Raw genomic sequence first — 55191 nt, forward strand, 5'->3', positions numbered from 1 at the left:
AGCGCTGGTTGCGGCCTGATCGAGCCACAAGCGGAACAAACCGTCTTCGCGCAGTCATGGAAACGAGGGTCAGAATTCTTTCGGATGCAGTGAGATGAGTAAATAACAAAAGTGGGAGAAGGGTAATGGTATTTGAAAACAGCGGCGCCAGTGAAGGTCGCAGGTTTGGTGCGGCTTTCCTGCGGGAGGGCGTAAGTGCAGTCGCGTTGATCGTGGCCGGTTTTTCGGTTCCTGCCCAAGCGCAAACTGCGCAGCCGCAGGCTGTCGACGCGACTGGCACCGAGGACATCGTCGTGACCGCGCAGCGCCGCGAGGAGAAACTGTCCAAGGTTCCCGTCTCGGTCGTTGCCTACAATGCCGAAGCCCTTCAAACCCGGAACATCGCGAGCGAGCAGGATATCGGTACGCTGGTTCCCGGTCTTCAGGTCAAGAACGGGCAGAACTCGAACCAGCTGAGCTACAGCATGCGCGGGCAGTCGCTCGACCCGTTCTCGGGTACGAGCCCTGCCGTGCTGCCGTACCTCAACGAAGCGCCTTACAACCCCGGAAACACCGCGACCGCCTTCTTCGATCTGGCCTCGATCCAGGTGCTGAAGGGGCCACAGGGGACGCTATTTGGCCGCAATGCCACGGGCGGCGCTGTGCTCTACACGACGCCGATGCCTGGCAACGAATTTGCCGGATATGTGATCGCGCGCGGTGCCTCGCGCGAGTTCGGCCAGATCCAGGCCGCGGTCGATCTGCCGATCATCAAGGACAAGCTGGCCATTCGCATTGCGGGCGATATCACCCGCGGCAACGGCTATATCACCAACATCAACACCAATAATACGCTGGGCGACAAGAACAGCCGTTCGGGCCGCCTGACGATCCTGTTCACGCCGGCCGACGGGATCAAGAACGTCACGATCGTGCAGCATGATCGCGTGCGCGGCACCGAAGGCGTCGGCGGTATCTTCAACTACTATTCGCGGCTCGCGACCCCGGGTGACCCCACGTCGCAGTTCATCAGCGACGGCACCAATCATATCACCAACACCACGGGCACGCCGCTTTCGAACACGCTCGCTGCGATCTATGGCGCGAACGACGGGCCGGCAGGGCCGGGCTTCTTCCCGGGCGCCGTCGAGGGCTACACCAAGTTCTCGCGCGCAAATCCCTACAAGATCTTCCTGCAGTATGATCTGCCGCACCGCGCGAACAATACCTTCGTGTCCAACACGACCGAGGTCGAGGTTGGTGAACATGCCAAGATCAAGAACATCTTCAGCTACATGAAGGGCAATTCGCGCACCGCGGGCAATCTCGGCGGCGGTCCGTTCGGCTCGCTGTGGCTGTTCAAGCTCGCCGGTACCAATGCCACCGGCGTGCCGGGTGGACAGACGTTTGAATCCGAAACCTACAGCGACGAACTGCAGTTGCAGGGCACAGCCGCAGTCGGCAAGCTGAACTACACCGTGGGCGCCTTCTATTCGAACCAGAAGCGCTACGAGATCATTCCGATCAACATCGGTGCCGATGTCGTCCCCGGCGGCATTGCCGACATCTCCTATGCATACCGCAACCGGCAGACCTCCAAGGCGATCTTTGCCCAGCTCAGCTACCAGCTGACGGACAAGCTCACCGCGACGCTCGGCGGGCGCTATACCTGGGAAACCGTCGGCATTCGTCAGGCGGAAGGCAATGTCTTCGGCGTCGATCCAAACTCGCCGGCGGCAGACCAGAGCACCAAGCTCTCTGCCCCTGCCTGGACGGCGAGCTTGCAGTATCAGATCGACTCCAACAACATGATCTACTTCAACCAGCGCGGCAGCTTCCGCGCGGGTAACCTCAACGGTACGGTGGCTCCGTTCACCGATCCGCTGACGGGCAAGGCGGCGAACCTGTTCAAGAACGAGAAGGTTCACGACTTCGAACTGGGCTACAAGTTCAACGGCCGCATCTCGTCGGTGCCGGTGCAGTTCAACGTCGCTGCCTACAAGGTCATCGTGAAGGACGCGCAGCGCGCGCTCTATGCGATCGTGGGCGGCGCGCCTGCGGGCTTCACGGTCAACGTACCCAAGGCCGAGACCCAGGGCGTTGAAGTTGACGGCTTCTTCGGGCTGACCTCGTGGCTCGATGTGGGCTTCAATCTTGCCTACACCGATGCGAAGTACACTGATCGCAATGTGCCGATCCCGTTTGTCGGCAGCCTGCAGGTCGATTCCTATCCGGATGCGCCGAAGTGGGCCGGTTCGGTCAATGCGGAGATCAAGTTCCCGGTGCCTGCAAAGATAGGCCGGGTCAGCCTGCGGACCGACTTCTACAAGCAGTCGAGCTTCTTCTTCTCGAACACCAATGGCACTTCGACGCCGGGCACGCAGCTGGATGGTTATTCCACGCTGGGGATGCGCCTGAACTGGAAGGACATCATGGAAAGCCAGGTCTCGGCCGCGTTCTATGTGCGCAACCTGACCAAGAATACCTACTATGTCTCGGGCTATGCGCTTGGCGCGTCCAACGGCGTGAACACCGCCTATCCGGGCGAACCGCGTACCTTCGGTGCGGAGCTCTCGGTCAAGTTTTGACCGGATGCTCTGCGGCGGGCGGGGGAGTCGTCCCTCACGGCTCTTCCGCCCGGATGCTGATCAGGAGATGCCGCGACATGGTCGCGGCATTTTTTGTCTTAGCCTCTCAGTTCCAGCCCGTTGCCATCCGGATCGCTGAGATAGAGCGATTGGCCCCATCCGGATGCGCCGTACCGTTCGGCAACCGGGCCGACCGCCACACCGTGCGCTTCCAGATGGAGCCGCACTTCGTTTGCATCGAAGCTGGCAACGGTGAGGCAGAGATGGTCCATGTTGCGAACGGCGTCGGCCGGCAATGGCTGCCCCGCAAGCAGGTCGATGAACGCGCTGCCCACGCGCAGATGGGCGAGCCCGATCTCGTCTCGCCGCCAATCCAGCGAGCAGCCGAGAACATCGCAGTAGAACCGGATGGAGCGATCGAGATCGGCCACCCTGACGACGACATGATCGATTCCGGCGATTTCCATAAGCGGCTGTTTGCGCGTGCGATTTCATCGAGGCAAGCGGGCAGGACGGGCAATCAACGAAAAGGTTGATTTGGGGCCTCAGGGAGACCTGATCGCCATTGACAAGCTCTGATTCTACCCCCTATCAACGGTTGTGTTGATAAAGATGGACAGGGATCGAGGCGATGAAATTCCACTTGATGCAGACTGGTGTGGTGGGGCGGCGTCACGAGATCGAGGCCGGCATGGCCGGGCAGCGCAATGATCTTTACCAGCGCTTTCTCGAAGAGATTCGCGGCTATGTCCGCCTTGCCGATGACCTTGGCTATTATGGCTACTGCCAGCCCGAGCATCACCTGCAGATCGAGGGTTTCGAAGCGAACAACCATCCGGGGATGTTCAGCCTGTTCGTCGGACAGAACAGCAAGCGGCTCAAGGCCGGGATCATGGGCTACACCATGACCACCCACAATCCGGTGCGCGTTGCCGAGGAAATCGCCACGCTCGATCACATGCTGCAGGGCCGCATGTATTGCGGCTTCACCCGCGGCTACCATGCCCGCTGGGTGGATAGCTATGCTGCCAAGGAAGGCATCAGCGCCACCACGCCGGACAATGTAAAGGCGCGAGATCAACAGGATGCACGCAATCGCTCCTTGTTCGAGGAGGGTGTTCGCGTCATCAAGAAGGCATGGACCAGCGACGTGTTCAGCCATAAGGGCGACAACTGGGAGTTTCCCCCGAACGGCGGTTCTGCCGGTCATCCCGCTTACGCCAAGTATGGCAAGGGACAGGACGCTGATGGCATTGTCCGCCAGATCGGCATCGCCCCCAAATGCTTCCAGGAACCGCACCCTCCGATCTACGGCGGCTTTGCCGCATCGGGGCGCACCATCGATTTCTGGGCGGAAGAAGGCGGCAAGCTGATCGTTCTTTCGGACAACCTCGATTTCTGCGAGTCCCTCAACAACCGCTACATCGCCTCGGCCGCCAAGGTTGGCCGAGAGGTGACCAACACCCAGGCCTCGGCCTGGGGCGGCTTTCTCATGCTGACCGACGACAAGGACCGCGCGGCCAAGCTCATGGAGGAGCACATGTGGTTCTGGGATGAATGGTTCATCCCGATGGGCCAGCGCCCGCCGAACGTCCTGATCGGCTCGGCCGATGAGATCGCCGACCGCATCGGCGAAGCGCACGACCGGCTTGGCTTTGACGAGCTGTTCCTGATGTTCGGTCAGGGCCACCTCGAGCCCGAGGAAAATCAGGAAGAGCTCGAAAAGTTCATCAGCAAGGTGGCGCCGCGCTTTTCGACCAAGAACGAAGAGGGTGTCTTCGTCTGAAGCATAAAGTTTGAAACCAATTCAAACGCTGGGAGAGATCAAATGGCTATGCAGTGCGGTATCTTCATGACGCCTTACAATCCGCCGAGCCGCACACCGCGTCAGGTGTTCGATTGGGCGGTCGATATCGCGCGGATCGCCGACGAGGCTGGCTTTGCCGATTACATGATCGGCGAGCACTACACGCTGGGCTGGGAGAACATCCCGATGCCCGAAGCGATCATCGCTGCCTGCGCGCACACAACCAAGCAGATCCGTTTTGCGCCGATGGCGCACCTGCTGCCCTATCACGACCCGGCAACGCTCGCGATCCGCATCGGCTGGCTGAGCCAGGTCATGGAAGGCCGCTATTTCCTTGGCGTGGCGCCCGGCGGCCATCACACCGACGCTATCCTGCACGGCTTCGAGAGCATCGCGCCGCTGCCGCCGATGCAGCTTGAGGCGCTCGCGCTCATGGAGCGGGTGTGGGAGGGCAAGCCGTTCGTCGAGAAGGGCAAGTACTTCCAGGCCGGTTTCCCCGGCGCGGACACGATGCCGGAATACCACGTCGAGATCGCCAACAACGGCCCCTATGGCGGGCGGGCGGCGCTTGAGCTTGCCGTGACCGGCCTCTCGATGAAGTCGTCTTCGATGAAATTTGCTGGCGAGCGCGATTACTCGCCGATCTCGTTTTTCGGCGGCACCCCTCAGATGCGCGCGCACTGGGACACCTGGGAGGAAGCAATGCTTTCCAAGGGCCATACGCCGGATCGCAAGCGTTACCGCGTGTGCCGGGATATCTTCATCGCCGATACCGATGCCGAGGCAAAGCGGCTCGTGCGCAAGACCGGGCTTATGCAGACCTGGCACAAGTATCTGAAGGAAATCTACGTCAAGTTCGGGCTGTTCGACGGGATCATCCACGATAGCGGCATCGACATCACGCCTGACGCAATCGACGAGGATTTCCTTGTCGAGCACGTGATCCTGTGCGGTTCGCCTGAAACGGTGATCGAGAAGCTGGAGAAGCTCGCCGATGCGGTCGGCGGCTGGGGGCAGATCGTGGCCAACCAGCATGACAGCATCGACGATCCCAAGCCTTGGGAGGAATCGCTGCGCCGGCTTGCGACCGAAGTCTGTCCGAAGGTGCGCATGCCCAACTGAACCCCTCCCGGGTCGGCCACCGAGGGCGCCGCCAGACGCGCCGCGGTCGGCCTCGCCGGGGTGCCGAGAGGATCGAGAAATGAGCAAGGCAAGAGCATGCGTGCTGGTCGAACCCAACCGGGTCGAGACCTGGGATGTCGAGATCTACGATCCCGAACCCGGCGGCGCGCTGGTGCGCATCGTAGCGGGCGGCGTCTGCGGCAGCGACGTGCACATCATGTCGGGCGAGGCCGGTGTCATGCCGTTCCCGATCATCCTCGGCCATGAAGGGGTTGGCCGGATCGAGAAGCTCGGCGCCGGTGTGACGACCGATTATGCCGGGGTTGCGGTGAAGCCGGGTGACCTTGTCTACTGGGCGCCGATCGCACTTTGCCATCGCTGCCACAGTTGCACCGTGCTCGACGAGACTCCCTGCGACAATTCGACCTTCTTCGAACATGCCGAAAAGCCCAACTGGGGCAGCTATGCCGATTACGCCTGGCTGCCCAATGGCCTTGCCTTCTTCCGGCTGCCCGATGGCGCCTCGGTAGAGGCGGTGATCGCGCTGGGCTGCGCGCTTCCCACCGCGCTGCGCGGGTTTGATCGCTGCGGGCCAGTTCGGATGGGCGATACCGTGGTGGTGCAGGGGGCTGGCCCCGTTGGCCTCTCCGCCATCCTCCTGGCGAAGCTTTCGGGCGCGCGGGAAGTGATTGCGGTCGACATGCATGAGAACCGCCTCGCAATCGCCCGTTCGCTGGGCGCGACGGCGACTGTGTCGCTCAAGGACAGCCCGGAAGAGCGCCGCCGGCAGATCTACGACCGGGTTGCGCCCAACGGGCCTGACATCGTGGTCGAAGCCGCCGGCGCATTGCCGGCCTTTCCGGAAGGCGTCGACATCGCGGGCAATCATGGCCGCTACATCATCCTTGGCCTGTGGGGAGCTATCGGCACGCAGCCGATTTCCCCGCGCGATCTCACGATCAAGAACCTGACGATTGCGGGGGCGACCTTCGCCAAGCCCAAGCACTTCCATCAGGCCTTGCACCTCGCGGCACGGCTCAATGGCGAATACCCGCTGGCCGAGATCGTAAGCCACCGGTTCGGTGTCGCAGGCGCGCTGGAAGCGCTCGAGGCGACGGCCGCCGGTGCAGTGATCAAGGCCATCATCGATCCCGAAATCAGCTGACGCACGGAAGGACGTTCCATGACGCAAACCGCAATTGACGACAGTCGCGTGCGCGCGCCGCGCCCGCCGCACGTTCCGGAAGCCCTTGTCCGCGATATCGACATGTATGCGATTGACGGGATCGAGAACGGCTTCCACGAGGCGTGGAAGGCCTTGCAGACGGACGGTACGCCCGAACTTGCGTGGACTCCGCTGACCGGCGGCCACTGGGTGGCGACGCGCGGCGAGGTCATCAAGGAAATCTACAGCGACCCTTCGCGCTTTTCGAGCCAGGTGATCTTTCTGCCCAAGGAAGCGGGCGAAAAGTACGGCATGGTGCCGACGCGCATGGATCCGCCCGAGCATACGCCGTACCGCAAGCTGCTCGATACCGGGCTCAATCCCGCGCAAATCCGCAAGATGGAAGATCAGGTGCGCCAGGCAGCGGCGGACCTGATCGAGCCGATGGTCGCGCGTGGACACTGCGATTTTGCCGCCGAGTACGCCAATGTCTTCCCGGTGAAGGTCTTCATGGCGATGGCGGACTTGCCCATGTCCGATGTGCCCAAGCTTGCTGTTTTCGCGCAGGACATGACCCGGCCATCGGGCAATACGCCCGAAGAGATGGCTGCAACGCTCGATGCGGCCAACCGCGGTTTTGACGCCTATGTCGATCCGATCATTCGCGAACGCCGCGGGAAGGATGGCACCGATCTCATTTCTGTCATGGTCAACGGCGCGATCAACGGCGAGCCCATGCCGCATGACAAGGCCGTCGGGCTGATTTCGCTGCTCCTGCTCGGCGGGCTGGATACGGTCGTCAATTTCCTGAGCTTCGCGATGATCTACCTTGCGCGGCATCCGGAAAAGGTTGCGGAGATCCGTGACGACGAACTGAAGCTGCGGCGCGGTGTCGAGGAATTGTTCCGCCGTTTCCCGGTCGTTTCCGACGCGCGCATGGTCGCCGCTGATCAGACCTATCGTGGTGTCGAGCTCAAGCAGGGCGATATGATCCTGCTGCCGACGGCGCTCCATGGCCTCGATCCGGATGAGAACGAGGATCCCTGGAACCTCGATTGGGACCGCAAGGCCCCGCAGCACAGCACCTTCGCGGCTGGCCCGCACCGCTGCGCCGGGCTCCATCTGGCGCGGCTCGAAGCGACCGTCACGCTGCAGGAGTGGATCCGCCGGATCCCTGAGTTCAGCCTCGCACCCGGCGCGAACCCGATCTACCACTCGGGCATCGTTGCGGCCGTCGAGAATGTTCCGCTGATCTGGGATGCCGGCAAGGCCGGGTGATCAGTCGGTGCCGCAGTGCTCCGGCACTGCGGCGGCAATGTCGAGCGCCTGCAGAATGGCGCGGCGGCCAATGCCGAGCGCGATGGCATTCTTGAGGTGCACGCGAAAGCCGGGGCGAAAGCGGTGGCTCGACGTCACATCGCAGGCGAGCGCGGCAAGTTCCTTAATCCGCGCGCGAACGGTGCCGCTGCGCCAGGGAATAGCACAGTAGTCAAAGAAGCCGACAAAGATGTCGGGCGAGAGGCGCAGCATTGCCTCGAGAAATCCGGGCAGCTCCTCAGTAAAGCCCTTCCAGAACGGATCATTGCCAACATATTGGTCCCACAGCGACTGGCGCTCGGCATCGAGAGGCTGCGCGGCGTCTATCAGCCCCCGCGTGGCGGCGGCATCCAGGACCGGGGCGGCTGTAACCATCAGGGTGTGCACGCCAAGCCCGGAGGAAAGCGCGAGGATTTCCTGCACTTGCGCGATGGTCGCGCCCGCATCGAAGGCCCGTGCGATGGCGCGCTCGATCCCGGCGCGTTCGAGCGCGGTTACGGATGCGGTTACGGCGAGGGTGACAAGGGCGACGCCGAGCGCGTCAAGCGGCTCTCCTTCGCCGAGCGACGCCGTCATGGTTTCAGCTTCTGCGCGCAGCTGCGCAATCGAAATAACTGTCATGAAAGGACTTTGCCCGCTCCGTTTGAAACTGTCAACTTATGTGTTGACTGCGGTTTCCGCCTTGCCCATATCGGTTTGAAGAGTTGGAGAGTCGTGTCGTGTCATCGCTGGAAGAGCGCATCAGGATACTGGAGGACAGGGCAGCGATTCAGGATCTGGTCGCGGGCTACTTCCGTGCGGCCGACGATGATGACTACGCCGCGCTGGCGCAGTGTTTTACCCGATCGGCACGTTTTGAAGCCTCAGGCTTTGAGGATGCGGATGGCCGTGACGGGATCGTCGCGGTCCTGAAGGTGGCGCGCTCCGGCATGGGTCAGACCGTCCATACGCCGCACTATGTGCATATCCGGTTTGACGGACCTGATGCAGCGGATGGGCTCGTCTGCGCCCATCTCGAACTGGGTCTCGGCGCAGCCACCTACTTCGGCGCGGTCCGCTATGTGGACCGTTACGAACGCGAGGATGGCGAATGGCGGCTTGCGGTCCGCGCCATGAGGGTCGTGCACGTGGCACCCTGGTCTGCTGTGGAGGCCTCGTTGACGAGCACGCTCAACGTGCGCTGGCCCGGTGCCGAGCCGCTGGCTTCCGATTTTCCAAGGCGGCGCGATGGTTGATCGGGTGGGCATGGTTTGCTCGGGATTTGCGGGGAGGGGCCGGAATTTCGGGCTCAACCCACTGAATGAAAAAGGAGAGATGTCGTGGATGTAGCAAGCGCCCTGAACCGGATCGTGGAGGAACGCGCGATCGAGCGGATCGTGTTCGATTACGCCTACTACCTCGACATGAACATGCCCGAGAAGATGATCGAGCTGTTCGTCGAAGATTGCGAAGTCAGCTATGCCCCGAATTTCGGCGCGACCGGGATCGAGGCTTATGCCAAAACGCTCGACGGGATCGGCACGTTCTTCCGCGCGACCTCACACCATGTCTCCAACATCGTTATCGACTGGACCAGCGACACCGAGGTCACGCTGCGCGCAGCCGTGCTTGCCATCCACCGCTACACCAAGGAACGCCCCGACGGAATTCTCTATGGCCAATACCATGACGTCATCGTCAAGCGGGACGGGCAGTGGAAATTCAAGCAGCGCATCCTCAAGACCACGATGGCGACGGACTACCACGTGCGCGCTGCTAACCCCATCGGGCGCGCCGAGTAACCACAATGGCGAGCGACTATGCCACGATCCGGATCGAGCACGAGGAAGCGCTCAGCTGGATTGTGCTCGACCGGCCCGAGGCCGCCAATGCCTTGTCGCCGCAGTTGCTCGACGAGTTTGCCGACGCGCTCGGAAGGTTGAAGCACGAGGGCGGTCCGGTGATCGCCATACGCGGCGAGGGCAAGGGGTTCTGCTCCGGAATGGACCTTGGCAGCTATGGTGCAGGGGATAGCGGCCCGGCTGATCCCATGGCTGATCAGGCCCGCCTTCGCGCCAATGTCGAACGCTGGCTGCTGATGTGGGATCATCCCAAGCCGGTGATCGCGGCGGTTCACGGCTTCTGCCTCGCCGCTGCGGCGCAGATGTGCGTGTTCACCGATATCACTGTCGTCGCCGATGATGTGCGGATCGGCGAACCGACTATTCCCATCGGCGGCGGCTTCATCGCGCCGACCTGGGTCAGCCTCGTCGGCCCCAAGCGCGCCAAGGAATTCGCGTTCGTGCCGGGCAACTGGATCGACGGGCCCACCGCCGTGACATGGGGCTGGGCGAACCACTGCGTGCCCGCCGCGCAGCTCATTCCGGCAGTGCGCTCGCTGGCGCAGCGGATCGCCTTGACCCCGCCGGAGGTCCTGCGGCTCAAGAAGCTCTCGATCAACCGCGCCACCGAGGCGGCAGGGTTCAGGCAGGCCTTGTCCGGCATCGCCGAAATCGACGCGCTGCTGCACCTGGCGCCGGCTGTTCTCGAGATCCGGCAGCGCATGAAGGAGCAGGGCCTCAAGGCCGTCATCCAGCAGTTCAAAGTCGCGCCGACGAGCCCGCTCGTCGCGCCGGAGGAGTAAACATGGCAGACGTCGAATTCACGATCGAGGGGCATGTCGCGCATGTCCGCCTCAACCGCCCGCAGGGTCTCAACGCGATCACGCAGGAAATGGACGACCTCCTGCTGGACGCGTGGAACACGATCAACACCGATCCGGATATCTGGTGCGCGATCCTTTCGGCGGAAGGTGAAAAGGGCTTCTGCATCGGGGCTGACGTTTCGGGCGGCGCAGAGCGCAAGACGCGCATGGCGCTGGCTGGCGGGCTGACCGGGATTGGCGGTCCGCTTGTCACGCTCAGGAAGCCGCTGATCGCGGCAGTGCAGGGCTTCTGTGTTGGCGGCGGCTTTGAGCTGGCGATGTGCGCGGATATCATCGTCGCGGCGGAGACTGCCCAGTTCGGTCTGCCCGAAACCAAAGTCGGCATCATCGGCGAATGCGGCGTCGTGCACCGCGCGATGCGGCAATTGCCCCACCATATCGCGATGGCGATGATCCTGACCGGCGAGCGGATCAAGGCCGATGTGGCCGAGCGCTTTGGCCTCGTCAACGAGGTCGTCCCATTTGCCGATCTGGCAGCCACGGCGCAGAAGTGGGCGGACAAGGTCACGGCGGCCTCGCCGCTCGCCAATCAGGCGGCAAAGGCCGCGGCGCTGGGGCGTCTTGGCCATCCGCTCGAAGTGGCGCTGATGACGCGCTTCGAAGAGATCGAGCAATACGCCGAAAGCCACGACAAGCGTGAGGGCGAACTGGCAGGGGCCGAGCGCCGCAAGCCGGTGTGGACTGGGCGCTGACATGACCGGGGAAGGCACAACGGAAGCGGGCGAAACCGACATCCGGGTCGAGATCGATCCGGGCCACTTCCGCTCCGTGCTTGGCAACTATCCCACTGGCGTCTGCGTCATCACTGGAGTGAGCCATGATGGCGAGGCTGCTGGGCTGGTGGTCGGCAGCTTTACTTCGGTTTCGCTCGATCCGCCGCTGGTCGCCTTCTTCCCCGATCGCGGTTCGAGCAGCTGGCCGCTGGTGCGGGCAGGCGGCTATTTCTGCGTCAACGTGCTGGCCGACGACCAGATCGAGCTGTGCCGCCGGTTCGCCTCACGCGGGGGTGACAAGTTCGAAGGTACTGCGCACCGGTTGTCGCGGCGGGGCCTGCCGCTGCTAGACGGTGTCGTGGCGCATATCGAATGCGCCATAGCCGACGAGATCGACGCCGGTGATCACACGATCGTGCTGGGCCGGGTCGAAACTCTGGCGGTCGAGCGCGCTGTCGGGCCCCTCCTGTTCTTCAAGGGTGCGTACGGCCGGTTCGCCGCCGCAGGCTGACGGCCCCGATGTCCGGCAATCTCCAGCACTATTCGCCCAATCCCGCTTACGGAGCCGGGGTATACCGGCGGCGGATCACCTTCAAGCGGAGGGCGAACGGGATCGATGTGGCGCTGCTTGATGATTATCACGACATGGGCGTCGCACTCACGGTCGATGGCCAGGTCATCACCGATGCCGCTGCCCGCATGGACCGTTTTCCGAAGACAAGCTGTCCGGGCGCAATTGATGCTTTGCGCGCGCTGATCGGCCGACCGGTTGCCGTGCTGGCGCTTTCCGCCGCGGAACGCGGCGGGCAATGCACCCATCTTGTCGAACTGGCGCGGCTGGGCCTCTGTCGGCTGGTGCGGAATGAAGGCAGCGGCGTCGTTGAAATTGCCCTCACGGACCGGGATGCAGCGGGCGAGCAGCGGCTTGCGCTGCATCAGGAGGGCAAACCGGCGCTGGCATGGGTCCTGCGGGATGAGACGATTGCCGAGCCGGCGGAGCATCGCGGGAAGGGCCTGTTCGGCGGGTTCATCCGCTGGGTTCACGCGTCTTTTCCGCCCGAAGAGGCAGACCTGTGGCGCATGGCCCAGATGGCGGTGTTCGTTGCGCGTGGGCGGGCTTACATGGTTGACAGCGACAGGCCGCGCCGGGTCGCCGAGGAACCTTCGCGGTTCGGTGCGTGCTTCAGCTACAGCGGCGCGTCGTTTGAAACCGCTTTCGACAACACCGGCTATGTTCGCGATTTCAGCGGCGGACTTCCTCCTATGCGGCACGCCGCCTCCGAACCTGCGAACCAAGGAGCCTGAGATGGCCGCGATAGCCTCCATCGACGAAATCATCGACGAAGCCCGCAATGGCAGGCCCTTCATTCTGGTCGACGCCGACGACCGTGAGAACGAGGGCGATATCATTGTTCCCGCGCAGTTCGCGACGCCGGAACGGATCAACCAGATGGCAATCCATGCCCGCGGCCTGATCTGTCTTGCGATCACGGCGCAGCGCGCCCGGGAACTGGAACTGTCGCCCATGTCGAGCGACAACCGCTCTGGGCATGGAACCGCCTTCACCGTTTCGATCGAAGCGCGCGAAGGGGTGACGACCGGGATATCCGCATTTGACCGGGCCCGCACGATTTCGGTTGCGATCAATGCGCAGTGCGGACCGCGCGATCTGGTCTCGCCCGGGCACGTGTTTCCGCTCACCGCCCGCGATGGCGGTGTATTGGTGCGCGCCGGCCATACCGAAGCCGCGGTTGATATCGCCCGGCTTGCCGGGTTGGTCCCCGCAGGAGTGATCTGCGAGGTGATGAACCCGGACGGGACGATGGCGCGCCTGCCGGACCTTGTTCCTTTCGCGGCCGAGCACGGCATGAAGATCGGTACGATCGCCGATCTCATCGCCTGGCGCCGGCGAACCGAGAAGCTTGTCGAGCGGGTCGCCAGCGGACCGTTCGACAGCCACTACGGCGACAGCTTCACGATCCACGTCTACCGCGATCTGGTCGACCATGGGGAGCATGTGGCGCTGGTGCGCGGTGCGATCACTCCCGAGGAGGACACGCTGGTCCGCGTCCACCAGTTCGACCTGACGGCGGACTTGCTTGGCTACCGCAATGCGCATCCGGACTATGTGCCCGCGGCGCTGCGCCAGCTTGCACAGCACGATGGTCCGGCCGTCGCGGTGTTTGTCCAGGATCCGGACCGCGCGTCCATTTCGCGCCGGGTCCTTGGCGGCCGTGAGGAATACGCGCGGATTTCAAGCGAGCGCGATTATGGGATCGGGGCGCAGATCCTGAAGGACCTTGGCGTCGGGCGGATGGCACTGCTGACTTCGAGCAGCAGGAAGATGGCGGCGCTGGAGGGATTTGGCCTTGAAATCGTCGATCGCAGAGCCATTGCAGGGGGCTGATCCAGTGAACCAATCGACCTTGTCAGCCAAGCGGGAGGTCGATAGGCCTCGGGGCATGGCAACCACGAGCAATATTTCGAAACGGCGGCAATCGGCTCTCGAAGAGGGCAGTAACGATTATCTCGCAAAGCGCGCCGAACTCGTTGAAATTGCTGGCCGGCAATTCAAAACCCACGGGTTCAAGGCAACGACTCTTGCCGAAATCGGCCACAAGGCCGGGCTCGATCGGGCTACTGTCTATTACTACTTCGGTAGCAAGGAGGAGCTGTTTCGCGAATGCCTGAGAGTTGGGGTCGAAGCCAACATCGCGGCTTGCGAAGCAATCTTTGCCGACGATGCGCTGGAACCGAAGGAAAAGCTGCGCGCGGTCATCACGCAGCTCATGTCGGCCTACGACCAGTACTATCCGCATATGTACGTCTACATTCAGGAAGAGATGAGCCGGGTCACCAGCGAAAAAAGCGCCTGGGCGCAGCGGATCGTGGCCAAGACCCGCACGTTCGAGCGGATCGTTCTCAGCCTGATCAGCGAACTCATCAGCAAGGGCGAGATGCGCGATGACATCGCCGTTTCGGTGGCGGCAAATGCCGTGTTCGGCATGCTGAACTGGACCCACCGCTGGTACCAGCCGGGCGGAACCCACTCGGCGCCCGAAATCTCGAACGCCTTCTGCGAGATCTTCTTCAGCGGCATGGAAAAGCGCTGAGCGCCCCGACAGCTAATGGCGTGCGCGCAGGGCCCGTTTATCGACCTTGGTGGCGGACATCGGCCATTCGCCGTCGTTCATGAAGAACACCGCGCGGGGCACCTTGTAGCTCGCGATCCGGCCCTGGCAGAACGCGATGAGTTCCTCTTCGCTGGCGGATTTGCCGGGGCGAAGCTCGACAAAGGCGACGGGAACCTCGTCGAGCCGCGGATCGGGTCGGCCAACCACTTCGGCCAATTTCACCGCCGGGTGGCTGCACAAGTAGGCTTCAACTTCGATCGCCGCGACGTTTTCCCCGCCGACCTTGAGCATGTCCTTGGCGCGGCCGTGAAAGGTCAGCTGTCCGTCCGCAGCGCGCGCATAGAGATCGCCTGTGTGCAGCCAGCCCTCCGCATCGAGCGCTTCGGCCGTCTTTTCCGGCGAGCGGTAATAGCCGTCCATCACACAGTAGCCCCGGACGAGAATCTCGCCCACGACATCGGCTGCGGCCTCCTCGCCGCTTTCGAGCTCGATGATCTTGACCGCAATGCCGGGGACGGGCTTGCCCTGACTGACGGCGCGCTGCTCGGGTGTTTCATCGGGGGCGCAAAGCGCGAAGATCCCGGCGGTTTCGGTCATGCCGCAAGCCTGCATGAATTCGGCCTCGGGAAAGGTCTGCTGGACGCGGTTCACCAGCGCGGGGGGCGCAATCAGCAGGACCTTGCGCCAGGCGGCAAGGCGCCCAGGATCGAACGCGGGATGATCGAGCAGCGGCTGCAGGATGGCAGGGAACCAGGGCCAGGCGACGGAGACATTTTCCCGCTCCATCAGATCGAGCGCGCGCCCGGCATCGAAAAACACGTCGGTGACATAGGTCCCGCCAGTGCCGATCACGCCGATGAACGGGGCGAGCGAGCCGATATGGAACAGCGGGCCGCCGCCCCATGTCACGTCGTGTTCGCGCGCGCGGAACCGACTGCTGGCGCGCTCCACCGGCCCGCGTGACACGGCTTCGTGGCAGAGCAGGCAGCCCTTGGGATTGGCCGTGGTTCCGGACGTGTAGATGATGAAGGCCGTATCACGCAGGCGTGTGGCGCGGCGGGCGGCGTCGACCGCGCTGACGGGCACAGCCTGCGCTGCCGCAACGAAGTCGGCGCGGGAGAGGAAGCCCGCGGGCGCATCGCCTTCGAGCACCACGACACCGCGCAGCAGGGGTGCTTCGGCGAGCGCAAGCGGCGCGCCGGGCGCACTTGTGCCAAGCGAGGGCAGGGCCTCCGCGAGCACAGACCGGAAATCGACAAAGCGCGTGTCGGCCGCCGTTGTCAGGATCAACGCGAGATCGGCGTTCTCGATAATGAAGCCAAGCTCCCGGCTCTTGTGGCGGGCATTGAGCGGTACGGCCACGCAATTGGCCAGCGCGGCTCCGAACAGGGCGGTGACGAGTTCGCGACTGTTGTTGGCGAGAATGCCGACATGCGCGCGCGGGGCCAGGCCCAGCCCGATGATGCCCCGCGCGATCTCGATCGAGGCATCGCGCAGCTCGGCATAAGTCAGGGTCAGGTCTGGCATGACCAGCGCATGCCGGTCAGGATGGCGAGCTGCGCTGCGGATCAGCAGATCCGCCAGTGGCGCAACCTCGGACCACTCGCTGAATATCAAGGCGAAACTCTCCCCGTCATCGCTTGTCGCAGCCATGAATGAAGCGCACGAGCGCGTCTGTCAACGCCAATGTTGATTGACGTCAGGCCAGTTCGAAGCCTTCGTAATCGTGGTAAGCCACCTGTTCGCACCGTTTGCGATATTCGGGGCCGCCGCCGACATGGACAAGCGTGCGGCGCACCACCGATCCATCAGGTTTCGTCGTCGTCTTGACCCACCAGGCATTGGCCTCGGCAAGCAGGGTGCGCGAGAAATCGCGGTAGATCGATTCCGTCCATTCGTCCTCGGCTGCCTGCGAAGGTTCGGCAAAGCTGAGGCCCTTGGCCGTAAGGTAGACCAGCATCTGTGTGACCCATTCGGCCTGCAACCCGCCGCACACGCCGACGTTGCAGAAGGCTGATCCGTTGTGCGGCCCCACCAGCGTATAGAAGTTCGGAAAGCCGCGCGCTTGAAGGCCCAGGAATGTTGTCGGGCCATCAGCCCAAGCGTCCTTCAAGCGCTTGCCCTGCTTGCCGCGGATATTGATCCGGTCGAGTGAACCGGTCACCGCATCGAAGCCGGTCGCAAAGATGATCACGTCGAGTTCGTAAAATGCGTCGGCCGTGCGGATTCCTCTCGCGGTAATTTCCACGATCGGGGCCTCGCGGATATCGACGAGGTGGACGGTGTCCTTGTTGTAGGCCTCGTAGTAGTTGGTCTCCATGGGCACGCGCTTGCCGCCAAAGGGGTGATCGGTCGGGATCAGCTTCTCGGCAATGCCTTGGTCCCTCACTCGCTGCCGGATCTTGCCTGCGACGAAATCGGCGAGGAACTTGTTCGAGTCCTTGTTGACCAGCAGATCGCGGAAGCCGCTCAGCCAGATGCCGTAGCCGGGCTGGTTGTAGAGATCCTCGAAGAAGGCTTCGCGCTCTTCGGCAGGGACGTCGATCGCCTTGCGATGATCGCGGTGATAGGGGAACGCCGTGTCGGTGACCTTCACGTATTCCAGAATGTTGGGGTAGCGCTTGCGGATGACGGCCATCTCGTCCTTGCTGATGGGCGTGTTGCCCAGCGGCGTGCACCAATTGGGCGAGCGCTGGAAGACGAATAATTCGCCTGCGCTTTCCGCAACAATCGGGATGATCTGAACCCCGGTCGCGCCGGTGCCGATGATCCCGACGCGCTTGCCGGCAAAATCGATGTCGCGCGGAAGGCCGTCCGCATCGACCGGCCAGCGCGACGAGTGGAAGGACTCGCCCTGGAACGCGTCGATGCCCTTGATGTCCGGCATTCTCGTGGCTGATAGCGGGCCCGTTGCCGAAATCAGATGGCGGCAAGTTAGCACGTCGCCACTATCGAGCGTGACCTGCCAGACATTGCCCGCATCCTGATAATGCGCGGCGACGACCTTGGTGTTGAACCGGTAGAGCTTGCGGACGTCCATGGCGTCAGCCGCACAGTTGGCGTAGCGCAGCATTTCCGGTTGCGAGGCGAAGCGCTCCTGCCATTCCCAATCCGGAATGATGCCCTTGAGCGCGAAATAGCCATAGGCATAGCTTTCGGTATCGAGCCGGCACCCGGGGTAGCGGTTCCAGTACCACGTGCCGCCGACATCAGCACCCGCTTCGATCCCGCACACGGAGAGGCCGCTCTGGTCGAGCAGATGAGTCTGGTACATTCCGGTCACACCGGCGCCAATCACGACGGCATCGAAATCGGGCACGAGTTCGCCAGTTATCATGAGGCACCTTCCGGTTCTTGCCGCCGGGCCACGCCGCCGGATCAACAATATACTCATAGGAATATATATATTCTGTCAAGAATATTCTGAGCGGAAAGGCGCAAGTCACGTGCGTGCGGCGAGGGCCGCACTGCCTTCAGGAAAGGCGAAACGACTGATAATCAGGGAGTAAAGGCCAGATCAGGCTGCCAATTGGCGTTGCAACGAGGCGGCTGGTTCAGGCGGGGCCGTCCATGACGTAAGCTTCGGGATCGCGCACCCCGACGGTTCTGAGCGCGAGGCGGGCCAGTTCCTGCGCCACGGATTCGGCATCCCAGCGCCCCTCGGGCGTAAACCACGTGAAGGCCCACGAAGCCATGCCGCCAAGCGCTGACGCCGCCAGCGAGGGATCGGCAATCTCGAACTGGCCGCTCAGCGAACCTTCCTTGAGCAGCGCGCGCAGCATCCGGTGAAAGTGCTGCTTCGAGGCGTCGATGGTGACGGCCTCTTCGGCCGGAAGGCTCTTGGCCTCCCGGAAATAGAGCGCGACTTCGCGGCGATGCTCGATCTGGAGCCGGACGAAATAGCGAATGATCTGCGCGAGGCGGGTAGCCGGCTCCCCCGCCAACGTGGCGCTGAACGCAACCGTTTCATCGGCGGCAGTCGCACCGGCCTTGCACACATGGACCAGCAGTTCGGCCTTGCTGCGAAAGCGCGAGTAGATGAACTGCTTCGTGACACCGAGCCCTTCGGCAATCGATTCCAGCGACGTCGCTTCATAGCCCTTCTCGAAGAACTGCCGCACGGCCTCTTCGAGAATGCGTCTGCGTTTGACCTCGTCAATCTCCGCCTTGATCGGGTTGATCTCAATAGGGACAGTTTGGTTCTTGCCCGGCATCGTGCTCATCGCTGGTGCTTATGCTGGCGCAGCTTACTCCCGAGCCATGCAATGACACGGGCTACGCCTCGGCAATCACTGCCGGGGATGTTGCTCAGGGTCAAACTATAAGGGTAGCCATCACGCGCCTGCCGGATTCGCGCGGTTCCCGGGGTATCGGGCAAGTTCCATCCTATCCCGCATCCCGCCGTATCCCGGGTCGACTGACATCCTCCATTCAGTCATTGCCCAGAGGGACCCATCACAAAGTCGCTCGCGGCATAGTGCCGATACCGAATATTCTCCGACAGAGCGAGTTCGCAATCCGGCGGGATTACTTTGCATCTGCCAGCCTGCTGGAAGCCGGTATCTAGGCCCAACTCTCTGGGGCATGGCCAAGGGACATTTTTGGGGCCGAACCAAGCTACGAAGTTTCAGCTCCAGTAACGGTCCTTGATCAGCCGCTTGTAGAGCTTCCCGTTGTCGAGCCGGGGCAGGGCATGATCGAAATCAACCGAGCGCGGGCACTTCACATGCGCGAGCCGGGCCTTGCAAAACGCGATCAGTTCAGCCGCGAATTCGGGGGTGGCGGCGGCTGGGTCGAGCGGCTGAACCACGGCTTTCACTTCCTCCCCGAAATCCGCATTGGGCACGCCGATCACGGCGGCATCGGCCACGCGCGGATGGGTGATGAGCAAGTTTTCGACCTCCTGCGGGTAGATGTTCACGCCGCCGGAAATGATCATGTAGCTCTTGCGGTCGGTCAGGAAGAGGTAGCCGTCCGCGTCGAGAAAGCCGACATCGCCGAGGGTGGACCAGGCCGGATGCAGCGGGTTGCGGCTGTCGCGCGTCTTGTCCGGATCGCCGAGGTACTGGAAGTCCCAGCCGCCCTCGAAATAGACCACACCCTGTTCGCCGGCGGGCAGTTCCTCTCCGGCATCGTTGCAGATGTGGACCACGCCCCAGCTGGCCTTGCCGACCGAGCCGGGCTTCCTCAGCCATTCTTCCGGGGTGATCCGGGTCGAGCCGTTGCCTTCCGATCCGCCGTAATATTCGTGGATGATCGGCCCCAACCACGCCATCATAGCCCGCTTGATCTCCACCGGGCAGGGCGCGGCGGCGTGGACGACCACTTTGAGCGAGCCAAGTTCGTAGCGCGCGCGTACCTCGTCCGGCAGTTTGAGCAGGCGCACGAACATGGTCGGCACCATCTGCGTGGCGGTGACCTTGAAGCGCTCGATCGCGGCGAGTGCGGCTTCGGGATCGAACTTCGGCATCACCACCACTGTCCCGCCAAGCCGGTGGCAGCTGGTCGTATAGGCCAGTGGTGCAGTATGATAGAGCGGCGCGGGCGACAGATAGATTGTGTGCGGACCTGTGCCATAGGCGGCGGCGGAAAGCTCCGCGAGCATGTGGCTGGCGGTCACCTCGCCCTGCGGCAGTGGCAGGCGGATGCCTTTGGGCCGGCCGGTGGTGCCGCTTGAATAGACCATGTGGAAGCCGGGTGCCTCGTCGGCGATCGGCCCGGACGGCTGCGCGACGAGTGCTTCGCGCCATTGCGCGAGCGTCAGCACAGTGACGCCTTCACGCGCGGGCAGTTCTGCTAGGCCGCCAATCTCGGACGAGACCACCAGCAGCCGCGAGCCGGAGTTTTCGACGATGTAGTCCGCCTCGCCTGCGGTGAGCCCGGTGGCGATGGGCGTGATATAGAGCCCGGCGCGCTGCCCGGCCCAATAGACTTCGAACACTTCCGGGCAATTCGGCAGCCAGTAGGCGATCGTATCGCCGCGCTTGATCCCGAGCGAGCGCAACAGCTGCGCGCCGCGATTTGCGCGGTCCTCAAGCTCGCCATACGTGAGCCCGGCGGAGCCGTCGCTCATCAGCACCGCTGTCTTGGCCGGATCGGCGAGGGCGTGCAGGCGGGGGTGGGTCATCGCCGTGCGCCCTTCAACGCAGCGTGTATTTCTTGGCCTTGTCCGCCATCAGCGCCGCGCGGTCGACTTGCGGCACGCCGACCGGATTGCCGATCTGCGGGAACTTGAGCGCGTTCGCCAGCGCGACCGAGCGCGGCAGGTCGAGGCTTGTCCAGATCGCCTTGATGCTGCCCTGGATCGCGGCGGGGGGCTTGGCTGCAATCTGCAGTGCCAGTTCGTGCGCCCGGCTCCACAGCGCATCGAGCGGGACCACTTCGCTGACGAGACCGATGGACTTGGCATATTCCGCGCTCATACGTTCATCATTGCCGAGCAGGACCATGCGCAGCACATCGGCGAGCGGCATCTTGTAGGTCATGCCGATCGGCTCGAGCGCGCTGGTCATCCCGTAAGTCACGTGGGGATCAAAGAAGGTTGCTTCTTCGGACGCGATGATGATGTCCGCCTCGTTCAGCCAGTAGAACGCGCCGCCCGCCGCCATGCCATGCACCGCCGCGATCATCGGCTTCCAGCACTTGCGTGATTTGGGGCCGAGCAGATCGCCCGGATCCTCGCAATGCCAGATGTTGTCGAGATCGACCGCGGGCCGCTGGTCGCCGCCCGCGACGGCGCCTTTCACATCGACCCCGGTGCAGAAGGCCCGGCCCGGCGCCGCGCGCAGAACGCTGACATGGATATCGTCGTTCCACGAAACTTCGTGCCAGACATGGGCAAATTCGTCCATCATCTGCCGGTTGAAGCTGTTCATGGCCTCGGGCCGGTTGATCGTGATCGTGGCGACGTGATCGGCCACTTCGAACAGGATGGTTTCGTAGCGCACGCTTGACTCTCCCGCCTGAGGCGTGTGATTGGCTGGTATGTGACCTAGTTATATAACTGAGAGGACCGATGGCAAGCGCAATCCCCTCTGACCTCAGGCAACAGGTAGAGCAAGGCACGGGCTGTGTCATTGCCGCCGAAGTTGCGCGGGGCGGCGGCGGCGCATCGCGGCAGGGGGCGGAAGTGACCCTCCGGGCAGCCGATGGCGGCGAACACCGCTGCTATCTGGCGTGGGATGCGCGTGCGGGCGATCCCTCGCGGCTGCCGTTCTTCGCGCGCGAGACCGCCATCCTGCGGGCGCTTTCGGGGCCGTTTGCAGCAAGCGGCATCAAGGCTGCGCCACTGATCGGGAGCTATCCTTCGCACCTCGCTTTGCTGAGCGTGTTCGTTCCGGGCAATGACCGCTTTGCGATGGCCGAGGACAAGGCAGCGTTGGCCGCCGATTTCGTGGGGCAACTCGCGGCGCTTCACCGGCTGAATGCTGCGGACCCTGCCTTCGCCGAACTGGGCGATGCGAGCGAGCCGCCCTCGCAGAGCATCACTGCGAACCTTGCGCAGTGGCGGGAGACGAATCTGGCTTCAGGAGCCGATCCGATTCTGCAGATCGCGCTCGACTGGCTGGTGCACCATGTGCCCGAAGATCGCGGCCCGGCGGTGGTGCTGCACGGGGATGCGGGGCCGGGCAACTTCCTGTTCGATGGCAACCGCGTGGCGGCGCTGATCGATTGGGAACTCACGCATCTCGGCGATCCGGCAGAGGATCTCGCGCAGATCTGGGTGCGCAGCCTGATCCAGCCTTTCGTGCCGATGCGCGATGTTCTTGAAGCCTATGCCGAGGCAAGTGGGTCTGTGCCCGATCTGGCCCGGATCAAGTATCATCGCCTCTATTTCCAGCTGAGCTTCAGCGTTGCCGGGGCAGCCGCTGCGGCGGCGCCGGGCTCGCTTGCCGGCGCGAGCGGAACCGGACTGCTCTACGGCACGATGCACCGGCGCGTCATCGTGCGCGCGGTGGCCGAACTGGCCGGGATCACGCTGACTGATCCGCCCGTGCCGCAGATCGAGCCCGACTGGACTGATCGCTATTTCGCCGCCGCGCTTGAAGACCTCAAGGCCGATATTGTCCCTGCCGCAGCCAACCAGCGCGCAGCGGCCAAGGCCAAGGATCTCGCGCGGATGGTCAAGTTCTGGCGCCGCCGCGCGAGCCACGGTGCGGCGTTCGACGCAGCCGAACTTGGCGAGATTCAGGCGCTGCTGCCCGGTGCGCCAAACAGTCTCGCCGCAGCCCGCACCGAGCTGGGCGAAGCGATTGCGGCAGGCAGGGCCGAATTCGCCGCGGCCCTGCAACTGTGTCACAACCGCGCCGTGCGCGAGACTTTCGTCATGGCGGACGCTTTGGGTGCACTCGCCTCCACCTGGTATGAGGATATCGGCTGAATGGACTTCGACCTTTCCGACGAACAGAAGATGCTGGCCGATCAGGCTCGCGGCCTGCTGGCCGAGCGCACCCCGTATGACCGGCTGCGCAAGTTGATCGACAGTGGGGCCGAATGGGATGAGCCGCTGTGGCGCGAGCTTGGCGAGATGGGCTTTCTGGGCGCCAATATTCCGCAGGAATTCGGAGGGCTGGGCATGGCGGAGCTCGATCTTGGCGTGATCGCGCAAGAACTGGGCCGGGCCAATGCGGCTGTTCCGTTCTTCTCCTCGATCGTGCTTGCAGCCGATGCGATCCGGCTCGCCGGGAGTGCCGCGCAGAAGGCCGAATGGCTACCCCGCCTCGCGAGCGGTGAAGTGATCGCCTGCTTTGCCAGCGCGGAAGGACCGGGGCCGCTGCTGGGGCAGGGGACCCGACTGACGGATGGCAAGCTCAGCGGCGCCAAGCATCCGGTCGCCGATGCCGGGATCGCGACGCTCGCCGTCGTGCAGGTCGGCGATGGGCTTGCTCTCGTGAAGCTTGATCAACCCGGCGTCACGCGTACCCGGCTCGACAGCTTCGATCAGCTGCGCGCGCACTACCGGATCGACTTTGCCGATGCCTCCGCCGAGCCCATGCCCGGCGCCGGCGTGCTTGCCACTTTGCTTGACCGGGCAGCGGTGCAGGCAGCCTTTGAGGCGGTGGGCGGATCGGAAGCCTGCCTTGCCATGGGGTGCGACTACACGATGGGACGCACGATGTTCGGCCGTCCGCTCGCCGGCTATCAGGCGATCAAGCACAAGCTGGCGGATGTCGCGGTGGCGATCGAGCTCGCGAAGTCCAACGCCTATTTCGCCGGCTGGGCGGCGGAATGCTCGGCCGATGATCTGCCGGGGGCAGCGGCCTCAGCACGGCTCACCGCGATCAAGGCCTTTGAAATGGCGGCGCGCGAGAACCTGCAAGTCCACGGCGGGATCGGCTACACGTTTGAGGCCAACTGCCACTTCTATTACCGGCGCGAACGCCTGCTGGCGGTGATCGTTGGCGGCCGGGGTTACTGGGCGGACCGCCTCCTCAACGCGCAGCCCGGCGCGCAAGGACAACCCCATTCGACCGGAAAGGCGGCCTGAGATGGACTTCAATGATACCCCCGCTGAAGCGGCGTTCCGCGCCGAAGCGCGAAGCTGGCTTGCCGCGCACGCCCCGGCGCACGAACTGACGCCCGGGCTCAAGATCCCCGATACCGAGGAAGCCGACCGGGGCCGCGCGTGGATGCGCGAGTTGTTCGACGGCGGCTGGTCGGGCCTGACGTTTCCCAAAGCGCTCGGCGGGCGCGGGCTGAGCGGGATCGACGCAGTGATCTTTTCCGAGGAGGAATCGCGCTACAATCTGCCCAAGGGCCCGTTTACCGCGATCGGCACCGGCATGGCGCTGCCGGTGATTGCAAAACACGGCAGCGAAGCCCAGCGCGCGCAGTTCATCGAGCCCACGCTCAAGGGCGATCTGACGTGGTGCCAGCTGTTCTCCGAGCCCTCTGCCGGGTCAGACCTTGCCAACCTCCGTACCAAGGCCGTGCGCGCCGAAGATGGTTCGGGTGACTGGATCGTCAATGGCCAGAAAGTCTGGTCGAGCTGGGCGCACCTCACCGACTGGGGGATTCTGGTCGTCCGCACCGATCCCACTGTGCCCAAGCACAAGGGGCTCACCTTCTTCATCGTCGACATGAAGACGCCCGGCATCGAGACCCGCCCGATACGGCAGATTTCGGGGATGAGCGAGTTCAACGAGACGTTCCTCACCGACGTGCGCATTCCCGATGCGAACCGGATCGGCGCGATCGGCGAGGGCTGGGCCTGCTGCATGACAGTGCTGATGGGCGAGCGCCTCGGATCCGGCGCGCACCGCAGCGGGGTCGAGCCGCTGATCGCCATGGCCGCCCGCACGCCTGCGCAGGATGGCTCAACAATGCTGGATGATCGCGCCGTCCGCCTTGCGCTGGCCGATGCACTGGCGGAAGAGCAGGGCGAACGGTTTTTCCAGGCGCGGCTCAGGACCATGGTTTCCAAGGGTGAGAACCCCGGCGCGCTCGCGGGCATGATCAAGCTGGCCTATGCCGGGCGGCAGCAGAAGGCGCTGGGGCTTGGCATGGAGCTGCGCGGGCTGGATGCCATCGCCGCCGATCCGGCGGACAGCGCGACGGCCGACTTGCAATACGACTATATCTATTCGACGGTGATGCGCATCGCAGGCGGCGCGGATGAAGTGCTGCGCAACCAGATCGCAGAGCGCGTGCTGGGCATGCCGGGAGAGGTGCGCATGGACAAGGACGTCCCGTTCGAGCAGCTGAAATGAGCATGACCTACAAGCGCCTCGGCCAGACGGGCCTCAAGGTTTCGCGGCTCTGCCTTGGCTGCATGAGCTTTGGCGAACCGGGCAAGGGCGCGCACCCCTGGGTGCTCGATGAGGATGCCAGCCGTGCGATCATCCGGCGGGCGATCGAAGGGGGGATCAATTTCTTCGATACGGCCAATGTCTATGCCGAGGGCGCGTCCGAGGAGATTACCGGTCGTGCTCTCAAGGACATGGCCCGCCGCGACGAGGTGGTGATCGCGACCAAGGCCTTTGGTCCTTGGGGCAAGGGCCCCAATCAGGGCGGGCTATCGCGCAAGGCGCTTATGCAGGCAGTGGACGACAGCTTGCGGCGGCTCGGCATGGACTGGATCGATCTCTATCAGATCCACCGGTGGGACAGTGAAACGCCGATCGAGGAGACGCTGGAGGCGCTCAGCGATATCGTGAAGGCGGGCAAGGTGCGCTATATCGGCGCATCATCGATGCATGCGTGGCAGTTCCAGAAGGCACTGCTGCTCTCCGAGCGCAATGGCTGGGCGCGCTTTGTTTCGATGCAAAACCATCTCAACCTCATCTACCGCGAGGAAGAGCGCGAGATGCTGCCCTTATGCCGCGATGCCGGCATCGGTGTGATCCCGTGGAGTCCGCTGGCGCGCGGCCGACTGACCCGGTCGTGGGGCGAAATGACCGAGCGTTCGGGCAGCGACCGGTTCGGCTCGATGCTCTATGCACGCACCGAGGAGAGCGACCGGCAGGTCGTCGAGGCGGTTGCCACTGTCGCTGCGGCGCGCGGGGCTCCAATGGCGCAGGTCGCACTGGCCTGGGTGCTTGCAAAGCCGGAAGTGACGGCACCGATCGTCGGGGTGACCAAGCTTGCGCAGCTTGAGGACGCGCTGGCAGCGCTCGATCTCACCTTGAGCGCTGACGAGTTGAGTGCGCTCGAAGCGCCCTACGTGCCGCACCCGGTGCTCGGGCACGTCTAGCGCATCAGGCGGCTTTCCGGCGTGCTTTCGCGGCTTCGGTAAGCGGTCCGACCAGATCCTTCTTGAGGATCTTGCCGTTTGGGTTGAGCGGCATGTCGCCAAGCACCAGCAGGGTGCGCGGAACCTTGTTGTCGGCGAGATGCTCACGGCAGAACGCGATGATTTCATCCGGCGTGGCGCTCTGGCCCGGGCGCAAGGTCACGGCGGCGGCGATATCCTCGCCCAGCACCTCGTGCTCGACCCCGACCACGGCAGCCTGCTGCACCGCCGGGTGCAGATGGAGCGCGGTCTCGATTTCCAGCGGTGTGATGTTGTAGCCGCCGCGGATGATCAGTTCCTTGGAACGGCCGGCCATGATGAGATCGCCGTCCTCGTCGACGTAGCCAAGATCGCCGGTCTTGGTCCAGCCGCCGATGAAACTTGCGGCGGTGGCTTCGGGGTCGTTCCAGTAGCGCCGCGGATGCTTCTGGAAACCGTAGATTTCGCCCACGACTCCGGGCTCGGTGATCACTGCGCCCGCTTCATCGCGCAGCTGCATGTGTTCGGGCAGCTTGCCAACGCAGCCGGGCTTGAGCACTTGCTCCTTGGTCGTCGTGCCGATGCCGATGCCGCCTTCGGACATGCCGTAGCTGTTGCGCATCCGCACGTGCGGCCAAAGCTCGAGCGCGCGTTTCACCGAATCGTGCGGCAGCGGCGCGGTGCCTGTCATGAGGTATTTCACCCCGGCGAAATCGTAGTCCCGCACATCGGGATGATCGAGGATCAGCCGCAGCATCGAGGGGACCAGATAGACCAGATCGGGCTTCTTCTCCCGGACCAGTTCGAGGAAGCCCTTGGGATCGAACTTCGGCTGGGTGATCGCGGTTGCGCCGCCGCGCGCGGGCAGCATGACTATGCCGAGGTTCCCGCCCGACCCGGTCAGCGGCAGAGCATTAAGCGTCGAGCGTGAACGGTCCATGTTGGTGCCGGTCACACCCTTCATCAGATCGGGGTGCGAGACGACCACGCCCTTTATCTTGCCGGTGGTGCCGCTGGTGCCGAGGATTTCTGCATCGGAGTTCGGGTCCAGCATGCTCTGATCGGGCAGCGCGGCGAGCTTGCGGGGCATAGCATCGACCGTCCAGCAGCCGTCGAGCTCAAGGCCCGCCACCACCTCCGGCACGTCGGTAATGCACCAGCGCGGGGTGGTCAGCGCGGCGAACTCGGCGATCTCCTTGGCGTTGAGCCGCGTGTTGATCGGGCATGCGATCCCGCCGGCACGGAACACGGCGAACACCGCGATCGCCATTTCGACCGCGTGGGCATTGCTGATCGGAAGAAATACGCGGTCTCCGGGTTCAAGCCCGGCTGCGGCCAGTCCGCCCCCGATTGCGTCGGCCTCGCTGTCCCATTCGGCATAGGTAATGGTGCGATTGATACCGTCGTGCGCGATCTCATCGCGCTGGTGCTGTGCCCGCACCTTGAGCGCATCACTGATCCGCCGCACCTCAACCATCCTGAAATCCCTTGCCTGTCGTCAGAGGTTCTATTACCTAGTTATATAACTGGGATCAAGGAGCGAATGCCGTGGCCGATGCAAAGACCGATATCAAGCAGAGCGAAGAGTGGCAGAAAGCCGTCGATTACGAGATCGCGGATAGCGACATCGAGCGGCAGCGCAAACTGATCGGCTTCTGGGAACCGCAGAAGACGGCTGAATATGTCCAGACCGCCTCGGAAGACTCGATCCGCAACTGGGCCTACGGCTGCGGCGATGACAATCCGCTGTTTTGCGATCCGGCCTATGCCCGCAAGACCCGGTGGGGCGGGATCATCGCGCCGGGCATGTTCGTCGGCCAGATCAACCGCCCTATGAAGGGCGATCCGGTGCCGGACGAAATCCGCGCGCTCAAGAAGAGCCTGTTCAAGGGTATCCACGTCTTCGTGTCCGGCTCGGAATGGAATTTCTACCGTCCGGTGCGACCGGGTGACACGATCTACTCCTATGGCGGCGACCTGACCTGCGAGGTCAAACAATCGGAATTTGCCGGCCGATCGGTGATCATCACCAGCCGCCGGGTCAAGGTCAATCAGCGTGCGGAAGTGATCGCGACCTATGATCTTCTGCGCGTGCTCACCGAACGCAAGACCGCCGCGAAAAAGGGCAAGAATCTCTCGATCCAGCCGGCGACCTATACCGACGAGGAATTGCAGGCGATCGAGGACATCTACGCCGGCGAAAAGGTGCAAGGCAGCAGCAAGCGCTGGTTCGAGGATGTCGAAAAGGGTGATGCCCTGGGGCTTCAGGCCAAGGGGCCGCTGACCGTGACCGACGTGATCTGCTTCCACGCGGGCGGCTACGGCTTCACCCCCTATGCGCCGACGGCCAACCGCCGCGCGCACAAGAACCGCCAGCGCATCCCGGCGTTCTACGTCAAGAACGAGCACGGCATTCCCGATGTCGCTCAGCGGCTGCACTGGGACCCGGTGTGGGCGCAGGCGATCGGCAATCCGATGGCCTACGACTACGGGGTCATGCGCGAGAACTACCTGTGGCAGTACCTCAACGACTGGGCCGGCAATGACGGCGTGATCGTCCATGTCCACGACGAGATCCGCAAGTTCAACTACATGGGCGATGTCCAGCGGGTCTCCGGTGAAGTGCTGGGCAAGCGGACCGAAAACGGGCAGAACCTCGTCGATGTCGCGGTGCGCTTCGTCAACCAGCGCGGTGAGGAGACGGTGCGCTCGACCGCCACCATCGCCTTGCCGAGCAAGGACAAGCCGCTGCCGCTCTATCCCGAGGTGCCGGCTGATCTCGCCGAAACCGCGGTGCGGATGATGGCGCGGCATTGGGAACTGGGCGGGGATTGAACGCAGTCATGGCCGATGAAGTGCTGATCACGAACGAGGGCGGTGTCCGCATCATCACCCTCAACCGGCCCGACCGGCTCAATGCGCTCAATGGCGCGATCATGGCGCCGCTGGCGGATGCTTGCGCCGATGCCGCGCGCGATGCCTCGGTCGGCTGCGTGGTCGTGACGGGGGCCGGGCGGGGCTTCTGCGCGGGCGGTGATCTCAAGGACGGCGGGGGCGACAAGGCTGTTGTCCCGGCCAATCCGGAGAGCGGCAGCCGCGCCGAGCAGAGCTTCGTGCGGCTGCGCGGCTTCATGGAAACCGCGCGCCTGCTGCATGAGATGCCCAAGCCGACCATCGCCATGGTCAACGGGCCGGTCGCGGGGGCCGGGATCGGCATCGCCGGGGCCTGCGACTTGCGCTTCGCCGCGCGCTCGGCGAGCTTCCTCACCGCGTTCGACAAGATCGGCGCAGGTGGGGATTTCGGATCGACCTGGTTCTGGACCAAGATCCTCGGCACCGGAGTCGCGCGCGAACTGTTCTTGCTGGGCGAGAAGCTGTCCGGCGAGGAAGCCTTCGCCAAGGGCATCTACACCCGCCTGTTCGACGACGAGGTGCTGCAAGCGGAAACCCTGAAGGCCGCGCACCGGCTGGCCGACGGACCGCGCATGGGCTTCCGCTACATGAAGCAGAACCTCAACAATGCCGAGGACTGGTCGTTCGAAGCCCAGTTCGACGCTGAGGCGCTCAACATGGGGCTTTCCACCCAGGCGACGGCGATGATCTGGCGCGAAGCGCGCAAGGCCGGCGAAGACAAGGGTGGTTGAACCGATCGAGATCTCGGTCGATGTCAGCGCGGCCTTGCCGCCGGAGGTCAGCGGGGGGCAGCCGCTCTTCATCAGCAGCTGGGTGTTCCTGCCCGATGCGTTCCCGGATCGGCCCACGGTCATCTCGTTGCTGAACGGGGGAACTTACGACCGGCGCTACTTTCATTTCGAGGTGCCCGGGCGAACCGGATATTCGCTGGCCGACTTTCTGCGCCAGCGCGGGCATATCGTGGTGCTGCCCGACCATCTCGGGATCGGCGCAAGCGGCCGGGCGAGCAATCAGATGCTGGTGACCCGGCATGTCGCCGCAGCGGCGAACCATGCGGCCATGACCGAAATCTACGCGCGTCTTGCTGCGGGCACGATCAGTCCCGCCTTTCCGCCGCTTCAGGCGATGGTCAAGGTTGGCGGCGGCCATTCCATGGGGGCGTTCCAGACCATCACCCAGCAGGCCGCGCACCGCACCTACGATCTCTGCCTGATCCTTGGCTATACCGCTTGCGGAGTTCACTTGCACGTCGACGGCCAGACGATTCCGGCCGATCGCGGACCGCTTGATTTCGCGATGCCTGACTACATTCTCCATGACCGATCGCGCCTGCATTCGACCTTCCACTGGGATGACGTGCCTCCCGACGTGATTGCGGTTGACGATAGTCTGCTGGTCGAGGTCCCCTATGTGCTCAGCGCGCAATCGGTGATGATGGGTATCGTGCGAGAGGATGCCGCGCGCATCGACGTGCCGCTTTACATCAATCTGGGCGAGCGCGACGTCTCGCCCGACCCTCACGCCGAGCCCGGCTACTACCGCAACAGCCGCGACATCACGCTGCACATCCTGCCGCGCTCGGGCCACTGCCAGAACTTCGCCGAGACGCGGCTGGAGATGTACGAGCGGATCGACCGCTGGGTGCGCGATCAGGCGGGAAATTGAAGCGCGCTTCAGCGTGCCAAAATTGGATTACTGTCTGACCGGTAACCCGGCGCAACAAAAATCGTCTGGAAGCCGCGCGCATAGACGCCCTGCTCATCCGCAAAGACGTTGCGTGCTGTGCCGTGGCCGTTGCCGGCCATGTGGGTCTCGGCGTCGAGCAGGAACCATTCGCCGACGGGCATGCGCAGGAACTGGACGGTGATGTCGAGATTGGCGAAGGACCAGTCTTCCGCATGCGTCGCCGATCCGAAGCCATTGCCGAAATCGGCGAAGAGGCAGGCCTTGACGAATTGCGACGGTGCGGTCCCGCGGATGACTTCGCCGTCCATGGCCAGCCACGATATGCCGCGACCAGGCTCGCCGGGACCGCCCTCGACGCGCCGCAGCCGGATCGCCCCAGCCATGCGCATTGCGCGGGGGCTTTCGATCTCGGGTACGCTGGCGGGCACTGGATAGTCGTGCGGCACCGGGAAAACCGGCGTCTCCATCCACCTCACTCGCAGCACGTGCGCCTGCGCCACTGGGCGATCGTCCGCCAGCAGAGTGACGCGGTGGAGCTTGCTCTGCCGCCCGTCGCGCAGCAGTTCGGTGGCCATGGTCAGCGGCTGGTGCGGCACCTTTCCGAAGATGTCGACCTGGAAGCGGGCGATCTCGAAATGGGCGTCGAGCGCTGCATCCTCGGCCCCGCTGGCGAGCAGCGCGCTGACAGGTCCACCGGCGATGGCGCGGCCGTCCCATGGGCTGCGCGTCAGGCCGGAAGGGCGATATTCCGCGCCATCCCGTTCGTAGTAGAATGGAGGCCAGGGCCGGGTTTCAGCTTCGTTCAAACGCGCGTGCTCCTCTGTCGACATATTTGACCTAGTGATATAAGTAAGGCATAGGATGCGCGGTCAATCAAGCACCGCAACGGGAGAGTTTTGTCAATGGACCTGAGCTATGGCGAAGCAGCGGAGGCGTTCCGCAAGGAAGTCCGCGGCTTCATCAAACAGGCCTGGCAGCCCGGTGAATTGCGCGGGGCCGAGCTCAAGGACAATATCCGCGCGTTCCGCCGCGCGGCGATCGAGCGGGGCTATCTCTACCGCTCGGTGCCCAAACGCTATGGCGGCTCGGAGCAGCCCGTCGATGTGATCCGCGCGCAGGTGATCCGCGAGGAATTCGGCCGGGCTCGCGCGCCGATGGAAGTGGGCGGCAACGGCGTCAACATGACCGTGCCGACCTTGCTCGAAAAGGGCACCGAGGAGCAGCGCGAGCTGTTCATCCGCCCTACGATTGAAGGCGATTACGTCTGGGGGCAGGGCTATTCCGAACCCGGCTCCGGCAGCGATCTCGCCTCGGTGCGGACGAAGGGCGAGCTCTCCGCCGATGGCAGCAAGTGGATCGTCAACGGGCAGAAGATCTGGACGAGCCAGGGCATGCAGGCGACGCACATGTTCATGCTGGTGCGCACCGAGCCCGATGCGCCCAAGCACGATGGCATCACTTACCTGCTGATGGACCTGAACCAGCCGGGCGTGACCCGCCGCCCGATCCGGCAGATGACCGGGGAGCAGGGCAGCCACACCTTCTGCGAGTTTTTCTTCGACAATGCCGAGGCACCCGTCTCGTGGCAGGTGGGCGAGCGCGGGCAGGGCTGGTACGTCAGCCGCACCACGCTCAAGCACGAGCGCGCCAGCATCGGGAGCGCCGACGGCCTCGGCAGCCAGTTCCGCAAGCTCGTCGAACTGGCGCAGGAAATGGGCCGGATCGGTGATCCGCTGGTCCGCGACCGGCTGGCCGAGATCGAAGGCCGCGTGCTCTCGCACCGCTACACCAGCTTCCGCCTGTTCTCGTGCGCCGCGGCGGGCGAGGATCCGGGTGCGGTCCCGCTGCTGATGAAGTTGCTGCTCACCGAAATTGGCCACGATATCGCTCTCCTCGCACAGGACCTTATTGGCGAGGAAGGCATGACCGAACCGGTGGGGGCAGGCGGACAAGGCCCGCGCGGCCCTCGCGGCCCCAACAAATGGCTCGATCAGATCATGGGCAGCCTCGGCAATTCGATCGCGGGCGGCGCCAGCAATATCCAGCGCAATATCATTGGCGAACGCGGTCTCGGCCTGCCGCGCGATCTCGCGATGAGCGCGGAGAAGTAAGCCATGCATTTTCATCTGACAGCGGAACAAGTCGCGATTCAGGATGCCGTGCGGGGCACGCTCGGCGAATGCTGGGGAATGGAGCGGCTCCATGCCTTTGCCGATGGCGAAGCCGACTTCGATGCCGAGAGCTGGCAGGCGCTGATGGCGCTGGGGATCGGCGCTCTTGCGCTGCCCGAGGCGGAAGGCGGCGCCGGGCTCGGGCTGCTAGACGCCGCACTTGTCTGCGAAGTGGCGGGCGAGGCGGCTGCGCCCGGACCGCTGATCGGGCAAATTGTCGCCGCGCTCGCTGTGGCACAATGCAGCGATGCTGCCACCCGCGCGCTGCTACCGGGCATTGTCAGCGGCGAGGCCGTGGCGACACTCGCGCTCGACAGCGATCTCGTCCAATGCGCCCGCGCGGCCCAGCTGTTTCTGGCGGACGACGGAGCCGGCGGGCTCTGCCTGATCGCCGCGGGCGAGGGGGTGGCAATCGAAGCGGTCAGCGCCACCGATCGCAGCCGCCCGGTCTCGCGCGTAACCTTCGGATCGGCCAAGACCTATCCGCTGTTCGCGGCGGGCGATCCGATGGTCCAGCGCATCCGCGATGCGGCGCTGGTGCTCATTGCCGCCGACGCGCTCGGCGGCGCGCAGCATTGCACCGATCTTTCGGTCGAATATGCCAAGACGCGCGAACAGTTCGGCCAGCCGATTGGCCGGTTCCAGGGTCTCAAGCATCAGCTCGCGCACATGATGCTCGATGTCGAGCCCGCGCGCGCGCAAGTCTGGTACGCCGCCTATGCGTGGGATGCCGGATTGCCTGACGCGACCCGCGCGGCGGCGATGGCCAAGGCGCATTTGTGTGAGGTCTATACCCGCACCACGCGCGCCGCCATCGCGGCGCATGGCGGCATCGGCTACACGTGGGAATATGGGCTCAACTATTGGTTCCGCCGCTCGGTGCACAACCGGGCCTGGCTTGGCAGTCCGGCGCAGCATCGCGCCCGCGCCGCAGAGCTGGCGGGTTGGTAGAGAAAACAGAGGAAGGGAGCATCGGGCCATGAAGCCGGGTTCGCGTCTGAAAAGCACGGTTTGTGACAGTGAAGTGGTGGTGATCCGCTATGGCAGCGGCGTGCTCACCTGCGGCGGCGCGCCGCTGGGCGATGGTGCCGGAGAGCGCGGAGAAATCGATCCCGCGCAGGCTGGCGGCACCGTCATGGGCAAGCGCTATGTTGACGCTGCCGGTACGGTCGAGCTGCTCTGCGTCAAGCCGGGCAAAGGCGCTCTGGCGCTCGATGGTTTGGCACTGCAGCTCAAGGAAGCCAAGCCGCTTCCGGCCTCGGACTGAACGGACCTGCCCGGCCCATGAACATCGCCCTTTTTCTGGAAATGGCGGCACAAGCCGATCCCGACCGGATCGGCCTCGTCTGCGACGGCAAGCACTGGTCCTATGGCGAGCTTGACGCCGCCGCGCGCGGGGCCTGTGCGCTTATCCGCGCGAGCGGGGCAGGCCATGTCGCGCTGCTCGACGAATCGAGCGAGGCGGCAGTGATCGCGCTGTTCGGCGCGGCGCTCGCCGGCGTGCCCTATTGCCCGCTCAACTACCGACTGGCCGATGCCGATCTCGCCGCGCTGCTTGGCCGCGTGGCGCCTGCGCTCATTGTCGGCGATGCCCGGCGTGTGCAGCAGCTATCGGGCGATGCCGGACACATCGTCTATCCGCGCAGCGAGTTCACGCTCGCTGCACTCGAAGCCGTGGTGGACGAACAGGCCGAATGCGATCCGGGCGAGGGCGTCTGCATCCAGCTCTTCACCAGCGGCACGACCGCCGCGCCCAAGGCCGCCATTCTCGCGCATTCCAACCTCGTTTCCTACATTCTCGGCACGGTCGAGTTCGGCTCGGCGGAGGAAAGCGAAGCGACGCTTGTTTCGGTGCCGCCCTACCATATCGCCGGGATAGCTGCGCTGGTCTCCTCGATCTACGCCCAGCGCAGGGTGGTGCTCCTTCCTGCCTTCGCGCCGGAGGACTGGCTGAAACTGGTCGAGGCCGAGAAGGTCACCAATGCCTTCGTCGTGCCAACCATGCTCGGGCGAATCATCCAGGCGCTGGACAAGGGCGTGCGCGCCGATATCGGCTCGCTGAAGGCCATCGCCTATGGCGGGGGCAAGATGCCGCTCGAACTGATCCACCGCGCACTTGATCTGTTTCCCGAGACTGCTTTCACCAATGCCTATGGCCTGACCGAGACAAGCTCGACCATCGCGCTGCTTGGTCCCGAGGAGCATCGCGCAGCGCATCGCTCGGACGATCCCAAAGTGCGCGCCCGGCTCGCCTCGGTCGGCATTCCACTGCCGACCATCGAGCTCGCGATTCGCGGCGAGGACGGCGAGGTCCTGCCCGCCGGACAACCGGGCGAGATTTACGTGCGCGGCGATCAGGTTTCGGGCCGGTACAAGGAAAAGAGCGCGCTCGATGCCGAGGGCTGGTTCCCGACGCGTGATGCCGGCTACCTCGACGAGGACGGCTATCTGTTCCTCGCCGGGCGCGCCGATGATGTGATCGTGCGGGGGGGTGAGAATATCTCCCCCGGCGAGATCGAGGATCTGCTGCTTACGCATCCCGCGATCGCCGATATTGCGGCTGTTGCGGTGCCCAGCCTCGAATGGGGCGAGGCAGTTGGCGTCGCCGTGGTGGTGCGCGGCGGCTTTGCGCAGCCGGATGCGGACGAGATCCGGAGCATGGTCCGCGCGCGGCTGCGTTCGAGCCGGGTGCCCGAAGTGGTGCGCTTCTTCCCGAGCCTGCCCTACAACGAGATGGGCAAGTTGCTGCGCCGCGAAGTCAAGAAGCTGCTCGCGGCGTGATGTTCGAGCGGCTCGCGCTGCCGCTCGTTTGCGCGCCGATGAGCTTTGCCTCCTCGGTCGCTCTGGCAGCGACCTGTAGCAAGGCGGGGGTCGTGGCGGGCTGGCAGGGCGGGGCGGCGACCCCGGTCAGCGAGTTCGAACGCTATCTCGACACGCTGGCGCAAACAGAGGGCGCACCGGCGCTGGTCAATCTGCCCGCGCGCATTGCCAATGACGGCGACGGCGAAGCGCGGCTGGCGCTGCTGGAGCGCCACCGCGCCGCGCTGGTGCTTTCGAGCGTCGGGAACCCCACCGCTCTGGTCGAACGTGTCCACGCATGGGGCGGGCGCGTGATCCAGGACGTGACCACGCTGCGCCATGCCGAAAAGTCGATCGAGGCCGGGGTCGATGGGTTGATGCTCACCTGTGCCGGGGCTGGCGGACATACCGGGTTCATCACGCCGTTTGCCTTCGTGCCTGCCGTGCGGCGGATATGGGACGGTTTGCTGATTGTGGGCGGGGGGATTGCCGATGTCCGGGGTATGGCTGCCGTCCTCGCGCTGGGCGGCGATCTGGCCTGCATGGGCACACGCTTTATCGCCACGCCGGAAAGCGGAGTGGTTCAGGCCCACCGCGAGATGATCGCGGGCGCCGGGATCGATCGGATCATGATTTCCGCCGCGATGAACGGGGTTCCCGCCAACTGGATCCGCGACTCCGTCGAAGCCTCCGGGCTCGACCCGGATAGCCTCCCCACGCACCGCGTGCCCATGCCGGAGGGGGTCCGCCCATGGCGCGATATCTTTAGTGCCGGGCAAAGCGTGGGACTAATCGACGCGATTGAGCCGGTGGCAGATCTTGTCGCGCGGATGCGCCGCGAGTTTGCCGAGTTGGTACCGGAGCAAAGCTGGCGGGCCCGGCTCGCCGCGATCGAGCAAGCCTGGGCTTAGGTCTCCATCGTCAGCACGATCCGCCCCGCCTGCGCGCCTTCGGCAGCGGCAGTCATCGCTTCGCGGAATTGCTCAAGCCGATAGGATGCGGCGATATGCGGGCGCAGCACACCCTCGGCGGCCAGCCGGAAAATTTCGCCGCGGTTGGCTTCGGCCTTCTCCGGCTCGAACTCGCCAAACTGACGGATATCGACGCCAACGAGGCTGGAGCCCTTGAGCAGCGGCAGGTTGGTGCGCAGCGCCGCGATGCCTGCGGGAAAACCGATCACCAGATGCCGACCGCCCCAACCCAATGAGCGGAACGCCGGATCGGTCGCCGCGCCGCCGATGCTGTCGAACACCACGTCCACGCCCTTTGCGCTGTTGGCGATCTTCACCTGTTCGCGCCAATCCTCCGCGCGGGCATCGACGGCAGCATCGGCCCCTCCGGCAAGCGCCAGCGCGCGCTTTGGCTCGCTCGAGGCCGAGGCGATCACCCGGGCGCCAAGATGCTTGCCGACCTGGATGGCGGCATAGCCGGTCGCCCCGCCTGCACCGAGCACCAGCAGCGTTTCGCCCGCGCGGAGCAGGCCGCGATCGACCAGCGCGTGCCAGGCAGTTGCGTAACTGACCGGGAAGACCGCCGCTTCGGTAAAGCCCATCGCATCGGGGAGCTTGCGTACGGCGCGGGCGGGCAGGACCGCTTCCTCGGCAAACAGGCCGCCCCACCCGCTCGCCGAAACGCGGTCCCCCAAGATGAGACCGGTGACCGCGCTGCCAATCTCGATGATCTCGCCCGCTGCCTCGCTGCCGGGAACGAATGGCAGCGGCGGCTTCACCTGATAGCGCCCGTCGGCGGTCAGCACGTCGACATAGCTGATTCCGGCAGCGCGGATCGCGATGCGCACCTGATGCGGGACCAAAGGTTGGGACGGCATGTCGCGCAGGCTATAGGCGGAGGGCGGACCGAGTTCATCGGCGATCACGGCGCGGGGCATGGCTCGTTTCCTTCTGGCTTGGCAGTCGTCCGCCGGCTCTTGTCGAGCAGCGAAAGCGTGTTGTCTTCAGTGCTGTGCGCACCAGGCTCGAAAACATGACCGACGATCTCAGGCTCTACGCCTTCAATTGCGGCTGGTTCCAGTGCCGCCCCGGCTACTTCGTCGAAGGCGACGAGGGCGATTATCTGCGTGGGCCTGTCCCGTCCTACCTGATCGATCACCCCAAGGGCCGCGCGCTGTTCGATACCGGCATGGGCGTGCGCTATTGCCGCGATCTGGAGACCGCGCTGCCGGCGAACAAGTTCGGCCTGCAGTGGTTCGAGGGGATGGATATCGCCACCCGCCTGCGTGCGATCGATGTCGATCCTGAGAGCATCGACTGGATCGTCAATTCGCATCTCCACATCGACCATTGCGGCGGCAACGTGCATTTCTCGCGCGCGACCGTTATCGTCCAGGCGCGCGAATACGAGGTTGCGCGCGAGCGGCCCGATCCCGGGCTCTACGAAGCGGTCGATTTCGATACCGGACAACCGATCCGCACGATCGAGGGCGAGCTTGATCTGTTCGGCGATGGCTCGGTGCGGATCGTGCCGACTTACGGGCACACCCACGGCCACCAGAGCATGATCGTCAGGCTCGCGCGTGGCGACGTGCTGCTCGCGGGCGACTGCTGCTATACCGAGCGCAACCTCGATACGATGGTGCTGCCCAAGGCGACTGCTGATCTGGAGGAAGGCCGCCTGACGTTCGAACGGCTGGCACGTGCGCGTGCTGCCGGAACGCGCATCCTGTTCGGCCACGATGGGCGGCAATGGGCGACGATCCGTGAGAACGCCCGGTTCGAATAGCACCGCTGCGCTTCCGGTTACTTGCCGAACTGTCCGCTGACCCGCTCGGCGAAGTCCGGTCCGACACCGGCACTGGCGAACACTTCATGCGCGAGCCCGGCCTGTAGCGGCAGGTCGTCCTGTTCGCGGTAAAGCCGCTTGTAGGCGAACACGCTGTGGCGGCTCTGGCTGGCGATCGCCTCGGCCAGCCGGGCGACCGCGCTGTCCAGCTCGGTATCGGGCACGCAGTGGTTGGCAAGGCCGATCCGCTCCGCCTCGCGGCCCGAAACCGGCAGCCCGGTGAAGCTCATCTCGCGCGCCTTCCATTGCCCGACCCGACGCGGCAGGCGCTGGCTCATGCCCCAGGCCGGGACCAGTGCGAACTTGCCGTGCGTATCGGCGAAGCTGGCGCTTTCGCCGGCGACGATGATGTCGCCAGCAAGCGCCAGTTCGAGCCCGCCAGTGAAACAGCCGCCCTGCACGGCCACGATCACCGGCTGCGCCAGATCGGCCAGACGTGTGACGATCTTCGCCTGATAGTCGCGCTCCGGTGCCTTGGCGCCGCGCTCCTTGAGATCGTTGCCCGCGCAGAACACCTGACCCGATGCACGCAGAATCACGACCGCGATGTTTTCGCCGAGCGCGCGGACTGCATCGAGGTGCGCTGCCAGTTCCCCCCACAGCGCCAGATTGAGGGCATTGCGCTTGTCCGGCCGGTTGAGTGTGAGCGTGACGATCGCGCCCGTGCGCTCAAACAGAACGAGATCGCTCATCTTTGCCCTCCATCGACCCGCAGCAATGCCCCCGTGGTAAAGGAAGACGCGGGGCTCGCCAACATCAGCGCGGCAGTCATAATTTCGGGCGGATGTCCGGGACGCCCGAGCGCAACAGGCTGCTTTTCGCGCCGCTTCGGATCCCACGCCTCGGCAATATCGGTCAGGAACGGGCCCGCGCTGATCGTGTTGACCCGCACCTTGGGGGCATATTCACGCGAGAGCGAGACGGTCATGGCATTGAGGGCGGCCTTGGCAGCGCCGTAGGGCACCACGCCGGGAAGCGCCATCAGCGCGCCGGTCGAACTGATGTTGATGATCGCGCCGCCATCGCCCTCGGCCATGCGGCGGCCGATCTGACTGGCGAGCCGGAACGGGCCCTTGAAATTCAGATTGAGCACCGAATCGAACAGGCTCTCGGGCATATCGTGGCTGGGGCACGGGGGCGACATGCCGGCGTTGTTGATCAGCACGTCGACCCGGCCGAAGTCGGCATAGGCTGACGCGATCAGTGCATCGCATTCGGCCCAGCGGCCGACATGTGCCGCCACCGCCAAGGCACGACGACCCAGCGCGCGGCATTCATTTGCAACCGTCTCGCATTTTTCGAGCTTGCGACTGGCGATGATCACTTCGGCGCCGCGCTCGGCAAAGGCCTTGACCATCTGATAGCCCAGCCCGCGGCTGCCGCCGGTGACGAGCACGACCTTGCCGGTGAAATCGAACAAGGGGTCCATCAGGCGAGAGACTTCATCCGGGTCGGGATATGTTCGCTCGGAAAAAGCCCCGGTGCTGCCGAACCGCGCTTGAGAAGCGCCTTGGCGACCTGTGCCTTGTGGACCTCGGTCGGGCCATCGGCGAGCGCGAGGCTGGCGACGCCGCCCCACCAGTCGGCCAGCGGCAGTTCGTGCGTAACGCCAAGGCTGCCGTGGAGATGGATCGCGCGCTGGATGATGTCGTGATAGACCTTCGCCATCTGCACCTTGCACATCGCGATCAGAGTGCGCGGGTTCACCGGAGGCGTCCGCCCGGCTTCGACCTCATCGATCGACCAGGCCGTCTTCATCACCAGCAGCCGGAACTGTTCGAGCTCGATCCAGCTCTCAGCGATCATGCCTTGCACGAACTGGTGCTCGGCGAGCAGCCGGCCCTGCGTGCGGCGCGAATTGGCGCGTTCGACCATCATGTCGAGCGCGCGTTGGCACTTGCCGACGGTGCGCATGGCGTGATGGACGCGCCCGCCGCCGAGCCGCGCCTGCGCCACCTTGAAGCCTTCGCCGGGCAGGCCGAGCATGGCATCGAGCGGAACGCGGACCTTGTTGTAGCGGATATAGGCGTGAATGCCGTCGTCGCCGGCCAGATCATCGCCCATCACCTTGACATTGCGCAGGATTTCCACCCCCGTCGTATCGGTCGGCACGATCAGCATGCTCATCCGTCCGTGCGGCGGGTTTTCCGGATTGGTCACCGCCATCACGATCAGGAAGGCTGCATAGCGGGCGTTCGAGGAGAACCACTTCTCGCCCTCAATCACCCATTCCTCGCCCTCCTGCCATGCGCGGCAGACGAACTCCTTTGGATCGGCACCGGCCTGCGGCTCTGTCATCGAGAAGCATGAGACGATATCCCCGTCCATCAGCGGCTGGAGGTAGCGCGCCTTCTGCTCTTCGGTGCCGAACATCGCCAGAATCTCGGCATTGCCGGTATCGGGTGCGGCCGTGCCGAACACCGTCGGTGCCCAATAGGCGCGGCCGAGGATCTCGTTCATCAAGGCGAGCTTGACCTGACCGTAGCCCGGTCCGCCCAGATGCGGGCCGAGGTGGCAGGCCCAGAGCCCGCGCGCCTTCACTTCGGCCTGCAAGGGCGCAATCGCCGCACGGCTCTCGCGGTTGGCAAAGTCATACGGCGCGCCGTGGCCGGGAAAGCGGTAGTCGAGCGGTTCGACCTTGGTCTTCACGAAGTCCATCATCCAGTCGAGCTGGGCTTGGAAAGCGGGATCTGTCTGGAATTGCCACATGCGCTCGCGTCTCCTCAGCCGGCCTTGCGGGCCAGCACTTCGGCACGGGCGAAAGCCGCGCGCACCAGCTTGTCGAAAAATTGTCCGGTCTCGGGCGGAAGAATCCCGGCGCTGCTCTGCGCCACCTTGTATTCAAGGATGCAGCCGCTCTTGTAGGCGGCGAGCACGCAGTAGTAGTCGAAACAGGCAAGTTCGCGCCCCGTGCCGGCGGCGTAGTAGCGGGCGAGTTCCTGCCGTGTCGGGAAGTTTTCGGCGGCATAGAGCGCCGCCTCCCCGATCACCTCGGGGTGGTCCTCGTCGCGCAGCCGCCCGGTGAACCAGGCAAGATCGATCAGCGGATCGCCGATCGTCGAAAGCTCCCAGTCGATCAGCGCGGTGAGCCGGGCCGGGCGATCGAACGCGAACAGCGCGTTGGGCGTGCCGACATCGCCGTGGATGATCCCAGCGCGGAAATCGTCCGGAATGTTCGCGCGAAGCCAATCGCGCGCATAGGCAAAGCCGGGCAGTTCGCGCCACTCCGAGCCATAGTGCTCGGGGTACGAGCGGATCTGGCCCTCCCAGCGGTCGACTTGCCGCTCGAGGAAATTGTCGGGCTTGCCGAAGCCTTCGAGGCCGACCGCCTTGTAATCGACATTGGCGAGCGCGATCAGTCCGTCGACCATGGCATAGGCGATGCCGTATTCGCAGGGCGCGCGGTCGAACGGCGCGCGGTGATAGATGCGCTCGCCGCGCAGTTCCGCAGCCCAGCCTGCGACCCGCTCCATCACGTAGAACGGCGCACCGATGACCTCGGGATCGGCGCAGGAACCGTGGCAAGTCGGATGCGGCACCGCCGTTCCGCCTAGCGCGGTGAGCACGCGCGCCTCGCGCAGCACGCCCTTTTCCGCACCGGGCGGCGCAACCGGGGGCGGGCGGCGCAGCACCATATCCTTGCCGCCGCGATTGAGTGTGAGGATCACGTTAGAGGTGCCGCCGTGAAGCTGGGTCACGGTGAGCGGACCATCGCCCAGCGCAGTAATATGTGCATCGAGCCATGCGGTGAGCCGCGGCAGGTCGACCAGACCGGGGGCGAGGGGCGCGGTATCGGTCATGATGCTTTGCCCTTTTCGTGGCGCTCGATCCCGGCGCGGATGGCCGAGAGCAAGGCGGTTGCCTGCTTCACCTGCGCTGCATCGAGGCAGGTCATCAGACCGGCGGCGATGTCTCCTGCGTGCCGATTGGCTTCCGCTTGGAGCGCCTGTCCCGCCGCCGTGGGGACGAGCAGCGCGGCCCGCTTGTGATCTGGGTTGGGCTCCGCAGTGATCAGCCTTGCCTCGATCAGCCGGTTGGCCGCACGCTGGATCACCTGCCGCGGATGGCCAAGCGACCGGCCGATCTGCGGTACTGTCGGAGGCTCCCGGGCTTCCACGACCGCGACGAGCACGGTGTGCTCCATGTCGCCAAGCGCCGATCCGGCACGGGCTGGAGCAAATGCGGCGCGCAGGCGCCCCTGCGTCCGCGCGAGAGCGTCGATCAGCAGGGCAAGGTCTGAGTGTGATTCGAGCATGGAACTTTAGTGTCAAAACGACACCATGGTGTCAAATTATTCTTTGCGCGTCGCCATCGGCCGGAACAGCGACTGCGCAGATTGCCAGTCGACCCGCACCAGCCGGTGCGCAAAGCGCCAGCCGTGGGGCGTCCGGACAAGCGTGTCGCTATAAGTACCGCTGTGATCGAGGCCGATGTCGGTGTGAACGGCGAAGTAGCTGCGCGCCGTTGCCCGATCACCGTCCAGTTCGATCAGCGGGTTGGTGATATGGTGGCGCACGAAGCTTGGCTTCGGGCCGGGCGTCCCGCTGCCGCCTGCGAGCGCGGCTACGATGGCAGCCGGACCGCTCGCACGGTTGCCGGGATATTCCAGCGTGCCGTCATCAGCAAAACAGGCAGAGAGTGCCTCGATCCGCCCACGATCACCGTTGTAGGTGTAGCGCGCAAGGAGATCGCGGATCGCGTCGCGGTCGGCTGCGACATTGGGGGCGGGCTCAGCCATTGAAATTGAGCCGGAGGCCCGGCTCGTCCCATCGTGCCTTGATCAGCCGGCCCGAGGCCGAAAGCGTGATCCAGGCATCCTGCATGTCCTCGCCGCCGAATGCGATGTTGGTGGTGTAGCGATCATCGAAGGCGCGCTTGGCAGTCCTGCCGTCCGGCGTGATCGTCGTGATGCCGCCCTGATAGAGCGTTGCGACGCAGATGTTTCCGGCCGCCGTGACCGCGAGGCTGTCGAATCCGACATGCCCCGGCGCGGTTGCGACCCATTGCGGGCGCTGTGCTTCCGGCACGGCCTTGTAGCTGTAGAGCCGAGCCTGATGGGTGTCAGCGCAATAGACCGTGGTGCCATCTGGTGAGAGCCCCACGCCGTTGTAGGAGATCGGATGGCGATCTATCGCAGTGATCGCGGTGCCATCGGCGCTGCAGGCGAACAGCCCGCTCGCGGTGCGGATGCCGTCGTGGGTCTTGCCCAGATCGGTGAACCACAAGGTGCCGTCAGCGGCGAATACCAGATCATTTGGCGCTTCGAGCGCGATACCGTCGCAGTTGTCGTAAAGGCGTTCGAATGTGCCGGTGGCAAGATCGACCCGCTCGATCCGCCCCTCGCAGCCCGGTCCACGCGCGTTCTGGAAGCGCGTGAGATCGAGCCCGCCGTTGTTGCAGACATAGAGCGCCCCGTCCGGGCCGATCGCCGCGCCGTTGGGCCCGCCGCCGATTTCGCAGACGACTTCCTTGCGCCCGTTCCAGCAACGGGTGATCCGACCGCTCGCGAGCTCGACAACGATGACCGAGCCGTCGGCCATCACCACCGGGCCCTCCGGGAAAGCCAGCCCTTCGGCAACCGTCTCCATACCAGTATCCTATATTACTAGGTTATCTATGTCTTGACAGCACGCGGGCCGCTCCGCAAGCATGGATGCATGGCCGTGCCTTCACACCATCTCGTTGCGGTTCCGCCGCCGTTCGGCTCGCCGCCCTATCCGCCGGATATCTTCGCGGGGCAGACCGTGCTGGTCAGCGGGGGCGGCTCGGGCATGGGGCTCGCCATGGCCATCGCCTTTGCGCAAGGCGGGGCCAGTGTCGCGGTCATGGGGCGCAATCTCGAAAAGGCGCAGGCTGCAGCGGAAGGGCTGACCAATTTGGGCGTGAAGGCCCACGGGATCAGCTGCGACGTGCGCTTGCCCAATCAGGTCGCCGCCGCGTTTGATGAGGCGGAGCGGACGCTCGGACCGGTCAGTCTGCTGGCCAACAACGCCGGGGCCAATTTCCCGGTGCTCGCCGAGGACATTTCGGTGAATGCCTGGAATGCGGTGACCCGGATCGCGATCGACGGGACGTTCCTGTGCTCCACCGAATTTGCCCGCCGCCGGATCGCGCTGGGGCAGGGCGGGGCGATCATCAACAATTCGGCGCAGTATATCTGGACGGGGTTTCCGGGCGATGCCCATTCGGCTGCCGCCAAGACCGCGCAAGCGACAATGACCCGCAAGATGGCGCGTGACTGGGCAGCTTATGGCATCCGCGTGAATGCGATTGCCGCAGGGTTCTTCCCGCATGAAAGCTCGACAGCAGGTCGGCGCGAGGGCGGGATCGAGGATCTGCAGGCGATGATCCCGGCGGGGCGCGCCGGCTCGATCCACGAATTCGGTTGGCTTTCCGCGATGACCTGCACCCCGCTTATGGCGGGGCTGACCGGGCAGGTGATCGTTCAGGACGGCGGGGAAAGCCTGCGCCGCTCACTGATGATGCCCGATTTCATCCCCCCGCGCGAACGTGCCGACGGCCCCTGGGGGTGGCGCTGATGAGCTGGCTTGAGGGCAAAACCGCGCGGCTGGTGGGGGAAAGTCCGGTGATCGCAGCCGCCTTGGCGGCGCACGGTGCCACGCTTGTCGATGATGGCGGTTGCGATGTGCTGCTTCACATTGCTGCGCCGCCACTCGCAAAACCGGCGCATGAACTGAGCCATGCCGAATGGCGCGCGGCGCTCGATAGCGGCCTCGATCAGCGCTTCCTGCTGGCAAGGGATTATGCTGCCCTGCGCCGCGCTGCGGGCAAGGGCGGCGCGGTCGTCTATGTCGGTGCGCCCGAACAGGCACTGGGCAGTGACCATGCCGCCGCGGCCGGGGCGCTGGGCAATCTGACCAAGACGCTGGGCGTCGAATGGGCGCGCGACGGCATTCGGGTGAACGCGATTCTGACGTGCGAGACGGGGGAAACCTTGGGCAATCTTGTCGCCTATCTGGCCAGCGACTATGCGGCCTATGTCACAGGTGCCGTGATGGGAGTGGGGCTTGATGACTGAGCGCGGGCGGCTCGATGGGCAAGTGGCGTTCGTGACCGGCGGCGGTGGCGGGATCGGTCGGGGCATTGCGCTGCGGCTTGCCGAGGCCGGGGCGGCGGTCGCGGTGTTCGACATCATCCCGGAGCGCTGTGCCGAAACCACGGAGCGGATCGCGGCACTGGGCGGGGAGGCGCTGGCCCTGCCGGGCGACGCCATGGATACCGAGGCGCTGCGCAGCGCAATTGCCGCCACCGATGCTCGGTTCGGCAGGCTCGATATTCTGGTCAACAATGTGGGCGGCGTTTCGGGCCGGCCCTTCCTCGAGCAGAGCGAGCGGAGCTGGCGCCGTCATATCGATATCAATCTCGTGTCGATGCTGGCCGCGACCCACGCCGCCGCGCCGATCATGATCCGCGGCGGGCGCGGCGGGGCGATCCTCAACGTCGCCTCGATCGAGGCGGAGCGCGCGGCGCCGAACTTTGCGGTCTACGCGGCCTGCAAGGCCGGGATGGTCAGCTTCACCAAGTCGATGGCCATCGAGCTTTCGGGCCACGGCATCCGGGTGAACTGCATTTCTCCCGACCATACGGTCACGCCGGGCAACCAGGGCAATCGCGCCGGGCCGGTCGATCCGGCCAGCTGGCGTACGCACAGTCCGGAAGAGATTGATGCCATGAACCGCCTGATTCCGCTCGGGCGCGAGGGTGTGGACAGCGAATGCGGCGATGCAGCAATTTTCCTTTGCTCATCCCAGTCAAGCTATGTAACTGGCGTGGTATTGCCGGTTGATGGCGGCACTGCCGCCGCAGGCGGCTGGGTACGCGGCCGCAATGGCAAGTGGACGCTCAACGAAGACCTTGCCTTCGGGTAGCGGTGTTCGGGGGATAAATCCCGCACCTGTTCATTTTACGCTTTAGTTATAAAACCAAGTTTACTACCTTGGGACTCTTGGACCCGGTTGGTTCATGAGAGGATGAGCTGATGCTGTATGGCATGGACGACGATAGCACTTCGCAGCGCATCCATGTTCCCAAGACCAGCGAGATCGTGGCCGACAAGATCCGCGCGCAGATCATCCGGGGCGAACTGAACGAGGGTGACAGCCTTCCGCCCGAGGGGCAGCTCATGGACAGCCTCGGCATTTCACGCCCAACCTTGCGTGAGGCCTTTCGCATTCTGGAGGCCGAAGGGCTGATCAGCGTGGTGCGCGGTTCGCGCACCGGGGCGAAGGTCCACAAGCCATCGGTCGAGCTGGTCTCGCGCTATGCCGGCTATGTGCTGGAATCGCAAGGCACCACGATCTTCGATCTCTACCAGGCGCGCCTCGCCATCGAGCCGTCGGTGGTGCGCTGGCTCGCGACCGACAAGGGCGCCGGGGCAACCGTCCGGCTTCGCAATCTGCTGGCCGACATGGAGCGCATGCTCGATGAGGACCGGCATGATGATTTCATCGACCACGTCGAACATTTTCACCAGACGCTGGTTGCCTCGACCGGGCTCAAGACGCTGACGTTCATGAGCCGGATGCTGCTCAACCTCGCAGGGAAGCACCAGAGCGGCTATCAGAAGCGGCACCCCAGGACCCGCGAATTCCGGCTCAAGGCGCATCGCGCGGGGTTGCGCTCTTACCAGAAGGTCGTCGATCTGATCGAGGCCGGGCGGGTCGAAGACGCCGTGGCCCACTGGCGACTGCATCTCCATAACGCCAATGCCACATGGACCAGCGACGGCGAAGGCCAGCGTGTGGTGGAATCACTCGGCAGCTGAAGCAGGCTAGTCCCGCACCAGCAACATGGCGCCCGCCAGCGGCCCGCCCGCTGTCGACGTCGCGCAGACCTGCGGATCGCCCTTGACCTGCCGCGTTCCGCCCCGTCCCCAGAGCTGGCTGCAAGCCTCGTGCACCGCGCCATAGGCGTGAAGCCGCCCGCCCGAAAGCGCGCCCCCGCCGGTGTTGACCGGAAGTTCGCCCTCGAGCGCAATCCGCCGCCCGCCCTCGATGAAGTCCTTGGCCCCGTAACGCTCGCAGAAGCCGAAGTTCTCAAGCCAGTTGAGCGTGTGATAGGTGAACCCGTCGTAGAGTTGGGCGATATCGACATCGGCAGGTTTGAGGTCGGTGCGGCTCCACATCATCTCGGCCACCTTGGGCTGGGCCTGCGTGTCGAGTGCGTCGAGCTGGGTCCATGAATTGCGATACTGCATCGATGAGCCGATCGCCTCGATCCGCACCGGCGGATTGCGCAAGGTACGTGCCACATCCATCCGGGAGACGATGATCGCCACCGCCCCGTCGCACGGCACATCGCAATCGTAGAGCCGCAGCGGCGTCGCGATGAGCGGGGAGGCGAGGTAGTCCTCGAGCGTGATCGGCGTGCGATAGACCGCGTTGGGATTGAGCCCGGCATTGCGGCGCTGGTTGATCGGCACTTGCGCGACCTGTTCTGGCCGGATCCCGCTCTTGTGGACATAGAGATTGAAGAACAGCGCCTGCTGGAGCGACGCGGCATAGGTGTAATAGGGCGCATACCAGGCAAACGGACCGGACTGGCGCTCGCCTGACTTGAGCAGCGAATTGGCAAAGGCGGTCTTGCGCGCGGTTGCTTCGTACATCGTGCGAAAAATGAGGACATTTCGGCAGAGCCCGGCGGTAATCGCGCCGACCGCGTTGAACACTGCGCCGTACTGCCCCGGAGCTTCTCCCCCGCCCGCGTACCAGCCCACCTTCAATCGCAGCGCATCCTGCAGCGCGGCGCAGCCCACTGCGGAAAAGCCTGAGGCATTGGCCTGCTCGCCAGGCCAGGTCGCGATTCCGTCGATCTCGGCGCGAGTGAGCCCGGCATCGCGGATCGCCGCCATTGCGGCATCGACTGTGAGTGCCAGCGCGGACTTGGTCGCGCCGCGCGAAACCTCGGACATGCCGACGCCGGTGATTGCGGTGTTCTTTTCGGCATAGGCGGTCATGCCGCTTGCTCCACCGGACGGAAGAATGGGACCCACAGATCCTCCTGGTGCTCGAACCAGACCACGACCGGCATGTCGAAGCGCACCGCGTCGGGGTTGCAATGCGTGATGTTGCAAACGAGGCGCACGTCGTCCTGCTCGTCGAGGGCGACGAGCGCGAGGACATAGGGCGTAGGGAGCCCCGGCACCCAGATCTTGTGATTGACTGTGAAACTGGCGATCCGCCCCCGCCCGGAAACCGGCTCTGGCGCAACGTCGCTGCTTTCGCATTGCGGGCAGAACGGCACAGGCGGATGCACGTAATACCCGCATTGGCCGCAGCGGCAGATCATCAATCGGCCATGTTCGCCGCCGGTCCAGTAGGCGCAGTTGTCCTTGTCGATTGCCGGCAGCGTGCGCGCAGGTGCAGGCGGCGTGCCCATGCCCGTTTTCCCGTCTCAGTTATCTAACTCAGTTGACGATTATCTGATTGCAGTCGGGACGTCCATTCGATAAATTGACGCTTCATCAACTTTTGAGTCGCGAGCGATGCGCGGCCGGTTGGCGGGAGAGCAGCGATGCAAATGGAAGACATGGTGATCATCAGCGTTGACGATCATGCGATCGAACCGCCCGAAGCGTTCATCCGCCACTATCCCGAAGGCAAGAAAGACCGCGCACCCCGCATCATCCAGCAGGACGGCAAGGACGTCTGGCTGTGGAACGACCAGCGCTTCCCCACGATCGGGCTTAATGCGGTCGTCGGCCGTCCGCGCAGCGAATATGGCATGGAGCCGACGACCTTCGATCAGCTCCGCCCGGGCACTTATGATCCCAAGTTTCGGGTCGACGACATGAACGCCAATGGCGTGCTCGCCAGCTTGAACTTCCCGACGATGCCCAGCTTTGCCGGCGGGGTGTTTGTTGGCATGGCGAAGAAGGATCCGGTCGAAGCCATGCTCGCCTGCCGGGCATGGAACGACTGGCACGTGCAGGAATGGTGCGCCAGCGCGCCGGGCCGCTTCATCCCGATGTGCCTCGTGCCGGCCTGGGATATCGACGAGACGGTGCGCGAACTGAAGCGTATGAGCGCGCTCGGCTGCCACGCGGTGTCATTCTCCGACAACCCGGCAAACATCGGCCTGCCGAGCATTCACAACGCCTATTGGGAGCCGTTCTGGCAGACCTGTGAAGATCTCAAGATCGTGATCAACTGCCACATCGGCACCGGCGCGCGGGCGCTGCATCCCAGCAGCGAGAGCCCGATCGACGCGTGGATCACCGCGATGCCGATCTCGATTGCCAACTCGGCGGCGGACTGGACTTTCGCCAGCTTCTGGAAGCGCTATCCGGGTCTGCGCATGGCTTTGTCGGAAGGCGGGATCGGCTGGGTGCCCTATTTCCTTGAGCGGGCTGACTTCACCTATGAGCACCACCACGAGTGGACCTTCAGCGATTTCGCAGGGGAGCGTCCGTCCGACGTGTTCAAGCGGCACATCATCTCGTGCTTCATCGATGACCAGTTCGGGATCAAGAATCTCGATTACATGAATGCCGACATGGTCGCCTACGAATGCGATTATCCGCACTCGGACACTGTCTGGCCCAACGTTCCCGAATATCTCTGGGCCTCGGTCAACGGGCTCGATCGGGCGGTGATCGACAAGATCACCCACGAAAACGTCATGCGCGAATACAGCTTCGATGCCTTTGCGCACAATGGTGGGCGGGCAAACTGCACTGTCGGCCACCTGCGCGAACTGGGCAAGGACGTCGATGTCAGCCCGCGCCACAATCTCGGCGGCCTGAAAACCGAAAGCATGGACGCGATCGGCAAGGCACGGCGCGCGGTGACGTCGGGCGATATCGAAAAGATGTTCGCGTCGGCCTGAGGGGAGTTTCGAGCATGATCCAACTTTTCCGCATCGCGCTGGCGGCAGCTTGGCTGCGCCTGCTGATGGTCACCATCCACGCCGGTCAGACGCTCGGCTGGGACAAGGCCGGGGATTTCTTTTTCGGCGACATGGCGCATCCCTGGCGCGCGCAGTTCAACTTCGATTTCTTTTGCATGCTGCTGCTGATCGCGGTGTGGATGGTCTGGCACGCGAAATCGCGGCTGCTCGGCGTGCTGTTTGCGGTGCTCTCGATCATGGGCGGTTGCCTGTTCACGTTCGCCTATCTGCTGGTCCAGTCGTTCCGCACCAAGGGCAATATGGCTGCCGTCCTGCTCGCCCGCCACTATAGCGCGCGGGGGGATGGCCAGTGACCTATCCGGTTTCCCGCGCGCCTGCCGATGCGCCGCCGGTGCCGGCGCATGTTCCGCCTGAGCTTGTGCTCGATACCCGCTTTGCCAATGGTCAGGTCGCGAACGACCTGCCCGATCCTTACGCATCGACCGATGTGCTGCGCGATCCGGCGTTCCCGCGGATCCATTACTACCCATGGCCAACGAGCGGCAACCAGTGCGGGGCCTGGGTCGTCACGCGGTATGAAGACATTCGCCGGGTCTACGAGGACAACGACCTGTTCTCCACCGAAGGCGTGGCGCAGTTTCAGGCGTTGGCCGGAGAGCACTGGCCTTCGATCCCGCTAGGGATAGATCCGCCCGATCATGCCAAGTATCGCCGCTTCCTCAACCCGTGGTTCACGCCGGTCGCGATGAAGGCGATGGAGCCGCGCATCCGTGCGATCATCGGCGAAATGATCGACGATTTTGCGGCCAGGGGCGAGGTCGATATCGCCTACGACTTCGGACGGATCTTCCCGGTCAGGGTCTTCCTCGATCTGATGGGCCTGCCGTTTTCGATGTTCGACCAGTTCCTCGAATGGGAATGGAACATCCTCCACGTACCGGACATCGCCGCCAAGGCGGCCGCCGTGCGCGGCATTCTCGCGTACCTGCGCGGCTTCATCGCCGAAAAGCAGGCGGCGCCGGACCAGACGCTCGGCAGCTATATCGCCAATGGCGCGCTGGAAGGCGAGCCGCTTACTCCGACCGAAGTGATCGGGATGACCTGGTTCCTGTGGCTGGGCGGGCTCGATACGGTGGCCTCGTCGGTAAGCCAGATGTTTCGTCGGCTCGGCATGGATCAGGCCCTGCAGGCACGGATCCGCGACAATCCGGCGATCATTCCGACAGCGGTCGAGGAGTTTCTGCGGGTCCAGCCGCTCATCAATTCGGGCCGCAAGGTGAAACGCGATTTCACCTGGCACGGGATCGAGATCAAGGCCGGGGACTGGGTTTCGGTCTTCAACAGTTCGGGCAATTTCGATCCCGCGCAGTTCCCAAATCCCCGCACGTTCGATCCCGAACGGCAGGTCAACCGTCACTATGCGCTTTCGGGCGGCATCCACTTGTGCCTCGGCGCGCATCTCGCCCGGCGCGAGCTTCGGGTGCTGCTGGACGAATGGTTCACGCGCATTCCGCAGCCCTTCCGGATCAAGCCCGGGACCGACACCACCGTCGTGCCCGGCCTGCTTTCGATCCGCAATCTCCCGATCATCTGGAACGCAGCCTGAGGATATCGCCATGAGCTTCCTGAAACACCCCGGCTGCATCTACGTTGGCGGCGAATGGCAGCCGACGCTGGTTACCGAACCGGTGATCAATCCCGCCGACGAAAGCCTGCTGATCGAAGCGCCCGTCGGCAGCACGGCCCAAGTCGATGCTGCAATCGCCGGGGCGCGCGAGGCCTTTGATCATGGTGACTGGCCGCGTCTGCCCGTCGCTCAGCGTCAGGCGATGATGACGCGCTTCCTCGATGCGATCGATGCGCGCCGCGAAGAGATCGTGACGATGATCGTGGCCGAGGCGGGCGCGACGCAGATGCTGGCCGGGTTCCTGCAATATGGCATCCCGATGAAGCACGCCCGCCGCACGGTGGAGCTCGCCAGCCGTCCGGCGGTCACGCCGCTTCCGGTGGAACTGACCCCCAACGCGCAGGGCACGACGACGCTCGGCACCGGAGTCGTCAGCCGCGAGCCGGTGGGCGTTGTTGCAGCAATCTCGCCCTACAATTTTCCGTTTTTCCTCAATGTCGGCAAAGTGGTTCCGGCGCTGGTGGTGGGCTGCACCGTGGTGCTCAAGCCTTCGCCCTACACGCCGATGCAGGCCCTGATCCTGGGCGAGATCGCCGACGAGGTCGGGCTGCCCAAAGGCGTGCTCAGCGTGGTCACCGGCGATATCGAGGCGAGCCGTCTGCTGACGAGCGACAAGCGCGTCGATCTGGTGCACTTTACCGGTTCGGACAAGGTCGGCGAAATGATCCAGGCGCAGGGCGCGCCCACGCTAAAGCGGATCGTGATGGAACTGGGCGGCAAGTCCGCGCTGATCGTGCGCGCCGATGCCAATCTGCAGGAAGCGGCGATGGCAGCGCTCGGCGGTTTTACCATCCATTGCGGGCAGGGCTGTGCGCTCACCACGCGGCACCTCGTCCACAACTCCATCCGCCCGCAATTCGTCGAGACGCTGAAGGCGATGATCGCGCATCTCAAGATCGGCAACCCCGCCGATCCCTCGGTCAACTACGGCCCGCTGATCCGCGAAGCCGCGCGCGAGCGGACCGAGCGCTACGTCCAGATCGCGCTGGACGAGGGTGCAACGCTGGTCGCGGGCGGCAAGCGGCCGGGCGGGCTGGACAAGGGCTTCTACTTTGAGCCGACGCTGTTCGACAACGTGCGCAACGACAGCCGCCTCGCGCAAGAGGAAGTGTTCGGTCCGATCGGTGCGGTGATCGGCTTCGACGATGACGATGAGGCCATCGCGCTCGCCAATGCCAGCGATTTCGGCCTCTCCGGCGCGATCTGTTCGGCCGATGCGGGCAAGGCCTATGAAATGGCGCTGCGCATCCGCACCGGCAGCGTGGCGATCAACGGCGGCGGGGGCACGATGCTCTCCGATGCGCCGTTCGGCGGGATCAAACGCTCGGGCTATGGCCGCGAATACGGCGAGGATGGCCTCAACGAATTCACTTATCAGAAAGTCATCAGCTTCCACGCTGCGTGAGGGGACAGGGCATGACCAAGGTAATGCAGGGCGTGCGCGTCCTCGAAGTGGCGCAGTTCACATTCGTCCCGGCGGCGGGTGCGGTGCTGACGGACTGGGGTGCCGATGTGATCAAGATCGAGCACCCGGTGCGCGGCGATGCCCAGCGAGGCATCAAGGAACTGCAGCGCCTTGCGGTCAATCCGCAGCGCTCGTCGCTGATGCAGCATCCCAATCGCGGCAAGCGCAGTGTGGGCATTGATATCTCGACCGCCGAGGGACGCGAACTTCTCTATGAGATTGCAAAGACCTGCGACGTGTTCCTGACCAACTATCTGCCTTCCGCACGGCAGAAGCTGGGCATCGATCTGGAGCATATCCGCGCGGCCAATCCCGACATCATCTATGTGCGCGGCTCGGCCTTTGGTGAAAAGGGCCCCGAGCGCGACAAGGGCGGGTTCGATTCGACCGCCTACTGGGCACGCGGCGGGTCCTCGATCCTTGTCACACCGAAGGAACTCGATGGCCCGCTACTGCAGCCGGGCCCGGCTTATGGCGATACGATCGGCGGCATGAATATTGCCGGCGGGATCGCCGCCGCGCTGTTCCACCGTGAACGGACCGGCGAGCCGACCGAAGTCGACGTCTCGCTCCTTTCCTCCGGCATCTGGGCGACGGCTTGCAGCATCGACGTGTGCATGGAGCTCAAGACCAACCCCTTCGTCAATGCACTGCCGGGTCAGGATGTCGTCGGCACCAACCCGTTCATGGGCGTGTTCAAGACCTCTGACGGCGGGTTCATCAACCTGACGGTGCTCTCGCCGTCGCAGCTTATCGAGGATACCTTCACCCATCTCGGCATTCCCGAATGCGCCGCCGATCCGCGCTTTTCGACCATCGAGAAGCTGTGGGAGAATGCGATGGCGGCCTATCAGGAAGTGAAGAAGGCCATGGCATCGCAGCCCTTCGCCTATTGGCAGGAACGGCTGAAGACGATGAAGGGGCAATGGGCGGCCTACCAATCCCCCGCCGATATCGAGCATGACGAGCAGGTCCAGGCCAACGGCTTCATTTTCGAGGTCGAGAGCGCAGATGGCGGTCCGCCGATCAAGCTCGTTGCCAATCCGGTGCAGTTCGACAAGCAGCCCGCCAGCAACACCCGTGCGCCCGAAGCTTCGGAGCATACTGAACTGTTCCTCATGGAACTGGGGCTTGAATGGGACCGGATCGAGGCGCTCAAGGGCAAGGGGGCCATTGCCTGACAGCAGGCTTTGGCCGATGAAACGGGCGATGTCCGCCGTTCCATCCGACCTCATGGGCGAGGAAGCCTTTTCGTCAGTGTCCGGCTCGCCGCTGGTGCTGCTTGCGCCCGGCGAGCGGGTGCCGGCAGGTGCGGTTGCTGTGCTGGTCGACCGGGATGGGCTCCTGCCCGATGTGGATGCTGCCGCCTACGATGCGCTGGTGACAACGCGGGCTGGAGCGCCGTCGCCGTGGGTGAGCGCTGCGCCGGGGAGGCTTGGCGCACAATTGGGGGCCGTGCAGGCCATGGCTGCCCGTGCTCCCATTGCCACCGCCCTGCTCGCACGCGTGTTGCGGCACGGGGAAGGACTGGCCTTCGATACCGCGCTGGAACTCGAATCGCTGG

56 protein-coding genes (2 of these 56 only partly in view) are annotated in these 55191 nt (G+C 64.4%); 37 read left to right on the top strand and 19 right to left on the bottom strand.

Translation table 11 applies throughout. The features are described 5' to 3' along the window. Both ACO06X_RS18340 and ACO06X_RS18345 read left to right on the top strand, forming a co-directional pair. Positions 1-19: the end of an LLM class flavin-dependent oxidoreductase gene (locus ACO06X_RS18340; protein ID WP_072383646.1), read on the top strand. The gene continues 1106 nt to the left of window position 1, outside the view; only the last 19 of its 1125 coding nucleotides appear in the window; its start codon lies beyond the left edge, outside the window; it ends in the stop codon at positions 17-19. Between the two features lie 193 nt (positions 20-212). Beyond that, positions 213-2567 carry a TonB-dependent receptor gene (locus tag ACO06X_RS18345; RefSeq protein ID WP_421837581.1) on the top strand — a complete coding sequence of 785 codons (2355 nt, stop codon included), beginning with the start codon at positions 213-215 and terminating at the stop codon, positions 2565-2567. 98 nt (positions 2568-2665) lie between these two features. On the opposite strand, the gene ACO06X_RS18350 is transcribed toward ACO06X_RS18345, so the two are convergent. After that, on the bottom strand, positions 2666-3034 hold the full coding sequence (locus tag ACO06X_RS18350) for a VOC family protein (protein ID WP_421837582.1): 369 nt from the start codon (positions 3032-3034) through the stop codon (positions 2666-2668). A 164-nt stretch (positions 3035-3198) separates the two neighbouring features. On the opposite strand from ACO06X_RS18350, the gene ACO06X_RS18355 reads away from it, so the two are divergent. The 4 genes from ACO06X_RS18355 to ACO06X_RS18370 all read left to right on the top strand — a co-directional run bounded on the left by ACO06X_RS18355 (position 3199) and on the right by ACO06X_RS18370 (position 7939). Next, entirely contained in the window at positions 3199-4353 is a 1155-nt protein-coding gene (locus tag ACO06X_RS18355; protein ID WP_421837583.1) for an LLM class flavin-dependent oxidoreductase, read from the top strand. Between the two features lie 42 nt (positions 4354-4395). Beyond that, a complete protein-coding gene (locus tag ACO06X_RS18360) occupies positions 4396-5496 on the top strand; it encodes an LLM class flavin-dependent oxidoreductase (RefSeq protein WP_421837584.1) in 1101 nt (366 codons plus the stop codon). 79 nt (positions 5497-5575) lie between these two features. Next, positions 5576-6661: a zinc-binding dehydrogenase gene (locus ACO06X_RS18365; protein ID WP_072383639.1), complete on the top strand. Its 1086-nt coding sequence runs from the start codon at positions 5576-5578 to the stop codon at positions 6659-6661. Positions 6662-6679: 18 nt separating this feature from the next. Further along, positions 6680-7939, top strand: a complete 1260-nt coding sequence (locus ACO06X_RS18370; RefSeq protein WP_421837585.1) for a cytochrome P450 — start codon at positions 6680-6682, stop codon at positions 7937-7939. On the opposite strand, the gene ACO06X_RS18375 is transcribed toward ACO06X_RS18370, so the two are convergent. Then, positions 7940-8599 (bottom strand): carboxymuconolactone decarboxylase family protein, encoded by a 660-nt coding sequence (locus ACO06X_RS18375; protein WP_421837586.1) that lies wholly within the window; start codon positions 8597-8599, stop codon positions 7940-7942. 98 nt (positions 8600-8697) lie between these two features. Between ACO06X_RS18375 and ACO06X_RS18380 the strand changes: the two genes are divergently transcribed. The 8 genes from ACO06X_RS18380 (at position 8698) to ACO06X_RS18415 (ending at position 14508) form a co-directional block, all read left to right on the top strand. Beyond that, on the top strand, positions 8698-9213 hold the full coding sequence (locus tag ACO06X_RS18380) for a nuclear transport factor 2 family protein (RefSeq protein ID WP_421837587.1): 516 nt from the start codon (positions 8698-8700) through the stop codon (positions 9211-9213). Positions 9214-9297: 84 nt separating this feature from the next. Continuing rightward, on the top strand, positions 9298-9759 hold the full coding sequence (locus tag ACO06X_RS18385; RefSeq protein WP_421837588.1) for a nuclear transport factor 2 family protein: 462 nt from the start codon (positions 9298-9300) through the stop codon (positions 9757-9759). A 5-nt stretch (positions 9760-9764) separates the two neighbouring features. Then, the gene (locus ACO06X_RS18390) at positions 9765-10601 is read left to right on the top strand and encodes an enoyl-CoA hydratase-related protein (protein ID WP_072383630.1); all 837 of its coding nucleotides are present in this window, start codon (positions 9765-9767) and stop codon (positions 10599-10601) included. A gap of 2 nt (positions 10602-10603) precedes the next feature. Next, a complete protein-coding gene (locus ACO06X_RS18395) occupies positions 10604-11374 on the top strand; it encodes an enoyl-CoA hydratase-related protein (protein ID WP_421837589.1) in 771 nt (256 codons plus the stop codon). Position 11375: 1 nt separating this feature from the next. Further along, positions 11376-11906: a flavin reductase family protein gene (locus ACO06X_RS18400; RefSeq protein ID WP_421837590.1), complete on the top strand. Its 531-nt coding sequence runs from the start codon at positions 11376-11378 to the stop codon at positions 11904-11906. Positions 11907-11914: 8 nt separating this feature from the next. Beyond that, complete coding sequence (locus ACO06X_RS18405; RefSeq protein ID WP_421837591.1) at positions 11915-12700, top strand: DUF2889 domain-containing protein; 786 nt, start codon at positions 11915-11917, stop codon at positions 12698-12700. A 1-nt stretch (position 12701) separates the two neighbouring features. Then, on the top strand, positions 12702-13802 hold the full coding sequence (gene ribB, locus ACO06X_RS18410) for a 3,4-dihydroxy-2-butanone-4-phosphate synthase (RefSeq protein ID WP_421837592.1): 1101 nt from the start codon (positions 12702-12704) through the stop codon (positions 13800-13802). Between the two features lie 55 nt (positions 13803-13857). Next, on the top strand, positions 13858-14508 hold the full coding sequence (locus ACO06X_RS18415; RefSeq protein ID WP_421837593.1) for a TetR/AcrR family transcriptional regulator: 651 nt from the start codon (positions 13858-13860) through the stop codon (positions 14506-14508). Positions 14509-14520: 12 nt separating this feature from the next. Here the strand turns inward: ACO06X_RS18415 and ACO06X_RS18420 are convergent, their stop codons facing one another. The 5 genes from ACO06X_RS18420 to ACO06X_RS18440 all read right to left on the bottom strand — a co-directional run bounded on the left by ACO06X_RS18420 (position 14521) and on the right by ACO06X_RS18440 (position 21476). Continuing rightward, complete coding sequence (locus ACO06X_RS18420) at positions 14521-16182, bottom strand: class I adenylate-forming enzyme family protein (RefSeq protein ID WP_421837594.1); 1662 nt, start codon at positions 16180-16182, stop codon at positions 14521-14523. Between the two features lie 46 nt (positions 16183-16228). Further along, complete coding sequence (locus ACO06X_RS18425) at positions 16229-17866, bottom strand: flavin-containing monooxygenase (RefSeq protein ID WP_421837595.1); 1638 nt, start codon at positions 17864-17866, stop codon at positions 16229-16231. Between the two features lie 217 nt (positions 17867-18083). After that, positions 18084-18752: a TetR/AcrR family transcriptional regulator gene (locus tag ACO06X_RS18430; RefSeq protein ID WP_421837596.1), complete on the bottom strand. Its 669-nt coding sequence runs from the start codon at positions 18750-18752 to the stop codon at positions 18084-18086. A gap of 404 nt (positions 18753-19156) precedes the next feature. After that, on the bottom strand, positions 19157-20656 hold the full coding sequence (locus tag ACO06X_RS18435) for an acyl-CoA synthetase (RefSeq protein ID WP_421837597.1): 1500 nt from the start codon (positions 20654-20656) through the stop codon (positions 19157-19159). Between the two features lie 13 nt (positions 20657-20669). Further along, positions 20670-21476: an enoyl-CoA hydratase/isomerase family protein gene (locus ACO06X_RS18440; RefSeq protein ID WP_072383610.1), complete on the bottom strand. Its 807-nt coding sequence runs from the start codon at positions 21474-21476 to the stop codon at positions 20670-20672. A 68-nt stretch (positions 21477-21544) separates the two neighbouring features. On the opposite strand from ACO06X_RS18440, the gene ACO06X_RS18445 reads away from it, so the two are divergent. The 4 genes from ACO06X_RS18445 to ACO06X_RS18460 are packed head-to-tail and all read left to right on the top strand — an operon-like array spanning position 21545 to position 26221. After that, a complete protein-coding gene (locus tag ACO06X_RS18445; protein ID WP_421837598.1) occupies positions 21545-22909 on the top strand; it encodes a phosphotransferase family protein in 1365 nt (454 codons plus the stop codon). Then, positions 22910-24016: an acyl-CoA dehydrogenase family protein gene (locus ACO06X_RS18450; protein ID WP_421837599.1), complete on the top strand. Its 1107-nt coding sequence runs from the start codon at positions 22910-22912 to the stop codon at positions 24014-24016. A 1-nt stretch (position 24017) separates the two neighbouring features. After that, positions 24018-25238, top strand: a complete 1221-nt coding sequence (locus ACO06X_RS18455) for an acyl-CoA dehydrogenase family protein (protein ID WP_421837600.1) — start codon at positions 24018-24020, stop codon at positions 25236-25238. A 2-nt stretch (positions 25239-25240) separates the two neighbouring features. After that, on the top strand, positions 25241-26221 hold the full coding sequence (locus tag ACO06X_RS18460) for an aldo/keto reductase (protein ID WP_421837601.1): 981 nt from the start codon (positions 25241-25243) through the stop codon (positions 26219-26221). A 4-nt stretch (positions 26222-26225) separates the two neighbouring features. On the opposite strand, the gene ACO06X_RS18465 is transcribed toward ACO06X_RS18460, so the two are convergent. Continuing rightward, positions 26226-27716: a class I adenylate-forming enzyme family protein gene (locus ACO06X_RS18465; RefSeq protein ID WP_421837602.1), complete on the bottom strand. Its 1491-nt coding sequence runs from the start codon at positions 27714-27716 to the stop codon at positions 26226-26228. 71 nt (positions 27717-27787) lie between these two features. Between ACO06X_RS18465 and ACO06X_RS18470 the strand changes: the two genes are divergently transcribed. From ACO06X_RS18470 to ACO06X_RS18480, 3 genes are read left to right on the top strand one after another with little or no spacing between them, the layout of a single operon-like run. Then, positions 27788-29074, top strand: coding sequence for an FAS1-like dehydratase domain-containing protein (locus tag ACO06X_RS18470; RefSeq protein ID WP_421837603.1), 1287 nt, complete (start codon positions 27788-27790; stop codon positions 29072-29074). An 8-nt stretch (positions 29075-29082) separates the two neighbouring features. Beyond that, positions 29083-29883: an enoyl-CoA hydratase-related protein gene (locus ACO06X_RS18475; protein WP_421837604.1), complete on the top strand. Its 801-nt coding sequence runs from the start codon at positions 29083-29085 to the stop codon at positions 29881-29883. Next, on the top strand, positions 29876-30817 hold the full coding sequence (locus ACO06X_RS18480) for an alpha/beta hydrolase (RefSeq protein ID WP_421837605.1): 942 nt from the start codon (positions 29876-29878) through the stop codon (positions 30815-30817). Before ACO06X_RS18475 ends, ACO06X_RS18480 begins: the two co-directional genes overlap by 8 nt. 8 nt (positions 30818-30825) lie before the next feature. Here ACO06X_RS18480 and ACO06X_RS18485 read toward each other — a convergent pair whose 3' ends face one another. Further along, the gene (locus ACO06X_RS18485) at positions 30826-31644 is read right to left on the bottom strand and encodes a thioesterase family protein (protein WP_421837606.1); all 819 of its coding nucleotides are present in this window, start codon (positions 31642-31644) and stop codon (positions 30826-30828) included. A gap of 96 nt (positions 31645-31740) precedes the next feature. On the opposite strand from ACO06X_RS18485, the gene ACO06X_RS18490 reads away from it, so the two are divergent. From ACO06X_RS18490 to ACO06X_RS18510, 5 genes are read left to right on the top strand one after another with little or no spacing between them, the layout of a single operon-like run. Continuing rightward, complete coding sequence (locus ACO06X_RS18490) at positions 31741-32949, top strand: acyl-CoA dehydrogenase family protein (protein ID WP_421837607.1); 1209 nt, start codon at positions 31741-31743, stop codon at positions 32947-32949. Between the two features lie 3 nt (positions 32950-32952). After that, positions 32953-33960 (top strand): acyl-CoA dehydrogenase family protein, encoded by a 1008-nt coding sequence (locus ACO06X_RS18495; protein ID WP_421837608.1) that lies wholly within the window; start codon positions 32953-32955, stop codon positions 33958-33960. Between the two features lie 28 nt (positions 33961-33988). Beyond that, positions 33989-34276 carry a hypothetical protein gene (locus tag ACO06X_RS18500; protein ID WP_421837609.1) on the top strand — a complete coding sequence of 96 codons (288 nt, stop codon included), beginning with the start codon at positions 33989-33991 and terminating at the stop codon, positions 34274-34276. A gap of 17 nt (positions 34277-34293) precedes the next feature. Next, positions 34294-35790, top strand: a complete 1497-nt coding sequence (locus ACO06X_RS18505) for a class I adenylate-forming enzyme family protein (RefSeq protein ID WP_421837610.1) — start codon at positions 34294-34296, stop codon at positions 35788-35790. After that, positions 35790-36719 carry an NAD(P)H-dependent flavin oxidoreductase gene (locus ACO06X_RS18510; protein ID WP_421837611.1) on the top strand — a complete coding sequence of 310 codons (930 nt, stop codon included), beginning with the start codon at positions 35790-35792 and terminating at the stop codon, positions 36717-36719. Before ACO06X_RS18505 ends, ACO06X_RS18510 begins: the two co-directional genes overlap by 1 nt. On the opposite strand, the gene ACO06X_RS18515 is transcribed toward ACO06X_RS18510, so the two are convergent. Then, positions 36716-37696 (bottom strand): NADPH:quinone oxidoreductase family protein, encoded by a 981-nt coding sequence (locus tag ACO06X_RS18515; RefSeq protein WP_421837612.1) that lies wholly within the window; start codon positions 37694-37696, stop codon positions 36716-36718. The genes ACO06X_RS18510 and ACO06X_RS18515 overlap by 4 nt on opposite strands. Positions 37697-37791: 95 nt before the next feature. Here ACO06X_RS18515 and ACO06X_RS18520 point away from each other — a divergent pair, with 95 nt between their 5' ends. Further along, complete coding sequence (locus ACO06X_RS18520) at positions 37792-38547, top strand: N-acyl homoserine lactonase family protein (protein WP_421837613.1); 756 nt, start codon at positions 37792-37794, stop codon at positions 38545-38547. 17 nt (positions 38548-38564) lie between these two features. Here the strand turns inward: ACO06X_RS18520 and ACO06X_RS18525 are convergent, their stop codons facing one another. Genes ACO06X_RS18525 through ACO06X_RS18555 form a run of 7 tightly spaced genes read right to left on the bottom strand, consistent with a single transcriptional unit; the run spans position 38565 to position 44195 of the window. Then, entirely contained in the window at positions 38565-39299 is a 735-nt protein-coding gene (locus tag ACO06X_RS18525; RefSeq protein WP_421837614.1) for an enoyl-CoA hydratase/isomerase family protein, read from the bottom strand. Then, entirely contained in the window at positions 39296-40036 is a 741-nt protein-coding gene (locus tag ACO06X_RS18530; protein WP_421837615.1) for an SDR family NAD(P)-dependent oxidoreductase, read from the bottom strand. The genes ACO06X_RS18525 and ACO06X_RS18530 overlap by 4 nt, the downstream gene beginning before the upstream one ends. Further along, positions 40036-41316: an acyl-CoA dehydrogenase family protein gene (locus tag ACO06X_RS18535; protein WP_421837616.1), complete on the bottom strand. Its 1281-nt coding sequence runs from the start codon at positions 41314-41316 to the stop codon at positions 40036-40038. The genes ACO06X_RS18530 and ACO06X_RS18535 overlap by 1 nt, the downstream gene beginning before the upstream one ends. A gap of 14 nt (positions 41317-41330) precedes the next feature. Then, complete coding sequence (locus ACO06X_RS18540; RefSeq protein WP_421837617.1) at positions 41331-42407, bottom strand: phosphotransferase family protein; 1077 nt, start codon at positions 42405-42407, stop codon at positions 41331-41333. After that, positions 42404-42862 carry a MarR family winged helix-turn-helix transcriptional regulator gene (locus ACO06X_RS18545; protein WP_421837618.1) on the bottom strand — a complete coding sequence of 153 codons (459 nt, stop codon included), beginning with the start codon at positions 42860-42862 and terminating at the stop codon, positions 42404-42406. Before ACO06X_RS18545 ends, ACO06X_RS18540 begins: the two co-directional genes overlap by 4 nt. 36 nt (positions 42863-42898) lie before the next feature. Continuing rightward, positions 42899-43345, bottom strand: coding sequence for a nuclear transport factor 2 family protein (locus ACO06X_RS18550; RefSeq protein ID WP_421837619.1), 447 nt, complete (start codon positions 43343-43345; stop codon positions 42899-42901). Beyond that, positions 43338-44195 (bottom strand): SMP-30/gluconolactonase/LRE family protein, encoded by an 858-nt coding sequence (locus tag ACO06X_RS18555; RefSeq protein ID WP_421837620.1) that lies wholly within the window; start codon positions 44193-44195, stop codon positions 43338-43340. Before ACO06X_RS18555 ends, ACO06X_RS18550 begins: the two co-directional genes overlap by 8 nt. A 69-nt stretch (positions 44196-44264) precedes the next feature. Here ACO06X_RS18555 and ACO06X_RS18560 point away from each other — a divergent pair, with 69 nt between their 5' ends. The 4 genes from ACO06X_RS18560 (at position 44265) to ACO06X_RS18575 (ending at position 47392) form a co-directional block, all read left to right on the top strand. Beyond that, positions 44265-45146: an SDR family oxidoreductase gene (locus ACO06X_RS18560; protein WP_421837621.1), complete on the top strand. Its 882-nt coding sequence runs from the start codon at positions 44265-44267 to the stop codon at positions 45144-45146. Then, positions 45146-45646, top strand: a complete 501-nt coding sequence (locus tag ACO06X_RS18565) for an SDR family oxidoreductase (protein WP_421837622.1) — start codon at positions 45146-45148, stop codon at positions 45644-45646. The genes ACO06X_RS18560 and ACO06X_RS18565 overlap by 1 nt, the downstream gene beginning before the upstream one ends. After that, the gene (locus ACO06X_RS18570; RefSeq protein ID WP_421837623.1) at positions 45639-46496 is read left to right on the top strand and encodes an SDR family NAD(P)-dependent oxidoreductase; all 858 of its coding nucleotides are present in this window, start codon (positions 45639-45641) and stop codon (positions 46494-46496) included. Before ACO06X_RS18565 ends, ACO06X_RS18570 begins: the two co-directional genes overlap by 8 nt. Before the next feature lie 110 nt (positions 46497-46606). Further along, complete coding sequence (locus tag ACO06X_RS18575; protein WP_421837624.1) at positions 46607-47392, top strand: FadR/GntR family transcriptional regulator; 786 nt, start codon at positions 46607-46609, stop codon at positions 47390-47392. Positions 47393-47398: 6 nt separating this feature from the next. On the opposite strand, the gene ACO06X_RS18580 is transcribed toward ACO06X_RS18575, so the two are convergent. Continuing rightward, positions 47399-48583: a thiolase family protein gene (locus ACO06X_RS18580; RefSeq protein WP_421837625.1), complete on the bottom strand. Its 1185-nt coding sequence runs from the start codon at positions 48581-48583 to the stop codon at positions 47399-47401. After that, the gene (locus tag ACO06X_RS18585; RefSeq protein ID WP_421837626.1) at positions 48580-49005 is read right to left on the bottom strand and encodes a Zn-ribbon domain-containing OB-fold protein; all 426 of its coding nucleotides are present in this window, start codon (positions 49003-49005) and stop codon (positions 48580-48582) included. Before ACO06X_RS18585 ends, ACO06X_RS18580 begins: the two co-directional genes overlap by 4 nt. 135 nt (positions 49006-49140) lie before the next feature. Between ACO06X_RS18585 and ACO06X_RS18590 the strand changes: the two genes are divergently transcribed. The 6 genes in view from ACO06X_RS18590 to ACO06X_RS18615 are tightly spaced (at most 28 nt apart) and all read left to right on the top strand, a layout consistent with a single transcriptional unit that may run on beyond the window. Continuing rightward, positions 49141-50454 (top strand): amidohydrolase family protein, encoded by a 1314-nt coding sequence (locus tag ACO06X_RS18590; protein WP_421837627.1) that lies wholly within the window; start codon positions 49141-49143, stop codon positions 50452-50454. Between the two features lie 14 nt (positions 50455-50468). Beyond that, on the top strand, positions 50469-50828 hold the full coding sequence (locus tag ACO06X_RS18595; RefSeq protein WP_421837628.1) for a hypothetical protein: 360 nt from the start codon (positions 50469-50471) through the stop codon (positions 50826-50828). Next, the gene (locus tag ACO06X_RS18600) at positions 50825-52081 is read left to right on the top strand and encodes a cytochrome P450 (protein ID WP_421837629.1); all 1257 of its coding nucleotides are present in this window, start codon (positions 50825-50827) and stop codon (positions 52079-52081) included. Before ACO06X_RS18595 ends, ACO06X_RS18600 begins: the two co-directional genes overlap by 4 nt. 10 nt (positions 52082-52091) lie before the next feature. Then, entirely contained in the window at positions 52092-53567 is a 1476-nt protein-coding gene (locus tag ACO06X_RS18605; RefSeq protein ID WP_421837630.1) for an aldehyde dehydrogenase family protein, read from the top strand. 11 nt (positions 53568-53578) lie between these two features. After that, positions 53579-54808, top strand: a complete 1230-nt coding sequence (locus tag ACO06X_RS18610; protein WP_421837631.1) for a CaiB/BaiF CoA transferase family protein — start codon at positions 53579-53581, stop codon at positions 54806-54808. Between the two features lie 28 nt (positions 54809-54836). Next, positions 54837-55191 carry the 5' end (the start) of an enoyl-CoA hydratase/isomerase family protein gene (locus ACO06X_RS18615; protein ID WP_421837632.1) on the top strand. It continues 626 nt past the right edge of the window, so 355 of the gene's 981 nt are visible here — the first part of the coding sequence; it begins with the start codon at positions 54837-54839; its stop codon lies off the right edge, out of view.

Source organism: Novosphingobium sp. (assembly GCF_965229225.1).
Taxonomy (GTDB): domain Bacteria; phylum Pseudomonadota; class Alphaproteobacteria; order Sphingomonadales; family Sphingomonadaceae; genus Novosphingobium.

What these genes read in the sequence shown, in the direction of transcription:
- ACO06X_RS18350 (WP_421837582.1), bottom strand. Translation starts at nt 3,034, where the DNA reads ATGGAAATCGCCGGAATCGATCATGTCGTCGTCAGGGTGGCCGATCTC.
- ACO06X_RS18355 (WP_421837583.1), top strand. Translation starts at nt 3,199, where the DNA reads ATGAAATTCCACTTGATGCAGACTGGTGTGGTGGGGCGGCGTCACGAG.
- ACO06X_RS18360 (WP_421837584.1), top strand. Translation starts at nt 4,396, where the DNA reads ATGGCTATGCAGTGCGGTATCTTCATGACGCCTTACAATCCGCCGAGC.
- ACO06X_RS18365 (WP_072383639.1), top strand. Translation starts at nt 5,576, where the DNA reads ATGAGCAAGGCAAGAGCATGCGTGCTGGTCGAACCCAACCGGGTCGAG.
- ACO06X_RS18370 (WP_421837585.1), top strand. Translation starts at nt 6,680, where the DNA reads ATGACGCAAACCGCAATTGACGACAGTCGCGTGCGCGCGCCGCGCCCG.
- ACO06X_RS18375 (WP_421837586.1), bottom strand. Translation starts at nt 8,599, where the DNA reads ATGACAGTTATTTCGATTGCGCAGCTGCGCGCAGAAGCTGAAACCATG.
- ACO06X_RS18390 (WP_072383630.1), top strand. Translation starts at nt 9,765, where the DNA reads ATGGCGAGCGACTATGCCACGATCCGGATCGAGCACGAGGAAGCGCTC.
- ACO06X_RS18395 (WP_421837589.1), top strand. Translation starts at nt 10,604, where the DNA reads ATGGCAGACGTCGAATTCACGATCGAGGGGCATGTCGCGCATGTCCGC.
- ACO06X_RS18400 (WP_421837590.1), top strand. Translation starts at nt 11,376, where the DNA reads ATGACCGGGGAAGGCACAACGGAAGCGGGCGAAACCGACATCCGGGTC.
- ACO06X_RS18405 (WP_421837591.1), top strand. Translation starts at nt 11,915, where the DNA reads ATGTCCGGCAATCTCCAGCACTATTCGCCCAATCCCGCTTACGGAGCC.
- ribB (WP_421837592.1), top strand. Translation starts at nt 12,702, where the DNA reads ATGGCCGCGATAGCCTCCATCGACGAAATCATCGACGAAGCCCGCAAT.
- ACO06X_RS18415 (WP_421837593.1), top strand. Translation starts at nt 13,858, where the DNA reads ATGGCAACCACGAGCAATATTTCGAAACGGCGGCAATCGGCTCTCGAA.
- ACO06X_RS18420 (WP_421837594.1), bottom strand. Translation starts at nt 16,182, where the DNA reads ATGGCTGCGACAAGCGATGACGGGGAGAGTTTCGCCTTGATATTCAGC.
- ACO06X_RS18425 (WP_421837595.1), bottom strand. Translation starts at nt 17,866, where the DNA reads ATGATAACTGGCGAACTCGTGCCCGATTTCGATGCCGTCGTGATTGGC.
- ACO06X_RS18430 (WP_421837596.1), bottom strand. Translation starts at nt 18,752, where the DNA reads ATGAGCACGATGCCGGGCAAGAACCAAACTGTCCCTATTGAGATCAAC.
- ACO06X_RS18435 (WP_421837597.1), bottom strand. Translation starts at nt 20,656, where the DNA reads ATGACCCACCCCCGCCTGCACGCCCTCGCCGATCCGGCCAAGACAGCG.
- ACO06X_RS18445 (WP_421837598.1), top strand. Translation starts at nt 21,545, where the DNA reads ATGGCAAGCGCAATCCCCTCTGACCTCAGGCAACAGGTAGAGCAAGGC.
- ACO06X_RS18450 (WP_421837599.1), top strand. Translation starts at nt 22,910, where the DNA reads ATGGACTTCGACCTTTCCGACGAACAGAAGATGCTGGCCGATCAGGCT.
- ACO06X_RS18455 (WP_421837600.1), top strand. Translation starts at nt 24,018, where the DNA reads ATGGACTTCAATGATACCCCCGCTGAAGCGGCGTTCCGCGCCGAAGCG.
- ACO06X_RS18460 (WP_421837601.1), top strand. Translation starts at nt 25,241, where the DNA reads ATGACCTACAAGCGCCTCGGCCAGACGGGCCTCAAGGTTTCGCGGCTC.
- ACO06X_RS18465 (WP_421837602.1), bottom strand. Translation starts at nt 27,716, where the DNA reads ATGGTTGAGGTGCGGCGGATCAGTGATGCGCTCAAGGTGCGGGCACAG.
- ACO06X_RS18475 (WP_421837604.1), top strand. Translation starts at nt 29,083, where the DNA reads ATGGCCGATGAAGTGCTGATCACGAACGAGGGCGGTGTCCGCATCATC.
- ACO06X_RS18490 (WP_421837607.1), top strand. Translation starts at nt 31,741, where the DNA reads ATGGACCTGAGCTATGGCGAAGCAGCGGAGGCGTTCCGCAAGGAAGTC.
- ACO06X_RS18495 (WP_421837608.1), top strand. Translation starts at nt 32,953, where the DNA reads ATGCATTTTCATCTGACAGCGGAACAAGTCGCGATTCAGGATGCCGTG.
- ACO06X_RS18500 (WP_421837609.1), top strand. Translation starts at nt 33,989, where the DNA reads ATGAAGCCGGGTTCGCGTCTGAAAAGCACGGTTTGTGACAGTGAAGTG.
- ACO06X_RS18505 (WP_421837610.1), top strand. Translation starts at nt 34,294, where the DNA reads ATGAACATCGCCCTTTTTCTGGAAATGGCGGCACAAGCCGATCCCGAC.
- ACO06X_RS18510 (WP_421837611.1), top strand. Translation starts at nt 35,790, where the DNA reads ATGTTCGAGCGGCTCGCGCTGCCGCTCGTTTGCGCGCCGATGAGCTTT.
- ACO06X_RS18515 (WP_421837612.1), bottom strand. Translation starts at nt 37,696, where the DNA reads ATGCCCCGCGCCGTGATCGCCGATGAACTCGGTCCGCCCTCCGCCTAT.
- ACO06X_RS18520 (WP_421837613.1), top strand. Translation starts at nt 37,792, where the DNA reads ATGACCGACGATCTCAGGCTCTACGCCTTCAATTGCGGCTGGTTCCAG.
- ACO06X_RS18525 (WP_421837614.1), bottom strand. Translation starts at nt 39,299, where the DNA reads ATGAGCGATCTCGTTCTGTTTGAGCGCACGGGCGCGATCGTCACGCTC.
- ACO06X_RS18530 (WP_421837615.1), bottom strand. Translation starts at nt 40,036, where the DNA reads ATGGACCCCTTGTTCGATTTCACCGGCAAGGTCGTGCTCGTCACCGGC.
- ACO06X_RS18535 (WP_421837616.1), bottom strand. Translation starts at nt 41,316, where the DNA reads ATGTGGCAATTCCAGACAGATCCCGCTTTCCAAGCCCAGCTCGACTGG.
- ACO06X_RS18540 (WP_421837617.1), bottom strand. Translation starts at nt 42,407, where the DNA reads ATGACCGATACCGCGCCCCTCGCCCCCGGTCTGGTCGACCTGCCGCGG.
- ACO06X_RS18545 (WP_421837618.1), bottom strand. Translation starts at nt 42,862, where the DNA reads ATGCTCGAATCACACTCAGACCTTGCCCTGCTGATCGACGCTCTCGCG.
- ACO06X_RS18550 (WP_421837619.1), bottom strand. Translation starts at nt 43,345, where the DNA reads ATGGCTGAGCCCGCCCCCAATGTCGCAGCCGACCGCGACGCGATCCGC.
- ACO06X_RS18555 (WP_421837620.1), bottom strand. Translation starts at nt 44,195, where the DNA reads ATGGAGACGGTTGCCGAAGGGCTGGCTTTCCCGGAGGGCCCGGTGGTG.
- ACO06X_RS18560 (WP_421837621.1), top strand. Translation starts at nt 44,265, where the DNA reads ATGGCCGTGCCTTCACACCATCTCGTTGCGGTTCCGCCGCCGTTCGGC.
- ACO06X_RS18565 (WP_421837622.1), top strand. Translation starts at nt 45,146, where the DNA reads ATGAGCTGGCTTGAGGGCAAAACCGCGCGGCTGGTGGGGGAAAGTCCG.
- ACO06X_RS18570 (WP_421837623.1), top strand. Translation starts at nt 45,639, where the DNA reads ATGACTGAGCGCGGGCGGCTCGATGGGCAAGTGGCGTTCGTGACCGGC.
- ACO06X_RS18575 (WP_421837624.1), top strand. Translation starts at nt 46,607, where the DNA reads ATGCTGTATGGCATGGACGACGATAGCACTTCGCAGCGCATCCATGTT.
- ACO06X_RS18580 (WP_421837625.1), bottom strand. Translation starts at nt 48,583, where the DNA reads ATGACCGCCTATGCCGAAAAGAACACCGCAATCACCGGCGTCGGCATG.
- ACO06X_RS18585 (WP_421837626.1), bottom strand. Translation starts at nt 49,005, where the DNA reads ATGGGCACGCCGCCTGCACCTGCGCGCACGCTGCCGGCAATCGACAAG.
- ACO06X_RS18590 (WP_421837627.1), top strand. Translation starts at nt 49,141, where the DNA reads ATGCAAATGGAAGACATGGTGATCATCAGCGTTGACGATCATGCGATC.
- ACO06X_RS18595 (WP_421837628.1), top strand. Translation starts at nt 50,469, where the DNA reads ATGATCCAACTTTTCCGCATCGCGCTGGCGGCAGCTTGGCTGCGCCTG.
- ACO06X_RS18605 (WP_421837630.1), top strand. Translation starts at nt 52,092, where the DNA reads ATGAGCTTCCTGAAACACCCCGGCTGCATCTACGTTGGCGGCGAATGG.
- ACO06X_RS18610 (WP_421837631.1), top strand. Translation starts at nt 53,579, where the DNA reads ATGACCAAGGTAATGCAGGGCGTGCGCGTCCTCGAAGTGGCGCAGTTC.